This is a genomic window from Taibaiella helva (assembly GCF_003545695.1).
GTDB classification, from domain to species: Bacteria; Bacteroidota; Bacteroidia; order Chitinophagales; family Chitinophagaceae; genus Taibaiella; species Taibaiella helva.
This window is the reverse complement of the sequence record NZ_QUZZ01000002.1, coordinates 1-57,671: the sequence shown is the minus strand read 5'-3', so window position 1 is coordinate 57,671 and position 57,671 is coordinate 1. Positions and strand designations below refer to the sequence as shown.

At 51.9% G+C, this 57,671-nt stretch carries 43 protein-coding genes and 2 tRNA genes (1 of these 45 running past the window's edge); 28 read left to right on the top strand and 17 right to left on the bottom strand.

Going from position 1 to position 57,671, the window contains the following annotated elements; genetic code table 11:
• The 8 genes from DZC79_RS02955 to DZC79_RS02920 all read right to left on the bottom strand — a co-directional run.
• Window positions 1-182, bottom strand: the 5' portion of a protein-coding gene (locus DZC79_RS02955; RefSeq protein WP_118950067.1) for a TonB-dependent receptor. The gene continues 2,302 nt to the left of window position 1, outside the view; 182 of the gene's 2,484 nt are visible here — the first part of the coding sequence; the start codon lies at window positions 180-182; its stop codon lies beyond the left edge, outside the window.
• A gap of 209 nt (window positions 183-391) precedes the next feature.
• Entirely contained in the window at window positions 392-1,600 is a 1,209-nt protein-coding gene (gene lysA, locus DZC79_RS02950) for a diaminopimelate decarboxylase (protein WP_118950066.1), read from the bottom strand.
• A 208-nt stretch (window positions 1,601-1,808) separates the two neighbouring features.
• On the bottom strand, window positions 1,809-2,483 hold the full coding sequence (locus tag DZC79_RS02945; RefSeq protein WP_198666749.1) for a toxin-antitoxin system YwqK family antitoxin: 675 nt from the start codon (window positions 2,481-2,483) through the stop codon (window positions 1,809-1,811).
• Between the two features lie 45 nt (window positions 2,484-2,528).
• Window positions 2,529-2,873, bottom strand: coding sequence for a HesB/IscA family protein (locus DZC79_RS02940; protein WP_118950064.1), 345 nt, complete (start codon window positions 2,871-2,873; stop codon window positions 2,529-2,531).
• A 25-nt stretch (window positions 2,874-2,898) separates the two neighbouring features.
• The gene (locus DZC79_RS02935) at window positions 2,899-3,402 is read right to left on the bottom strand and encodes a hypothetical protein (protein ID WP_118950063.1); all 504 of its coding nucleotides are present in this window, start codon (window positions 3,400-3,402) and stop codon (window positions 2,899-2,901) included.
• 49 nt (window positions 3,403-3,451) lie between these two features.
• The gene (locus DZC79_RS02930) at window positions 3,452-4,105 is read right to left on the bottom strand and encodes a phosphatidylserine decarboxylase family protein (RefSeq protein WP_118950062.1); all 654 of its coding nucleotides are present in this window, start codon (window positions 4,103-4,105) and stop codon (window positions 3,452-3,454) included.
• A gap of 136 nt (window positions 4,106-4,241) precedes the next feature.
• The gene (locus tag DZC79_RS02925) at window positions 4,242-5,060 is read right to left on the bottom strand and encodes a phosphatidate cytidylyltransferase (protein WP_118950061.1); all 819 of its coding nucleotides are present in this window, start codon (window positions 5,058-5,060) and stop codon (window positions 4,242-4,244) included.
• Window positions 5,061-5,099: 39 nt separating this feature from the next.
• On the bottom strand, window positions 5,100-6,044 hold the full coding sequence (locus tag DZC79_RS02920; protein WP_118950060.1) for a CPBP family intramembrane glutamic endopeptidase: 945 nt from the start codon (window positions 6,042-6,044) through the stop codon (window positions 5,100-5,102).
• A gap of 275 nt (window positions 6,045-6,319) precedes the next feature.
• Here DZC79_RS02920 and DZC79_RS02915 point away from each other — a divergent pair, with 275 nt between their 5' ends.
• The 3 genes from DZC79_RS02915 (at window position 6,320) to DZC79_RS02905 (ending at window position 11,884) form a co-directional block, all read left to right on the top strand.
• On the top strand, window positions 6,320-8,551 hold the full coding sequence (locus DZC79_RS02915; RefSeq protein ID WP_157976874.1) for a hypothetical protein: 2,232 nt from the start codon (window positions 6,320-6,322) through the stop codon (window positions 8,549-8,551).
• Window positions 8,552-8,783: 232 nt separating this feature from the next.
• Entirely contained in the window at window positions 8,784-10,973 is a 2,190-nt protein-coding gene (locus tag DZC79_RS02910; RefSeq protein ID WP_118950058.1) for a hypothetical protein, read from the top strand.
• Window positions 10,974-11,122: 149 nt separating this feature from the next.
• On the top strand, window positions 11,123-11,884 hold the full coding sequence (locus DZC79_RS02905; protein WP_118950057.1) for a PPK2 family polyphosphate kinase: 762 nt from the start codon (window positions 11,123-11,125) through the stop codon (window positions 11,882-11,884).
• Window positions 11,885-12,369: 485 nt separating this feature from the next.
• Here the strand turns inward: DZC79_RS02905 and DZC79_RS02900 are convergent, their stop codons facing one another.
• The 4 genes from DZC79_RS02900 to DZC79_RS02885 all read right to left on the bottom strand — a co-directional run bounded on the left by DZC79_RS02900 (window position 12,370) and on the right by DZC79_RS02885 (window position 17,786).
• Entirely contained in the window at window positions 12,370-13,146 is a 777-nt protein-coding gene (locus tag DZC79_RS02900) for a T9SS type A sorting domain-containing protein (protein WP_118950056.1), read from the bottom strand.
• A 194-nt stretch (window positions 13,147-13,340) separates the two neighbouring features.
• On the bottom strand, window positions 13,341-14,219 hold the full coding sequence (locus DZC79_RS02895; protein WP_157976873.1) for an endonuclease/exonuclease/phosphatase family protein: 879 nt from the start codon (window positions 14,217-14,219) through the stop codon (window positions 13,341-13,343).
• A 155-nt stretch (window positions 14,220-14,374) separates the two neighbouring features.
• Window positions 14,375-15,844: a dicarboxylate/amino acid:cation symporter gene (locus DZC79_RS02890; RefSeq protein WP_118950054.1), complete on the bottom strand. Its 1,470-nt coding sequence runs from the start codon at window positions 15,842-15,844 to the stop codon at window positions 14,375-14,377.
• A gap of 1,342 nt (window positions 15,845-17,186) precedes the next feature.
• Window positions 17,187-17,786: a rhomboid family intramembrane serine protease gene (locus tag DZC79_RS02885; protein WP_157976872.1), complete on the bottom strand. Its 600-nt coding sequence runs from the start codon at window positions 17,784-17,786 to the stop codon at window positions 17,187-17,189.
• A gap of 102 nt (window positions 17,787-17,888) precedes the next feature.
• Here DZC79_RS02885 and DZC79_RS02880 point away from each other — a divergent pair, with 102 nt between their 5' ends.
• The 11 genes from DZC79_RS02880 to DZC79_RS02830 all read left to right on the top strand — a co-directional run bounded on the left by DZC79_RS02880 (window position 17,889) and on the right by DZC79_RS02830 (window position 36,884).
• Complete coding sequence (locus tag DZC79_RS02880) at window positions 17,889-19,124, top strand: ABC transporter permease (RefSeq protein ID WP_118950053.1); 1,236 nt, start codon at window positions 17,889-17,891, stop codon at window positions 19,122-19,124.
• A 190-nt stretch (window positions 19,125-19,314) separates the two neighbouring features.
• Window positions 19,315-20,160 (top strand): cell division protein FtsX, encoded by an 846-nt coding sequence (locus tag DZC79_RS02875; protein WP_118950052.1) that lies wholly within the window; start codon window positions 19,315-19,317, stop codon window positions 20,158-20,160.
• 56 nt (window positions 20,161-20,216) lie between these two features.
• Window positions 20,217-20,492, top strand: coding sequence for a DUF3098 domain-containing protein (locus tag DZC79_RS02870; RefSeq protein WP_118950051.1), 276 nt, complete (start codon window positions 20,217-20,219; stop codon window positions 20,490-20,492).
• A 511-nt stretch (window positions 20,493-21,003) separates the two neighbouring features.
• Window positions 21,004-25,524 (top strand): T9SS type A sorting domain-containing protein, encoded by a 4,521-nt coding sequence (locus tag DZC79_RS02865; RefSeq protein ID WP_118950050.1) that lies wholly within the window; start codon window positions 21,004-21,006, stop codon window positions 25,522-25,524.
• 469 nt (window positions 25,525-25,993) lie between these two features.
• The gene (locus tag DZC79_RS02860) at window positions 25,994-31,408 is read left to right on the top strand and encodes an Ig-like domain-containing protein (RefSeq protein WP_198666748.1); all 5,415 of its coding nucleotides are present in this window, start codon (window positions 25,994-25,996) and stop codon (window positions 31,406-31,408) included.
• Window positions 31,409-31,600: 192 nt separating this feature from the next.
• A complete protein-coding gene (locus DZC79_RS02855; protein WP_118950048.1) occupies window positions 31,601-32,935 on the top strand; it encodes a phenylacetate--CoA ligase family protein in 1,335 nt (444 codons plus the stop codon).
• Window positions 32,936-32,939: 4 nt separating this feature from the next.
• Window positions 32,940-33,302, top strand: coding sequence for a hypothetical protein (locus DZC79_RS02850; RefSeq protein WP_118950047.1), 363 nt, complete (start codon window positions 32,940-32,942; stop codon window positions 33,300-33,302).
• A gap of 8 nt (window positions 33,303-33,310) precedes the next feature.
• Window positions 33,311-33,745 (top strand): hydroxyphenylacetyl-CoA thioesterase PaaI, encoded by a 435-nt coding sequence (paaI, locus tag DZC79_RS02845; RefSeq protein ID WP_118950046.1) that lies wholly within the window; start codon window positions 33,311-33,313, stop codon window positions 33,743-33,745.
• 6 nt (window positions 33,746-33,751) lie between these two features.
• Window positions 33,752-34,351 (top strand): XAC2610-related protein, encoded by a 600-nt coding sequence (locus DZC79_RS02840; RefSeq protein ID WP_118950045.1) that lies wholly within the window; start codon window positions 33,752-33,754, stop codon window positions 34,349-34,351.
• A gap of 18 nt (window positions 34,352-34,369) precedes the next feature.
• Window positions 34,370-35,179, top strand: a complete 810-nt coding sequence (locus DZC79_RS02835; protein WP_118950044.1) for an alpha/beta fold hydrolase — start codon at window positions 34,370-34,372, stop codon at window positions 35,177-35,179.
• A gap of 13 nt (window positions 35,180-35,192) precedes the next feature.
• Window positions 35,193-36,884, top strand: a complete 1,692-nt coding sequence (locus DZC79_RS02830; RefSeq protein WP_118950043.1) for an acyl-CoA synthetase — start codon at window positions 35,193-35,195, stop codon at window positions 36,882-36,884.
• Between the two features lie 18 nt (window positions 36,885-36,902).
• Here DZC79_RS02830 and DZC79_RS02825 read toward each other — a convergent pair whose 3' ends face one another.
• On the bottom strand, window positions 36,903-37,514 hold the full coding sequence (locus tag DZC79_RS02825) for a transposase (RefSeq protein ID WP_118950508.1): 612 nt from the start codon (window positions 37,512-37,514) through the stop codon (window positions 36,903-36,905).
• A gap of 152 nt (window positions 37,515-37,666) precedes the next feature.
• On the opposite strand from DZC79_RS02825, the gene DZC79_RS02820 reads away from it, so the two are divergent.
• Complete coding sequence (locus tag DZC79_RS02820; RefSeq protein ID WP_118950042.1) at window positions 37,667-38,176, top strand: YdeI/OmpD-associated family protein; 510 nt, start codon at window positions 37,667-37,669, stop codon at window positions 38,174-38,176.
• 65 nt (window positions 38,177-38,241) lie between these two features.
• Here DZC79_RS02820 and DZC79_RS02815 read toward each other — a convergent pair whose 3' ends face one another.
• Together DZC79_RS02815 and mltG are read right to left on the bottom strand one after the other, a co-directional pair.
• On the bottom strand, window positions 38,242-39,723 hold the full coding sequence (locus DZC79_RS02815) for an FAD-binding oxidoreductase (RefSeq protein ID WP_118950041.1): 1,482 nt from the start codon (window positions 39,721-39,723) through the stop codon (window positions 38,242-38,244).
• Window positions 39,724-39,779: 56 nt separating this feature from the next.
• Entirely contained in the window at window positions 39,780-40,826 is a 1,047-nt protein-coding gene (gene mltG / locus DZC79_RS02810; RefSeq protein WP_118950040.1) for an endolytic transglycosylase MltG, read from the bottom strand.
• A 211-nt stretch (window positions 40,827-41,037) separates the two neighbouring features.
• On the opposite strand from mltG, the gene miaB reads away from it, so the two are divergent.
• The gene (miaB, locus tag DZC79_RS02805) at window positions 41,038-42,468 is read left to right on the top strand and encodes a tRNA (N6-isopentenyl adenosine(37)-C2)-methylthiotransferase MiaB (RefSeq protein ID WP_118950039.1); all 1,431 of its coding nucleotides are present in this window, start codon (window positions 41,038-41,040) and stop codon (window positions 42,466-42,468) included.
• A 77-nt stretch (window positions 42,469-42,545) separates the two neighbouring features.
• The gene (locus tag DZC79_RS02800; protein ID WP_118950038.1) at window positions 42,546-43,850 is read left to right on the top strand and encodes a sigma-54 interaction domain-containing protein; all 1,305 of its coding nucleotides are present in this window, start codon (window positions 42,546-42,548) and stop codon (window positions 43,848-43,850) included.
• A 66-nt stretch (window positions 43,851-43,916) separates the two neighbouring features.
• Here the strand turns inward: DZC79_RS02800 and DZC79_RS02795 are convergent, their stop codons facing one another.
• Window positions 43,917-45,026: a T9SS type A sorting domain-containing protein gene (locus DZC79_RS02795; RefSeq protein ID WP_118950037.1), complete on the bottom strand. Its 1,110-nt coding sequence runs from the start codon at window positions 45,024-45,026 to the stop codon at window positions 43,917-43,919.
• A gap of 141 nt (window positions 45,027-45,167) precedes the next feature.
• Between DZC79_RS02795 and DZC79_RS02790 the strand changes: the two genes are divergently transcribed.
• Entirely contained in the window at window positions 45,168-46,073 is a 906-nt protein-coding gene (locus DZC79_RS02790; RefSeq protein ID WP_118950036.1) for a DUF2911 domain-containing protein, read from the top strand.
• A 94-nt stretch (window positions 46,074-46,167) separates the two neighbouring features.
• On the opposite strand, the gene DZC79_RS02785 is transcribed toward DZC79_RS02790, so the two are convergent.
• On the bottom strand, window positions 46,168-48,954 hold the full coding sequence (locus DZC79_RS02785) for a carboxypeptidase-like regulatory domain-containing protein (protein ID WP_118950035.1): 2,787 nt from the start codon (window positions 48,952-48,954) through the stop codon (window positions 46,168-46,170).
• A gap of 181 nt (window positions 48,955-49,135) precedes the next feature.
• Between DZC79_RS02785 and DZC79_RS02780 the strand changes: the two genes are divergently transcribed.
• From DZC79_RS02780 to DZC79_RS02735, 10 genes are all read left to right on the top strand, one after another.
• Window positions 49,136-50,230: a methyltransferase gene (locus tag DZC79_RS02780; RefSeq protein WP_118950034.1), complete on the top strand. Its 1,095-nt coding sequence runs from the start codon at window positions 49,136-49,138 to the stop codon at window positions 50,228-50,230.
• A 102-nt stretch (window positions 50,231-50,332) separates the two neighbouring features.
• Complete coding sequence (locus DZC79_RS02775; protein ID WP_118950033.1) at window positions 50,333-51,571, top strand: NAD(P)/FAD-dependent oxidoreductase; 1,239 nt, start codon at window positions 50,333-50,335, stop codon at window positions 51,569-51,571.
• A 39-nt stretch (window positions 51,572-51,610) separates the two neighbouring features.
• On the top strand, window positions 51,611-51,925 hold the full coding sequence (locus tag DZC79_RS02770; RefSeq protein WP_118950032.1) for a hypothetical protein: 315 nt from the start codon (window positions 51,611-51,613) through the stop codon (window positions 51,923-51,925).
• 17 nt (window positions 51,926-51,942) lie between these two features.
• Complete coding sequence (gene ribD, locus DZC79_RS02765; RefSeq protein ID WP_232831743.1) at window positions 51,943-53,082, top strand: bifunctional diaminohydroxyphosphoribosylaminopyrimidine deaminase/5-amino-6-(5-phosphoribosylamino)uracil reductase RibD; 1,140 nt, start codon at window positions 51,943-51,945, stop codon at window positions 53,080-53,082.
• Window positions 53,048-53,848 carry a class I SAM-dependent methyltransferase gene (locus tag DZC79_RS02760; protein WP_118950031.1) on the top strand — a complete coding sequence of 267 codons (801 nt, stop codon included), beginning with the start codon at window positions 53,048-53,050 and terminating at the stop codon, window positions 53,846-53,848. The genes ribD and DZC79_RS02760 overlap by 35 nt, the downstream gene beginning before the upstream one ends.
• Window positions 53,849-54,442 carry an IMPACT family protein gene (locus DZC79_RS02755; protein WP_118950030.1) on the top strand — a complete coding sequence of 198 codons (594 nt, stop codon included), beginning with the start codon at window positions 53,849-53,851 and terminating at the stop codon, window positions 54,440-54,442.
• Window positions 54,443-54,543: 101 nt separating this feature from the next.
• Entirely contained in the window at window positions 54,544-56,157 is a 1,614-nt protein-coding gene (gene bshC / locus DZC79_RS02750; RefSeq protein WP_157976869.1) for a bacillithiol biosynthesis cysteine-adding enzyme BshC, read from the top strand.
• A 222-nt stretch (window positions 56,158-56,379) separates the two neighbouring features.
• Complete coding sequence (locus DZC79_RS02745) at window positions 56,380-57,069, top strand: hypothetical protein (RefSeq protein WP_157976868.1); 690 nt, start codon at window positions 56,380-56,382, stop codon at window positions 57,067-57,069.
• Between the two features lie 191 nt (window positions 57,070-57,260).
• Window positions 57,261-57,335 (top strand) — tRNA-Val (locus DZC79_RS02740).
• 15 nt (window positions 57,336-57,350) lie between these two features.
• Window positions 57,351-57,425 (top strand) — tRNA-Val (locus DZC79_RS02735).
• Window positions 57,426-57,671: the final 246 nt, after the last annotated feature.

The window sequence follows — 57,671 nt, the reverse complement described above, 5'->3', positions numbered from 1 at the left end:
CCTTTTTTGATCAGCATCACCGAACTGAATTCCAGCACCTGGTTGGCCGCTGAATCCTTGATGATGCCGGATATGGTAACCCCTGCCAGCTGTGTGGTTGTGCTTTCGGCCTGGTTCCCGGTTTGTGCTATAGCGCTGTTCAGGTAGCAGGTCAGCGCTATGGCGAGTAGTAATCTCGTCATAAGATAAGGGTTTAAATCCCTGCAAAGTTACCGGCACGTCAATCACTGCAGCTACCGCCAAAAGGGGGAAATAAAAAGGTATGGATACAAGAATCAGCAGGTGCAATCAACCGATCAGCCAGGCGTTTCAGCGCTTTCCCTACATCAAGAGAAGTCAGGTTTTTATTAAAACTTGACTTCTCTTGATGTAGGGGGATCAATAATACAGCTTACATCAGCTGCGTTGCCAGCAGGTCGTCCAGGGTTTCCCGCCGCCTGATCAGCTTATGTTCTGTACCATCGACCAGCACTTCGGCCGGCCGCAGCCGCGAATTGTAGTTGGACGCCATCATGAAGCCATAGGCGCCGGCATTGTGAAAGCACAGCAGGTCGCCTTCCCTCACTTCTTTCAACGGACGATCCCAGGCAAAGGTGTCCGTCTCGCAAATGTAGCCGACCACGGTATATACCCGTTGCCGGCCATGCGGATGGGAAAGATTCGTGATATGGTGGTAGGCATCGTAAAGGGTCGGTCGCATCAGGTGGTTGAAGCCGGTATCCAATCCTGCAAAAACGGTGGCTGTGGTCTGCTTGATCACATTCACTTTGGCCAGGAAATAGCCGGCCTCGCTGACCAGGAACTTGCCCGGCTCAAAATGGATCTGTATCTCGCGGCCATACTCTTTACAGAACCGCTGGTAGCGCTCCGTAAGCCGCTTGCCCAGCAAGGCCACATCCGTAGTCACATCGTCGGGCTTGTAGCCTACTTTAAAGCCGCTGCCGAAATCGATATAGGCGATATCGGGAAAAGAGAGCGCCAGGTCGAAAAGCAGCTCGGCGCCGTTGAGGAACACATCGACATCCAGGATATCGCTGCCGGTATGCATATGAATGCCTTCCACCCTGATGCCCAGGGAGCCGATCAGGCGCTCCACGTGCCGCATCTGGTGTATAGAGATACCGAATTTGCTGTCGATATGGCCGGTGGAGATCTTGTAATGCCCGCCCGCCATAATGTGCGGATTCACGCGGATACATACCGGCACAGAGCTGCCATAGCGGTGCCCGAACTGTTCGAGGATGGAAATGTTGTCGATATTGAGCTTCACACCGAGGGCTACGCACTCCTCTATCTCCGCAAAGGATACACAATTGGGGGTATACAGGATATCTTCAGGCGGATAACCGGCCAGCAGGCCGATACGCACCTCTTCCAGCGATACGGCATCGAGGCCTGCGCCCAGCTCGCGGAACAGCTTCAGCACATGGATATTGCTCAGGGCCTTCATCGCATAGTGTATCTTCACCTGGCATTCCTTAAAGGCTTCTTCCAGCTTCCGGTATTGCCGGCGCATGGTTTGGGCGTCATAGACATAAAGCGGTGCGCCGTATTCGGCGGCGAGGCGGATCAGCTCCTGCTGGGCAATCGATGTGCTCATGATTCGTTTTTACGGTTAATTAAAGTCATAAAAAAAGCTTACCGGTACCGGTAAGCTTCATCGTTATTGTTATCGTTCAGGGACAATAAGATCTCCGCTCACCCATACAGGTAAGGTTTCTTGGTCTTTATTGTCTTTATGTTCGCTATCAGGGTCATTGTTGTCGACGGGCGCAAAGATAGGGATAAAATTAAATTGTCCAAATACTTCACTCGATCAGGCTTTTCCGCTTGCCGGCCGGGGGCCTGGCCGAGGCCTTTTTATTGTGCGGCAGGTTATCGTTCCGCTTCCTGATTGCCAGGCTGTCCGACCTGGTATAATGGCTGAACTCCTGCTCCCTGATCAGGTTGTCCACCTGGTATTCTTCTTCCCGGGTAAGCTGCCCGGTACCGGCATCGTAGTAGCGCCACAGGCCGTGCTTCGTATAGCCCAGTTCAGTAGGAACGGCCACCAGGCTATCTTCCAGCGTTTCGGGATTGGTAACCCAAATGGAATCGTACCGGCCATCAGCATACAGACCGCGGTAATTGCCTACGCATACCAGCCGGCCATCTTCGTAGTACTGGGAAATCCCGTTAAGCTGGCCGCGGGAATAAGTCTCGGTAGACATGAGCCGCTGATCGCCGTCCAGCTTGGTCCATACACCGCTCTTCTTGTCATCGATGTAGCTGCCGTACTCATAATAATGCGGCTCGCCCATACGCGCATCGTGCTCGTAAAACCAAAGCCCCTGCTTACGGTTGCGGACATCGGTCCGGTTCAGGTTGTCCTTTTTCTGCGCCGGCCGGTGTTCAGGCTTTTCGTCCTTCCTGCTTTGCGCAAAAAGAGCAGCACCGCCCGAGAGCGCTGCTGCCAGTATCAAAAAACAGATCTTTCGTTTCAAAAGTATTCCTCCTTTTAAGGCTTGATCAGGGCTCGGGGGATAGGTTTATACGGCAAAGGAAGTGCCGCAGCCACAGGAGCTGCTGGCATTGGGATTATTGAACACGAAGCCGCGTGCGTTCAATCCCGATGCATAGTCGATTTCCATACCCAGCAGGTATATGCCGTGTGCTTTTTTCATAATAACAGGGATACCCTGTACTTCGCTCTCGATATCATCTTCTTCCTTCTGGTCAAAACCCAGCACATAGCTGAGGCCGGAACACCCGCCACCCTTCACGCCTACGCGCAGCATCATCCCTGCCGCTTCAGGCCGGGCCTGCAGCTGCCGCAATTCTCTCAAAGCGCCTTCCGTAAAGGAGACCGGCGCTGCTTCTGTTGTCGTCGTCATCACACTGATATTTTAATGTTGATCCTTATGCTTTACCTACTGCTTTCTGCTCTTCATCCTCATCGCCCTTCTCCTTTTCTTCCTTATCGTCTCCGGCAGGCTCAATGATGAACTGGGGAAACATCATGTTCTGCTGTCCCTGCTGCGCCCGGTCTTTCTCTTCCAGGAAAGCACTGTAGCTTCCAAACTGGTTCATGAGCTGGTAACCGTCATTGGTCAGGGAAAGCTTGCCTGAGTTGCCAAAACCGATAAGGGAATGCACGAGGCCGGTATTGATCATAATATCCCAGATGCGCGCTGCATCCTTCTCAGAAATACGGATATGGTTGGGGTTCAGAACATCATCCTGCAGGGAACGGGTCACTTTGTCGCCGTCATTGTATAAGGCCTTCAATGCGGCATCGATGATATATACATCCTGCTGCTTCCGGTCTTTCATAGCGGGCAAGGGCACCCTGTTCTTAAAGCGCTCCACGATCTTCTTTTTCCGCTGGCGCTGCTCGTTATCTTCTATTTTCTTAAAAGCCATAAATAGCGTTACAATTATTTTTTAAGAACAGGCCTGGGGCCTGTATGGTTTAAATCCTGGCCAGCACTGTCTGGCCACCTTTTACCGCCTCTCCAATTTTTACATCAATCTTGGTGCCTACGGGGAAAAAGACATCGACCCGCGACCCGAAACGGATAAAGCCGAATTCAGCATTCTGCCGGATCGCATCGCCATCCTTTACATAATACTTGATGCGGCGGGCCATAGCGCCGGCAATCTGGCGCATCAGTAAAGTTACATGATTATTGCTTACCACCACCGTAGTGCGCTCGTTCTCTGTCGATGATTTGGGATGCCAGGCCACCAGGTACTTCCCCGGATGGTATTTGACATAGTCGACCTTACCGGTAATGGGGCTGCGGTTGACATGCACATTCAGGGGCGACATAAAGATCGATACCTGCAGTCTTTTATCCTTGAAATACTCACCTTCTTCGGTTTCTTCAATCACGACCACCTTTCCATCGGCCGGAGCAACGATCACATTTTCGCCTTCGGTAAATTTCCGGATGGGAATACGGAAGAACCAGAGCACCCAGAACCAGAGCAGGAAAAACACGATCTGTATCAGCCAATACAATACGGGTATAGAATAAAGAAAATGATAATTGAGCCAGGAGACGCCGATCCACAGAATGGTGGCAATCAGGATGTGGATGTAACCTTCGCGGTGAATGTACATGTTGAGATGTTAGACTTTAGATATGAGATGTTAGATACTAGATACAAGAGCCTGGATGTAAGCGATTGTAAGTGTTTTTGATTTTATATTTTGGAATTCAGACTTTTGAATTGCAGTCTACAAAGATACACTGTCTTCACCGGATCATAAACAGCATAACGTAGCAAAAGGCGAAGGGCAGGGTAACCAGCAGGGAGTCGAAGCGGTCCAGCGCGCCGCCATGTCCCGGCATTATATTACCGGAATCTTTGATGCCGGCCAGGCGCTTGAGCTTAGATTCCAGCAGGTCGCCAGCAGTACCGGCCACGGCGGCGCACAACGCCAGCACCATCCAGTCGATCATGACATATTCCTGCCGGGGGGCGTAATAGCCCCACACCGCCGCACCGGCGATGGTAAGCAAGGCGCCTCCGGCCGTACCTTCCCAGGTCTTTTTGGGAGAAATGGGGCTGAAAGGTGTTTTTCCGATAAAGGATCCGACGATATAGGCCATGGTATCGTTCATCCAGATCATTAAGATGAGGGCCAGCGGAATGACCCAATCAATGCCCCGCAGGGTAACCAGGAAAGCCATGGGCAGGGCAATATAGATAAGGCCGGTAATCGCGGCAAAGCCGGCTACCAGCCCGGTCCTTTTATGGAGTATGGTACCCAGCAGGATCAAAACCGGGCACAGCATTAAGATAAAAGCGTAACCCGGCGTTACAGCCACCATAGGAACACTAAGCACCACCAGCACAGCGGCTACCTGGGTAAACCACAGGAGCCAGCCGGGGAAATACTGGTCGGGGAAGATCTTTGCGATCAGCGCGAAAAACTCGCGGATACAAAGGAACTGGATCAGCAGGGCCAGCACAAAAATTGCCGAAAGGTGCGGGTAGAGAAGTCCCAGCATCATAATGATCGCAAAGACAATAGCAGAACCCAATCGGGTAAAAAATACGGGCCAGTTCATTCCGGGTTGTACGGTTTCTTGGATTAATGATTAAGGGACTCAGGCATCTTTTTCGGGCAGCCAGCCGCCGGCGTTGTTGCCGGCCGCTACGCTCCAGCTATCGGGCAAGGGCGTCCGTTTCCGGTACAGGAAAAAAATGCTGCCGGCGAGCAGCATGGCTCCGATCGCAAAAGCGATGACCGTAGGACCGGCGCCTTCCAGTGATTTTTCCATAGCAGGCGTGGCGTAAATGCCCACCAGCGCCTGGATGCCGTTGAATAGCAGGTGCAGCAGGATACTCATCCACATGCTGCCGGTAATATAATACACCCAGCCCAGCACGACACCGGCGATGAAGATGGGCAGGAATTCGGATACGCTGGCATGAAAGAGCGTGAACAGGAAGGCAGACACGCCGATGGACAGCCACCAGCGCCGGAACATAGACTGGGCAAACTTCAGGATGACGCCGCGGAAGAACAGCTCTTCACAGATAGCCGGTACCAGGGCGATCAGCAGAATGCTGCGCAGTACTGCCCAGCCGCTGCCGGCATTCAGGTAGGCATTGATAAACCCTTCCCGCTGGCGGTCCAGCTCTTTGGACGATTGCCCCAGGTCCAGCTGCGCCGTCCACTCGGCAATAGCGCCGGTAAAGCAAAGCAGCCCGAAGGTCATCACAATAATGCCGGCAATGCCTATCGCGCGCGCAGGCTTCACCAGGCCCAGGTAAGCGCGGGGCGAAGGATCGGCCAGGTAAGCATATACCAATGCCGGCACCAGGAAGGAAAAGACCTGGAACAAAGCATTGGAAACAAAGATCAGATTGGGGTAATGATAAATATCATTTTCAAGGAAATGCTCCATCTGCGCGGAACTGATACCGGCTGCTGCCTTTATATAAAGGGGCTGAATAAACAGGCTGAGCAGCATCAGCGCGCACCAGAAAGAAAGGAAAACGAGCAGCTGTACTGCTACGGGTTGAATTCTCAGATAGCTTTTGAACATATTCGGTAAAGGGCGCAGCCCGGATAGCGCCGCTGGGATATAAAGGCTGCAAAAATACGGCTTTTACAGAAGCAACAGGTCAGCCCGCGCTTTATCCTTTCAGCCTTTATACCGGTCCGGACCGGTCCTGAAATTTTATAACTCCTTTTTAAAGCGCTGGTTAAACATAAATTATTGCTAAAGCGTCTTTAAGGCTACAGGCAATAGCTTAATTTTAGCGATCACAATCAAATCATTGCTTGCCTCTTGCCAAGCCAACCTCATTGTTGTACCTTATGAATAGAAAAGCTGCACTACTATTCCTTTTTATTACCTCCCTGACCATACTGGCCGCTCCCGATGCCTTCGCCCAAAAGAAGAAGAAAAAGAAGGATAAGAAAAAAGAAAAGATCGAAAAGCTGGAACCCTGGGAAGTGGATACCCTGATCGCTCCCATTCCCATCAACCGGCAAATGTTTACCGGCAATGTCGAGAAGCAGGTGAAGAAGGCCGATATGAAAGATGGCGCCGCCGATGGCATTATCGAGCTGGAGGATACTGCCGTGTCGCATACCGTGACCCAGGCCCTGCTCAAACAGGTGCCCCTGATCTTAATCCATATCGAAAACCTGCCGGCGGCCACCCCGCAAAAGAAGATACAATACCACCGTTCTCTTGAGGCTATGATGCGCCGGCTCAATGCCCGTCCGCTGACACCCGACAACGCGACTTATATCAAGCGTTCTGTAACCAATTTCGAAGAGCTGATGCTGGCCCGCGAGCAGAACCGTGTAATGGAATTCGTAAAGCAAAACGACAATATCTATACGCTCGACAACAGCGAGCTGCTGAACGAATACCCCGAGGCCAAGGCCTATGTATTTGAAGCGGTGGGCAAAGCCAAGCCGGAGATCATGATCAAAAGGCTGCCCGAGTTTGCCCGCGAATCCTATGCCGATCCTGTGATTGCCGCGGCAGCGAAGATCGTGCCCGGCACTATTCTTACTTATGCTACCTCGACCAGCGCTTTAAGCTCGGCCGTACGCCGCAACAAAGACCCGCTGGTGCAGACGATCGTTCAGATCGGCACCGAATCCAAGACTCCGCTCAAGGCCCTGCCTTTCCTCACCGAGATCTACAACAAGAAAAGAACCATCCGCGAGGTCGATGCCATTACCGCCAATCCCAAAGCCTACTATAAGGCCCTGGTTGGACTTAAAACAGAGGGCAATAATATTTCTGAAAAAGCAGTAGACCAGGAGCTGAACCTCCGCGGCCTGGAGCTGGTGCGCGAAGTGAACCGCCTGCACGACTCCCCTGCCCCGGTACGCTTTAAATCCCTGATGGATTTCGATGCCGAAGACCTGTATTTTATGATGATCGGCAGCCAGGATGAGATCTATACCAGCAGCTTCACCTGGATGTTTGACCGCATGCTGGAAAAAATGAAGCCGTTGAGCGGCGATCAGCTGCTGGATAAGGTAAACAAAAGTCATTTCCGCACCTTTATCCGTATGGCGGCCGGCTACAACAAGCTTTCCCCCTTCCTGTCTTCTATGGAGGAGGATAAGAAAAGCGCTCTGATGAAAGAGTTCGTGGCCAACCTGGAAAAAGGGGACGAGGACGAGCTTGAAGACGCCGTGGATGTAGCCGATGCCTTCGGCAGCATTACCGACCCCAAGCTGATCGACTTTCTCAAAAATGAGATCAAAAGCAATTACGAAAGGACCTATGGCGCCAACAATAAGGAAAGCGAGAAGGGTGTGATCGTATACGGCCTGCTGAGCACGATCTTCAACAGTGCCGACAATTCAACCGAGCTGAGCGGCCAGCTGAGCGTGATCCCCCCCATTACTTTCGTTCCCTATGAATCGCTGAAGAACGCCAAAGGCGAAGTGATCGTGCAAACTTTTTTCTACGGCGATGAAGATGGCCGCAGCTCCTTTGCCAGCTTTAAATCCAACTTCCCTGCGGCGAAATGGAAGGTAAGCAGCAACAAGGACTGGATGACCTTTACTTCTATAGGCGACCATCCTATTATCGTTTACGCCAACCTCCCCCTGGAGGAACCCAAAGACGAAGAAGCCCAACGTGCCCTGCAAAAATACCTTACAGAGAAAGAGATCGTGCCCACCATGGTCATCCATCGCGGCCATAGTTACCATCTGGGCGGCTCGCTCGAGAACCTGACACCGGAAGTAAAAGTGGTGATGCTGGGTTCCTGCGGCGGTTATCATAACCTGGCACAGGTGTTGGACAAAGCGCCCGATGCCAATATCATCTCTTCCAAGCAAGTGGGATCGAAAAGCGTGAACGAGCCGATCATCCGTACTATGTTCTCCCAATTGCTGCAGGGCCAGGATATCGACTGGATCAATTCCTGGTCTGAGCTGAACAAATATTTCAACAGCCGCGGCGCCCAGGAAAAAGACCTGTTCAGCGATTATGTACCGCCAAACAAAAACCTGGGCGCGATCTTCATCAAGGCTTATCGTAAAATGGCTTTGAAGAATGATGCTGAAAGCTAAATGACCTGTACCTCTTAAGCTGCCCGGATTCGCTATGCATTCCGGGCAGTTCTTGTTTCCGGGGCAAAATGCAGATGCCCTGTTCCCGGAACAGCGGCGAACGACAGCTGTCTAAAAGTTAATACCTTTATGTCAGATTTTGAGTTTGGCCTGGTATTTGCTGCTTCCTGGATAAACCGCAAGGCGCCTGCGCCTGCTCCTGATGATATTTTGTTCTCTTTACCGCACGTATATGAAACGCACCACCCCTATTCTATTCGCATCCGGCCTGGCCCTGCTCCTGGGCGCCGATGCTGCCGCCCAGCAACACAAGACGGATCCCGCCCCTGCCCCCTGGCAGATCGATACGCTCCTTAACCCCATTCCCACTAACCGGGCTATGTTCACCGACAAGGTGAAGGAACAGGTAAAAAAAGCCGACCTGCGCGATGGGGAGGTTGATGGAAAGATCGAGCTGGAAGATCCTACCGTTTCCGGTATATTGGTCCAGGCCTTGCTGGTAAAGGCGCCCCGGATCATGATCCATATCGAGAATATGAACATTCCCCACCAGACCAAAATCCAGTACCATCGTGCGCTGGCCAACATGCTGCGCCGGCTCAACGCCCGCGGCTCGGGCCCCGATGATGCAGCCTATATCAAAAAATCGGTGGACAATTTTGAAGAGCTGATGCTGGCCCGTGAGCAGGACCGGCTGGCCGATTATGTAAAAGCCAATGACAATATTTATACACTCGACAACAGCGAACTGTTCGACGATCATCCCGAGCTGAAAAGCATTGTGTTCGCCTCGGTAGGCAAAGCCAAGCCGGAGATGATGATCCAGCGGCTGCCCCAGTTTGCCAGGGAAAGCTATGCCGACCCGGTGATCGCGGCCGCTGCGCAGGTAATGCCCGGCACCATTCTCACCTATGCCAGCTCTACCAGCAGCCTGAGCGCGGCCGTCCGGCGCAACCAGGATCCTTTTGTAAAAGTGATCGTGGCCATTGCCGACCAGGCCAAAAATCCGCAGAAGGTATTGCCTTTTGTTGCAGAAATTTATGAAGGCAAGACCACCATCGCCGCAGTCGACGGTATTGCCAACGATCCCAAGGCTTATTTCCAGGCCCTGGTCAACCTGAGAATGCAGGGACAATCTGTTGCCAACAAGGCGATCGAAGAGGAGATCAATTTCCGCGGACTGCAGTTTGTGCGGGTGGTCAACGAGCTCCACGATTCCCCGGCCCCTGTACGCTTCAAATCCCTGATGGACTTTAATGCGGAAGACCTCTATTTCATGATGATCGGCAGCCAGGATGAGATCTATACCAGCAGCTTCACATGGATGTTTGACCGTATGATGGAAAAGATGAAGCCAACCAGCGGCGACGCTTTCCTGGCCAAAGTGCAGAAAAGCCACTTCCGCACCTTCCTCCGTATGGCGGCCGGTTACAACAAGCTCTCCCCTTTCCTGGCCTCCATGGAAGAAAATGCCAAGAACGAGCTGATGAAAGAATTTGTGGCCAACCTGGAACAGGGACCGATGGACGACCTGGAAGATGCCGTGGATGTGGCCGATGCCTTCGGCAGCATCAACGATCCCAAGCTGATCGCCTTCCTGAAGGAAGAGATCCGTACCAATTACGAGAAAAAGGTCAATGAAAAAGGCGTCATCGTTTATGCCCTTTTGTACACAATCTTCAACAGCGCCGAAAATGCGGAGCAGCTGAACGCTAATGTCAGTGATCTGCTGCCTCCTATCACCTACGTCCCTTATGCCTCCCTTAAAGATGAGCAGGGCGATGTGGTGCAGCAGGTCTTCTTTTACGGCGATAAAGATGGTATGGGGGCTTACCGCGGCTACCTGAACCTGTTCCGCAATGCCAAATGGAAGATAGAGCAGAACCAATACTGGGCGGCCATCAGCTCGACCGGCGCCAACCCGGTCAGGATCTTTGTGAATGTACCCCTGCCGGAAGAAGCGGAAGAGAACGACGTATTCGCCCAAACCAAGCTGCAACAGTACCTCGACGACAACAACATTCACCCTTCCGTAGTGATCCACCGCGGGCACAGCTATTACCTGCCCACCACGCTGGAACACCTGCAGACTTCGGTTAAGATCGTGATCCTGGGCTCCTGCGGCGGCTACCACAACCTGAGTAAGGTGCTCAACAGCTCGCCCGATGCCCACATTATCTCGTCGAAGCAGATCGGCGCCTATGCCGTGAACGTGCCGATCATCAGCGCCCTGAATGATGTGCTGCTGGCGGGGAAAGATGTGAACTGGATCAGCATGTGGCAAAACCTTTCCAAATACTTTGCCGGCCGGGGCGCAGGCATCAACGACCTGTTCAGCGATTATGTACCGCCCAACAAGAACCTGGGCGCGATCTTTATCAAAGCCTATCGCAAGCAGGCCATGCTGATGGGAAAGGAGTAATTTCGTACAGCCGTTGTATTACAGTGGCTCATAGAAGCCTTAAAGGAAGAATCATTTTGTACAGCCGTTGCTGGCAACGGCTCCTGCAAGTATCAAGAATATCCGGGCACAGACCTTGCATGCAAGGTCTCCTCAAATGATCATACACTATGGCAAAAGAGAAAACAAAAAACAGCTTTGATCTGGAAAAGATCGGCACCCGCGCTCCCAAAGGCATGGACAAGGAAGAGACCAAAGGAAAGACCCTGGCATTGCTCCAGGAGCTGGACGAGCTGCAAAACCTGCTCTACGCCGAAAGCAAGCATTCCCTGCTGCTGGTGATCCAGGGCATGGACGCTTCGGGTAAGGACGGCCTTATCCGCGATGTCTTCGCCAGCATGAATCCCCAGGGTGTGCGCGTGGCCTCCTTCAAGGTACCTACTGCCGAAGAAGCTGCGCATGATTTCCTGTGGCGCATTCACCGGCAAACACCGGAGAGGGGCATAATCCAGCTGTTCAACCGTTCCCATTACGAGGATGTGCTGGTAACCCGTGTTCATGGCTGGTGCGATGACAAAACGGCCATGAAACGCATGCGCGCGATCAATGATTTCGAGCGCCTCCTTACAGAAGACAACACCCATATCCTGAAGCTCTACCTGCACGTGTCGCACGAAGAGCAGCACAAAAGGCTGGAGGAAAGGCTGTCGATCCCCCGCAAAATGTGGAAGTATAATGAGAACGACCTTATCGAATCCAACAACTGGGATCAGTACCGGAAATATTACGAGGAGGTCTTCAGCACCTGCAACGAGGTGCCCTGGCATATTATCCCTTCGGACCAGAACTGGTACAAATCTTACCTGGTCGCCAGCTTGTTGAAAGATACCCTTACCGGGCTGAAAATGAAATACCCGGGGCTGAAGAAATGATGGTCTCCGGCGGCCGGGACCCGTAATGGCCTGAACGGCGGGGGTACATGATCATCACCTGAACTTTTGGGTTTTGCTCCTCGGAGCAAAGAATAGCTATCCATCGCTGTCTACAAACATTTTGCCCCTATGGGGCAAGTGTGTGGCCTTCCTCCGAGGAGCGATGCCAATGGCTGGCGACGCCGCCGTACCGCTGCGAGAAAAACACCGCTTGGTATCTTTGAACCTTTGTGCGAAAAATTAATCTACAAATTTTGCCTCAATCAAAGGGCCAGGCCGTTCGGGACGCGCAGCGTCCTGAACGGCAGTTTGTGCGGCCCATCATCTAAGGAATAATGAATATACAATCCTGGTGTGACAACAGATGATGATCAATGCAGATCACATCTCGCTGCGGCGCAGCAGCGCTGCGAGGAGATAGACGTTTATGGTACAACCGGCCGATCGGGACGCGCAGCAGCCTGACCGGCCGGCTCGGAAACAGCTTAAGGGAGCATCAGCTTAAAATACGCCCTGCCTTGCGGACTGTCGAGGTGCAGCAGGTAAACCCCCGCTGCCAGCTGTGGCAAAGCCACCTGGTCCTCAGCCCGGATCTGCTGCCGCAGCAGCACAGTTCCCTGGAGGCTGAGCAGCGTCAGTCCGTAGCGCTGCCCCGCATCGGGATGATAAACCCGTAAAGAGCGCCCTTCCAGCGCAAGACGAACCCCTTCTTTATTGCTAACCAAAGAAATACCAGTCGTATTTGAAGTTTGACCAGCCTTTATGGCTTGGTTCAATGTCTCCTGGTAAGCCCAGTCCTTTACAGTGCAAGTTACCGTTCCGCTATTGGCCACACTCATCCGCACCCACCCATAGCGGGCCCCGCCGGCCGCTTTAATCCGGAATCCCAGGTATTTATTATCCGCATCCGACAGCCAGTTACCGGCGCCGGCCTGGCTCAGGGGCTTCAGTGTATTTTCATACCAGCAGCCCAGCGCTGCGCTGATATCGGCACCGTTATTCAGCTTCTCGGGCAGGCCGCCGGCCCCGCACAAAACTTCGATGCCCGGATGTGCCAGCGCGCCTACACCGGGAACATCGCTCCACATCAGCTGCAGGTTCCCGCCAACAGCGCCGTAAAAGGTGAAGGAAGACACCGCACCGGCCATCGTCCCAGGACCAAGGGTCGTGTCGGGTACAATATCGTGATACCGGATCTGCGCAGTGGCGCTCAGGGGAAAGAGGGCGGCCAGCGCCGCGAGGGAAAACAATTGTCTGATCATTGCTTAAAAAGATTTAAATGGGTTAGGCCCGCAGCAACCTCCACATCAGGAATTACTACAGCATACCGGCGTTTGTCCGGGGAGACCCTTCCTTTTTGCAAAGAAGCACACAACAGGTAAGGCGTAAAAGTAGGCATCGGCGCCTTTCCTCCGCTTACCGGGAAACCAGTATTTTCCCGTTTTAAGCAATAAAGCTAAAGCCCTTGCCTGGTTTCTACGGGCGCTGAACTGCTGATCAAAAAGCCCAGCTCGGCATATACAGGCAGGTGATCGGAGACTTTTCGCGCTGCGATCATATCCTCGTTGAAAGTCTTGTAAAAAGGGACAATACCGGCTTTCAGCAAACAGAAGAAAGCCCGGGGATAGAAGATATTATCATATTCCGAAGCCAGGCAATCGCCGTCACGGCACTCCTGCTTCAGCGTGGTGGCCTGCCCCAGGAGCGCCGGCAGAAAATATTGTTTCTTCAGCGGGTTGAAGACCGTGTGGCTTTGGGGACAGTTGAAATCGCCAAGAAATACCGGCGGGGGCAATTGCAGCGAATCACGGAAAAATTTGAGGTATTTAAGCTCCCGTTCCGGCTGCTTCTTTTTGGGTAGCGCATGAAAATTGACCAGGCTGAAGACTTGCCCTTCTGCCCGGAAAATGGCGATAAAAGGTTCCCGGCTCATCTGTGCGGCAAAGGCAGCGGCGAGGAAAGGACGGCCCAGGCAAACTACTTTCGCCTTTTTCCAGATAAAAGCATAACGCTCCGATTCACCAGGTATTTCGGTTGTCGTTGGCGGACTAATGCGGTAATCCCATTGCTGTCCCGTACGGTTGAGGCTCGCGACCAACGCTGCGAGTCCCTCTGCGCCATCACGTGTATTAATCTCCTGCAGCGCGACCAGGTCGAAATGCTTCAGGCAGTCTGCCATGATCCGGATCGTACTGTCGGGCTTGTGCCTTCCCAGGTGCTGTAAGTTCCAGCTGGCTATTTTCAGCGCGGCATCCGCCGGCAAAATGCCGAACAGCCCGCAAAAGAATAAGGATAAGGTGTATTTTAATTTAAAGTTACTTCTATTATACGTCACAATTAACTAAAAGTCAGATATTAGATATTAGATATTAGGTATTAGATATTAGATGTTAGAGATTGAATTTCAAATCCAGAATCCAATTTCAAATTTCTAATCACCAAATATTCAAAAACAATTACAATACAACATACAACTATTTAAAAACCAAATCAATCAACAACAAATTCTGTATGCAATTTCTGATCGTCGAGCTCTCCTTCCCAACGGGCTACGACGCAGCTGGCCAGACAGTTGCCCAATACATTCACCGAGGTGCGGGCCATATCCATCAGCTCATCGATGCCGAAAATAGCCATGATCGGCCACAGGGGCAGGTGAAAGGTAGCTGCAGCGCCAATCAGGATCACCAGCGAAGCCCTGGGCACACCGGCTACGCCCTTGCTCGTCAGCATTAAGGTAAGGCCGATCAATACCTGCGTGCCGATACTGAGCTCCATGCCGGCAGCCTGGGCGACAAAAACAGATGCTAGCGAAAGATAAAGTGTAGTACCATCAAGATTAAAGGTATACCCGGTAGGCATGACGAAAGACACGATCTTACCCGGCACGCCTATTTTTTGCATGTTCTCCATGGCTTTGGGTAAAGCACTTTCAGAGCTGGTGGTGGCAAAGGCGATAGACACCGGTTCTTTTACCGCCCGGTAGAAATTGCGTATAGGAATACGGCAGATCAGCATCACTGTACCAAAGACCACTACCACAAAAACGATCAGCGCGCAATACAGCGTGAGCAGGAGCTTGGCCAGGGCAAAAAGGATATCGGTGCCCAGTTCTGCAGTGGCATGAGCAATGGCTGCACCGACCCCAAAGGGCGCAAAATACATAATGATATTTGTAAATTTGAACATCACTTCCGCCAGGCTTTCGGTGAAGGCCAGCATAGGCTTTTTCCGTTCCTCCGGGATCATGGCAAGGGCAACGCCAAATAATATGCTGAAAATTACTATGGGTAACACCTGCCCTTCGGCCACCGCTTTGGCAATGTTTTCAGGGAAGATATCCAGGACATGATCTTTCCAGGTTTTACCCGGCGTGTCGGGAAGCCGGTCGATCAACCCGTTAGGTACAGTGACATCGGCACTATCGAGAATCGCGATCACCTTCTGCTGCATCTGCTTTTCAGAAGACTGCGGCAGCTCATGGATAATGCTCTTCGGTATATCAATGTTCTTCCCCGCTTGCGAAATATTGATCGCCAGCAAGCCAATCGCCAGGGCCAATGTTGTTACTACCTCAAAGTACAACAGCGACTTCCACCCCATCCTTCCCAGCTGTTTCAGGTTAGAATGTCCGGCGATCCCCACCACCAGCGTAGCGAATAAAATCGGACCTATTACGGTTTTTATCAATTTTAAAAACACCTTACTTAATACCTGCAGGTCGAGCGCAAACTCCCTGAAAGTAAACCCGAGCTGTACGCCGACAACCATAGCCACCAGAATCCAGGTGGTCAATGACTTCCGGTAAAAGGCATAACCACAGATGGCTCCGGTAAAGAGCCACCAGACTCCTTTAATTACTGACAAATCGACATTAACCCATCTATAAACAAATAAAGTGGAAAGAAGCGCAGCCAGGAAGAGGGTAAGAAGGGAAATTAAAGTAAATATTTTTTTCATGCAAAAATATTATAAATAGAAAAGAGCGCAGAGAAATATCAGCTGTAAAAATATAAAAAATAAATCCATTTTAGCATAAAATGAGGTATTTTTCATTACGCATAAAGTAAAACAATTATGCTTTGTTAGTAATTTTAAATCAGGACACCTGTAATGAGTATTTTAGTTTATTTAAGTACAATAAAAAATTCTAAATGAAAATTTTAAAAGTAAATTTCAATCTGAAATTTACCTTTGCGCCACAATGGCAGATTTTAATTTAAAAACATAAACTATTAGTTTGATAATCAATTATTTACTTCAGTTTATCGAAATAAAATAACAAAGCAAAAATTTGCTTTTAATTTTTCAGCATATTTTCAAAAAATGAAAAATATTATGTAAAAATAAATTTGAAATAAAAATGGATGCTCAACAGCAAAAAATTATGACCACGTTCCCTACCCCGCTCTCCCGCTTTAAAGTCGGACCTGTTTTTGCATCAAAGTATGTTTTTTAAATAATTAATAAATATTGTTTTGATTAGAGAAAAAAGAAATCCAATTGAGAGCCAGGAAGAAATTCAAGACAAAAAGACATGATTTAAGGCAGCTTCTCAATTAAGGTTAAAATTCAATACTTATAATTTTAAAATATAAAAATTCCATTATAAAGAATGAGACACTCCCCCTTTCCTTATCCTCCGGATTCCTTACCTTACCTGCGGCCAAAGAAGGGTGTCGTTCCAAGTTGATGTAAACAGATAGAATTAAAAAATATTCTCATGAACACAATATGACGACTATAGCTTTGGCTTGGTTTCCGCGACATTCGGAGCATAGCCACCAGGATACTTCGACAGGGCAAAGAAATATGTATCCTACCTTAAATATCTTTTAGTCGTTATTCAATTGGGCATGGCAGGCAACAGCCCCACCAAAAAGATGAATTTCTAACCATATCATTTACTCGTTATATATCATATTCCCCCCAATGGCGCTTTCAGGATTCGCCTGAAAATATGCGGTAATATTCCATAAGAATAAGTTACCATAGCACCTTACCCGATGACTTATTTTTCCAGCCGGGGCTCGCGGCCGGTACCCAGGATACTTTTTCCTTTATACATATAAGGAACGCCACTTTATTAAAACCGGTTATATCGTAAGTGTGATGATGGGGTAAACAAAACCGGTAAATAATGGTGCTTATCCGGATATATTTACAGCCCGGTTCCAGGTATGCGGGATTACCTCATTGCGTAGGTCAAATACAATCTTGACTGGCTCAGGAGCTTACCTGGCAGCGACAAAAAAGCCTCCTTCCGGGAGAAGGAGGCCTTGGCATGAGCGTTGATTTATGACTATCCCCAGCGCGGGTGCATCAGCTGCTGCAGGAAGTACTGCCCGTGAGAAGGATCGATCACCAGCATGCACAGCAGACCGTATAAAGAGCCCCAGAGATGCGCGTCATGGTTAACTACTCCCGATCCTTTACGGGCCAGGTAGGCCGTATAGGCCAGGTAAATAACGGCAAAAACGATGCTGGGCAGCTGAATAATAAAGAAAAGCCCGATCTGCTGCCAGGGATTGAGGTAAATGGTAGCAAAAAGGATCGCGGCCACCCCGCCCGAAGCGCCCAGGGATGCATAACCGGGAACATGCCGCTTTTTAAAATAAGAAGGAATGCCGGCAACGATAATACCGCTAAGGTAAACAATCACAAACCGTTCTGGTCCAATATATTGCTCCAATAATTCACCAAAAAAGTAAAAGGTGATCATATTAAAGGCGAGGTGCATGTAGTCGACGTGCACAAAGCCCGAGGTGAGAAAACGGTAATATTGTTCGGGGCTATGCATGCGTGCCGGCCACAAGAGGAGGTTATTCAGCAGCCTTTCATTGGTAAAGGCCATTACCGATATCACTACGGTAATGATAATGAAGATAAGGGTAACTGTCATGCTGCGAAGATAATGATTGCGGGAACAGGGCGGCATGGGGACCTGCCAGATTTTGACAAGATAACTTACATTTGCTGCTGACTGAGCAAACCCCGATCCTGTTTGAACCTTCCCTTTTTCATTGCCCGCCGCATTGCCGCCAACCGGAAAGCTTCTTTTTCCCGGTTCATTATACGGCTGGCTACTGTAGCGACGACGCTGAGCGTGGCGGTAATGATCGTGGCGGTGGCGGTGGTCTTTGGCTTTAAGGAAACGATCAAAGATAAAATGTTTGTTTTCTGGGGGCATATCCAGATCGCGCCCTTTAATCCCAATCCAAGCTCAATCCTGTCGCCCAGCCCCTTTAATAGCGATCCGGCGCTGCTGCAGCACATCCGCCGGGAGCCGGGAGTGCGCTCGGCCCACCCTTTTGCGGTGAAAGCCGGCATCCTCAACGCGGGCCCCGTGATGGAAGGGATCAAGCTGAAGGGTGTTGACCGGGACTACGACTGGAGCCGCAATGCTGAGATCAGGTTTTCCGGCAAGCCTCCCGATTTTAGCGCTCCCGATTATGCGCACCAGGTCGTATTATCCCAAACGACATTGGATAAGATCAACCGCAAAACGGGCGATACGGTGCTGGTCTATTTTATCGACCCGGAGCAAAGCACACCCCGCTTCCGCAAGCTGGCGATCAGCGGGACCTTTCATACCGGCATGGAGGAAGTGGATAATAATTTCTGCCTTTGCGATATCCGGCTGCTGCGCCGCATCAGCAACTGGGACAGCAGCGCCATCAACGGCTACCAGGTAAGCCTCGACGATTACCGCCTTTCCGATACTATCGCCAACCGCATTTACCACAAATACCTGGAGCCGCCCATGAGCCGCACCACGATGAAGGAGCTGTATCCCAACATCTTCAACTGGCTGGAGCTGATGAATACCAATGCCTATATTATCCTGGTCATTATGGCGGTGGTAGCGGTGATCAATATGTCCACCGCCCTGCTGATCTTTATCATGGAGCGTACCAATATGATCGGCACGCTTAAAGCCCTGGGCATGCCTTCGGGCAAAATGCAGCAGATCTTCCTGTATCATGCGGGCAATGTGGCGATAAAGGGTATTGTCGGCGGCACAGTGCTCGGCGTGGCTTTTTGCCTGCTGCAATATTATACCCATTTTATCGGGATGGACGAAAGCGCCTATTATATGGATTATGCACCCGTAAAGCTGGAAGCCTGGCAGGTGCTGCTGATCGATGCCGGCACCTTTATCTTCTGTCTGCTGGTAATGCTGCTGCCGGTGCTGATGGTGCGGAGCATTAACATCGTGAAAGCGCTGCGGTTCAAGTAGCAGGTTAATTAAGGTTAAACGATAAGGTATATTGAATGCTTTCGGCTTATTTTGCCTTAGTGATGGAAATAGTTGCCCTGCTTTTGAATCAAATTTTTATTTTTGCTAGCCTTTGCGCATAAGGCAAAGCTCAGCGGCCGCGCCGCATCCCGGGTAAGGATTCAATCCCCGGCTATCTAAATAAAACAAGATGAAAAAAGCACCTTCTTATATATATTCGATTATTGGCATTTCGCTCGTCCTGTTCCTGCTGGGCACCATAGGCTGGATGGCTATCAACGGCCGTTCCTTATCCCGCTACTTTAAAGAGCAGGTGGAGCTGCAGGTGATCCTGCACGATAATACGCGCGAGGAAAAAACCAAGGCGCTGGAAACGATGCTGCAGCAGCAGCCTTTTGTGAGCAAGGCCACTGTAGTGACCAAAGAAGAGGCGGCGGCGCAGATGACCCGCGAGATGGGTGAAGACTTCATGCAATTGCTCGATGTCAACCCGCTGTACACTTCGATCAAGGTGAACCTGCATTCGGACTATGTGAACACAGACAGCATCGACAAGATCAAAACCTTCCTGATGCAGAGCAATATTGTAAGGGAAGTATCGTACGAGCGTACGGTAGTGGACAAAATGAATGCCAACCTGCGTAAAGTAGGGATTGTGCTCGGCGTGATCGCGCTGATCCTGTTTATTGCCGTGGTGATCATTATCGACAATACGGTACGCCTGGCCATGTTCAGCAACAGGTTACTGATCAAAACCATGCAGATGGTGGGCGCCACGCGCTGGTTCATTGCCCGGCCTTTCGACAAGCGGGCCATCGTGACCGGCCTGCTGAGCGGCCTTATTGCAGTAGCCGGCCTGGCGCTGCTGATGTACTTTGCCGGCTCGGTCCTCTCCGAGCTCAATGCTATAAGGGACTATGCCTCGCTTACGGTGCTCATGATCGCCATCCTGCTGCTGGGTGTGCTCATCTCGGTGCTGAGCACGCACCGCTCCGTGGTAAAATACCTGAAGCTGAAGCTGGACGATCTTTATTAAGCGGTCCGTTTATCATTTTAATACACTATTTTTGGCCACATAAATTTTCTGTAACCATGGCAGTGACTACTTCCACAAGAGAGACCAAAAGCAAAAAAGACAGCCGGCTGTTCCTTTTCGATAAGACCAATTATTATATCATGTTTGCCGGCCTCGCGCTCATCCTGCTTGGCTTTGTGCTGATGTCGGGCGGTAAAAGCAACGATCCGCATGTCTTCAATAAAGAAGAAATCTATAGCTTCCGGCGTATTACGCTGGCGCCTATCCTGATCATCGCCGGCTTCGTGGTAGAAGTAGTCGCGATTATGCGCAAGCCTAAATCTGTTGAATAATACAGTTTAAACATATCTCCTTTGGAGCCGAAGCCCTGGACCCCTGAGTTCAGGGCTTTTTTAATACCGTTCATCATTTGTTCAGACCATCAGGTCTCCGTTAAAAAGCTGGCCCGAAACCTCACAGCGCCGAGGGGTGCTACACATATCTGTTTTAATATTAAGCCTTGAATCCAGTATTCAAGGCTTTTTCATTTGATCACTTTTCTGTTATCAGGCATTTCTGACCTACCTTTTTCCAGTACCTACATCGATGTGTAGGATAATAACCACGCAACGAATCATCTAGACATTTATCAATAAAAATTATGTATAAGCGCTTTTTTTTACTAAAATTTTATACAAACTTGACATTTACTTAACACAACATTAAATTTCCCATACCTTAAAAAGGCAGATCAAGGGGATATGCCGAAAACCCTTAAGCAAGCGAAATACCCGGTGTAACCACTCCGGGCGGATCGGGTCACAGCAGCTGAAAACAGAGTAGGCATCACTAAAAAGCATTTTTATGCAGAAGACAACTACACCAAAAATGCCGTCAAGGCGGCAATGGCACCCCAAACAATTACTTAGCGCTCTTGCGCTGGTTGCGCTTGCGCTAAGCAGTCATGCCCAGGTAACCATAGGCAGTGGCAGTAGCACCGCTATCAGACCATTGAACTATTACTATGGGCATGGGCGGAATGCTGCTATTTATACGGCAGCCGAAATGTTTACGACGACTACCGGTGGCACCATTACAACCCTAAGCTGGTACAGCAATGTGACAACCGGACAGAACACGGGGCCCACTACCATTATGCTGAAAGCAGTAGGTGCAACGACCAGCTTTCCGGCCGGGGAATTATTTCCGAATGTGGTTAGCGGATCAACCACGGTATATACCGGCACGCCTTCCACACCGGTAAACGGCTGGAATATGATCGATATCACTGACTTTCCTATCAATGCAGGAGAGAACCTGATGGTGATCGTACAAACGGACGTCGCCTCAACGCTCAGTTGCGACGGCGTCGGTGGCACCAGCAGCAATAGCTGGCGTTATACCGCCACAGGAGCCAATAACAATATCTACTGGGATTATGATGATGACGGCACCTTTCCCAGCTGCATACCGGGTACGATTGCAACCGCAACCCTGAATGCCAGCCGCCCCGACATTATCCTGGGCGGTCTTGTACCGCCACCACCACCAGCCAATGACGATGTTGCCGGAGCCAGCACACTTCCGGTAAACGCTGATTACAACTGTGGCTCGGTAACGGCAGGGACAACAATGAGCGCCACAGCCAGCACGCCTGCGCCATCCTGTACGCCTGCTGGCGCCAACGACGATGTATGGTTCAAGTTCCAGGCTACAGGTGCCGCGCACCGGGTATCGCTGGCCAATACCGGCGGCAGCCCGGATATGAATATGGTTGTGTACAGCGATATGGGAGTAACAGAAGTGACCGGCGGCGGTACCTGTGCTAACGTTAGCACAAAAAACCTGACCGGCTTAACCAGCGGACAAACTTATTATGTAAGGGTATTTACGAATAGTGCTGTTGCGACTATTTACTCCGGCTTCAACATCTGCATTGGCACACCACCGCCACCACCGGCCAACGACAACGTTGCAGGAGCCATCACCCTCCCGGTTAATGCAGACTATACTTGCGGCATGGTAACAGCGGGAAGTACAGAAAATGCTACGGCCAGCCTGCCCACGCCGTCCTGTAATGCCTCCGGAGCCAATGATGATGTATGGTTCAAGTTCCAGGCCACAGGTGCCGCGCACCGGATATCGCTGGCCAACGTATCCGGTTCGACGAATATGAATATGGTGGTATATAGCGATCTGGGCGTAACTGAAGTGACGGGCGGCGGTACCTGCGCCAATGTGAGCACGAAAAACCTGACCGGGCTAACCGCCGGGCAAACCTATTATGTGCGCGTGTATACCAGCACGTCGACGGCTACGACAATATCCGTGTTTAATATTTGTGTCGGTACACCCCCTCCGCCACCGGCCAATAACGATATTGCGGGCGCGATAACCTTAACGGTCAATGCTGACTACAATTGCGGTACGGTAACACCGGGAACTACGGAAAGCGCCACAGCCAGCCTGCCTGCGCCTTCCTGCAACATCGCAGGAGCTAATGACGATGTGTGGTTCAAGTTCCAGGCCATGGCTACAGCACACAGGGTATCGCTGGCCAATACCAGCGGCAGTACGGATATGAATATGGTTGTGTACAGCGACCTGGGCACAACTGAGGTGACGGGCGGAGGTACCTGCGCTAATGTGAGCACGAAAAACCTGACTGGCTTAACCGTCGGGCAAACCTACTATGTGCGGGTATATACCAATAGTTCAACGTTAACGACCACATCAGGATTCAATATCTGTGTGGGCACACCACCTGCAATGGTTTATACTTCTTCGACGGTAACACAACCGGTAACAACAAGTGTTACACCAGGCAGCAGCAACCAGCAGATCCTCCGGACCGAGATCGTTACTACCGGTCTTATCAATGCGATAAACCTGACGCAGATCGATTATACCACTACCGGCAGTGTTAACCCCGCCGATATCCTTAATGCAAGAGTCTACTATACGGGTACTTCGGGCACTTTCAGTACGACGACCTTGTTCGGTACCGCTGTAGCCAATCCCAACGGCTCTTTCAGCATAACCGGCACACAGACTTTGAACGGAGCGACGAGCGGCAATACGAGCAATTATTTCTTCCTGGTATATGATATTGCCTGCGGAGCAGCTGCTGGTAATGCGTTGGATGCGCAGTGTACTTCTGTAGTTGTGGGTGGAACCGCCCAAATACCGGCAGAAACAAACCCTGCCGGCGTCAGATCAGTAGTGGCGGCAACGACAATAGCCACCATTGCCGATGGCGACTGGAATGCCCCCTCCACCTGGACTTGCGGGCAGATTCCCGGAAGCACAACAGATGTAGCCATCAACCATGATGTTACGGTGAGCACTGCCGGCAATACAGCTGCCAATGTGACGATCACCTCGGGCAAGACCTTAACCATCAGTGCCGGAGACCTGACTGCGGGTCCCATCGACGGCGGCAATAAAACCTTTACCAATAACGGCACGCTAACGGTAACAGGAGGCACATTGAATATTAATGGCAGCCTGGTGATCGCCTCCGGTGCGAAGATGAACCAGAGTGATGGTAACATCAATGTAGACGGCAATGCCGCGGGTGTCGCCGCTAATTCTGTGCCTTCGGGAACGCAGATCGTGAAATGGACTATCGCCACCGCATCAGATGTTAACCTTACAGGTGGTGTTTTTACTATAGTCGATCCCCACATGGCCGACGCTACCAATACTTTTGAAGCCATTTACAACACTACCGGCGCGGTAGGCCCCACACCTAATCATATTTTTCGCTTTGGCGACGGCGTTTCCACAGATGCCGGTGGCGCCAATGGGTTCCGGTTCTACTCCTGGAGCGGCAGCGGGATCTTCCGGTTCGGCAAGGCGATCCTGGAAGGCAACACGGCTAATGCCGGCACGCGTTTTGTAAGCTTACCTAGTACCTACTATAATTTCTGCACTACTGGTGATCTTATCATCAATAACGGCGCCGAGCTGCGACAAACCAATACTGCAGCCACCGGCATGGTCGCTGTAAATGGTAACCTTACAGTAAATACCGGCGGCACGTTGACGATACCGGGCATTCTTTATTTCGGCAATGTTGCTTCTGCTACGTCAACAACAGTCAGCCTTACTGCGGGCGCCGATCCGCAGACGGTTTCCGGCGCGGGCGTTTTCCGCAACCTGGCCAGCAGCCCTACTGCTAACTTCAATTCACTTACGATCAACAATACCAGCGTCTCCGGCGTTACGTTCGCCGATGCCAATTCCCTGCTCAGCGGCGCCAATACCGGTACCGTTTCCGGCACCCTTACCATGACCGCTGGCAAGCTGAATACCGGGTCGAATACACTGGTATTGGGTATTTCCGGTGCTACCCCCGGCACTTATACCTATACTGCCGGCATAATCGTGGGTAAATTCAAAAGGTGGCTGGCTGCTTCGACCGGCAGCCGCGTTTTCCACCTCGGCAGCAGCACAGGGGCAAAAACCGCCACGATCAACTTTACTACAGCGCCTTCAGCTGGCAGCCTTACTGCAGAATGGGTAGCGGGCAATGGCGGCACAGCCGGCCTGCCACTCACCGAGGGTAGCAACACCTTCTCCTATATCTCCGACAAAGGCTATTGGCGCATCACGGCTGGCGACGGGCTTACCGGCGGTACTTATACCGCTACCTTCAATGGCGCCGGTGTAAATGATATCCCGGATTACACCCAGATCACGATCGGCAAGCGAAGCGATGCTTCCGCCAGCTGGACCCTCGACGGGACCTATGTAGCGCCCACCGGTAATAACGGCAACTTTACCGTATCCCGTACCGGTATTACCAGCGGGTTCTCCGAGTTCGGTATCCTTTCCGGCTTACAGCCGCTGCCTGTCAGGCTCATCAGCTTTACCGGCAGAAAAGCAGGCGTACAGCACATCCTGGACTGGACAACAGCGGAAGAGCTTAACTTCAGCCACTTCGAGCTGCAACGTTCGGCCGATGGCCGCAGCTTTACCAAGCTGGCACGTATACCGGCTGGTAAGCAAGAGGGCGGTCATTATGCCTTCACCGACGAGCAACCGCTTAAGGGCATGAATATGTACCGGCTGAACATGGTCGATGCCGATGGAAAATCGGTACTGTCCGGCGTAGTGAAGCTGGTACGTAGCGCGGCCGGCGAGATGGCCCTGATCGTTTTCCCGAATCCCGTGCAACAGCAATTACAGGTAACGCTGGATGGCCAGCCGGATGGCCAGCCGCAATTGCAAGTAATCGATATTACCGGCAAAGTATTGCAGACGATAACGGTTACTTCGGCCGAAACAACGATCGACATGAGCCGCTTTGCAACGGGTAGCTACCTGCTGCGTTATTCCGACAACAGCCGGCAAACGGTCGTCAGGATTACCCGGCAATAGGAGTCCTTTTTATTTTGCAAAAAATCCCCGCATAAACATTGCGGGGATTTTTTGCACTACAGGGAAACGTTAATAGCAGGAAAACTAAACCCATGGTTCTCAAGAGGAAGGACCGAATAACATTAAGGTTCTCAGGTTATCTACACGCTTCATAATCAAAATATCATTACAGAAAGAGGACCTTGAAATATCCGTTCTTGAAAAATAAAAGACGCACTTAAAAAGAGTTTGCGAAGTGTTAAAAAAAAGTTTACATTTGACTTGATTTAGCACTTCGGCCGACCGGCATACTGACCGGTCTTGTTTATACAAAGGGCGCCAGCCCTTAACCAAAGAACCACACGTAACCAAATACGGATAACCAGGCAGGCCTTGGGGCTTGTCCTGATTCTCTTTTGCAGTGACCAAAGGCCCGATTTCCTGCCATAAAACTGCACAACGCAGGAAGGCCATTATTAAACTTATGTCTATGAGAAAAATCGACACTTTCTTCAAAAGTATCTCGAGAAAAAAAATGCCGGCGCTGCTCGCAGCCCTGGCCATGGCAGCATCCGTTTCGCTACGGGCGCAGACGAATATTGCCAATTACAGGCTGGCCAAAAGTTCCAGCACCTATACGCCCATTACAGGAGGAACTGTAGTAGCCAGTGGTGCTTATGACAATGAAGTAAGCGGATCAGTCAGTCTCGGCGGAACTTTTACATTTGGCGGGACCGCATTCACCACTTGCTATGTGAGTGCTAACGGGTATATTACTTTCGGAGCTGCACCTTCAGCTTCAAACTATACTCCTCTGAGCTCATTAGGATCCACTACTGGTGCAATTGCCGCCTATGCACAGGATGCCGGCGGATCAGCGGTATCTGGTGCCAGCCCCGAAGTCAGCTACCTGAATGTGGGGGGGGCGACCGGTGAATTTGTAGTACAATATAAAGATCATGCTAACTATTACGCTACAGCGGCCGAGCGCATGAATTTTCAGATCCGGCTGAACCTCTCAGACAATTCTATTAAAATTGTATACGGCCCCTGCACCTTAGCCAGTACGACTACAGACGGTATAACAGCCCAGGCTGGTCTCAGAGGAAGCACGACCACTTACAGCACCAATGTCAATAACCTTATGATAGGGAATGTTCCTTCCGGAACAACCTGCAACTGGGGTGATGCGATAACCGGAAATGCCAATTCCAGCACATTATTATACTCGTTTAGCACAAATCCAAGCGTAAGCATACCTAATGGCCTGACCTATACCTGGACACCCGGCACTGTGGCTCCCGTACGCGCGTTTGGAGCAGTGACCAATATTTTGGCCAATGCTGCAACGATCAGTTGGACAGCACCTACAGGCGCTACCCAATACAATATCCAATACCGGGCATTGGGTACTTGCGCATGGACTAACCATCCGGGCAACCCAGTAACCGGCACTACAGCAACGCTTACCGGCCTGGCCGCTTTTACCACCTACCAGGTAAGGGTACAAAGTTCAGATGGTACCAATAACGCAATATGGTCCCATATTCCCAATGCAGCAGGAACCGGGAATGGATATACCACTACAGGTACTTTTACTACTTTAGCTACCTGCGGGCTGCCAACAGCTGTTACAGTACCTGCTGCATCCATTAATTCGACACAAGCCACAGTTAACTGGACAGCTCCGACCATCGGTCCACCCACAGGATATAAATGGGAAATCAGGACCTCCGGGGCGGGCGGTAGCGGCCCCACAGGCCTCGCAGCCACAGGCAGTAGCACTACCACAACAGCTACAGCGAATACGCTGACCAGCGCGACGACTTACTCCGTGTATGTAAGAGCGCTTTGCGGTGCATCCGATAGCAGCGGCTGGACTTCCGCAGTTACGTTTACAACATTATGCACCACGCCTGCTCCCGGCGCGACCGTTGCTTCAATATCCAGTGGCCTCTGTGCCGGGGCCAATGTGTCTTTTTCACTTGCTGCAGCTACTCCCGGACCTGGCGTTACCTACCAGTGGCAATCTTCCCAGGATAATGTGACCTATACCAATGTATCCGGAGCGACTGCCGCCACCTATACCGGCCCCGCAGCAGCCAATTACTACCGTTGCATGGTTAAATGCGCTGCCAGCCCAGACAGTACAGCATCTACGCCTGTGCAACTGATTTATAATAACAACATTGCTTCTGTAACCAATAACCAACGATGTGGCGTAGGAACAGTGGTGCTGCAAGCCACCGGCTCTACAGGCGCAACATTAAGCTGGTATGCGGATCAGACATCTACAACCGTACTGGGTACTGGCTCCAGCTTTACAACACCTACCATTAGTACCACAACGCCATTTTATGTCAGTGCAGCATCACCTGTACCCGGTACTGTGACTATGGGAACAGGAACTTCGGCTACCAGCTCGACAGACTACCCTAATCCGCTGAGCGCCTACTATGGAGGAACCAAGCACCAGATGCTGTTCCTGGGTTCCGAGCTCCAGGCCCAGGGCCTGCTGGCCGGCAATATTACCAGCATCGCCTTCGACGTATCTGCAGTAAACACTACCGCTACCTGCAACGATTTTACCATAAGAATGGGCACAACCAACGCTACCGCCCTGTCCGGGTTTGTTACAGGAACAGTACCGGTGTATAATGCTTCCTTTACGCCAAGCGTAACCGGTATCGTAACATTCACCTTAACCACTCCCTTCAACTGGGACGGATCCAGCAACATTATCGTGGAAACGGTGCATAACCAGGGCAACACCGGCAATGGCAGCGGTACCAGAACCCGCTATACCACTACTTCATTCAACAGTGTCTTCGCGCGTTATGCGGACAACGTTACGCCTGCCACTGCTGCCGGGTTCGATGCATCGACCTCTACCAATACGATTGCCTCAGCTAACAGACCCAACATTGTCTTCGGTGGACAAAAAGCCTGTAGCAGTCCCAGGATGAAGGTGACAGCTACCGTAAACGCGCCGCCGGCATTTGCCATTACACCCAACAAGACCGTTTGCAACAATGTTGCGACCGCCCTTACGGTAACATCAAATCAAAGCAGCTTCAATAATTACACCTGGAGCCCGGCTACCAACTTATATACCGATGTCAATGCTACAGTAGCCTATGTAGCCGGCGCGAGCGCAACAACCGTATACCACAAATCAGCCGCAACAGGTGTCACTACCTACACGGCTACCGCTAATAACACTACAACCCAATGCGTGGCCCAAGCTACGATTGATGTAACGATACTGCCGGCTGCTGCTACTGCTATTGCAACACCGTCATCCATTTGTAATTCCGGAACGACCACATTAGCCCTTAGTCCCGCAACAGGATATGGCGCGGCTACCTTCCGATGGCAGTCATCCATGAATAATATAGTATTTGTAGATACCAATGGTACTGCTGCGACCTATACTACACCTACTTTAACCAGCACCCGCTATTACAGGGCAGTGGTTAAGAACAGCGATGGCGCTGTTTGCTTCAATTCAACGCCTGATACAGCTTTGGTCAATATTCCAGCAGTAACCGGTACCACGCCCGGAACGCGTTGCGGTCCCGGTGTAGTAAACCTTTCTGCCAATGTAAACCCTGGCGCGACAACCGCGTGGTTCACCTCAGCCACGTCAAATGTCCCGGTAGCCACCGGCAGCACTTATGCACCAAACGTGACTACGACAACCAATTATTGGGTTGCGGCCAGGATGTCGGGCACAAGTAGCGGCATAGGCAGCAGCACCATAGGCAACGGCACGTCGACCACGACCTCAACCGAAGAGCTGACAGCCTTCTGCAACCGCAGACAGAACTACCGGATGCAGATCATTTTCACCGGCGCAGAGCTTGCTGCTGCAGGTATTCCTGCCGGCAACCTGACCTCGATCGGCTTTAATATTACCGATGTCGGTGATGCGGCCAGCAACAATAATTTCGTTGTAAAAATAGGTACGACCTCACAGTCGTCGGCTACCACAACCTTTATTACCTCCGGGCTGAATACCGTCTACGGCCCTTCTACCTATACCCATGCGGTAGGCCAGAATACGATCAATTTCACAACACCTTTCCCCTGGGATGGCACGGCCAATATCGTTGTAGAGATCACCCATGATGGCATTGACGATATAGACAATGCTACCACTTATTACACAACTACCACCAACAGCATGACCTGCTTTGGATACAATACGCCAACCAGCGCAACAACTTCCACCAAGCGGTTCAATACGACCTTCGGCCATACGCTTCCCTGTGAAAGCCCTCGCCAGCAGGTAACCGCTACCGTTAACCCCCTGCCCACCATTACCGTTGCACCTGCCGGACCTGTAACCATTTGTTCCGGTACCACCACTACCCTTACCGCTACCGGCGGTGGCAGCTACCAATGGAAAAACGCCGCCGGCAACATCGGCGGCCAGACCAATGCTACCTTCACTACAGGCAATGCAGGCACTTATAAGGTTGTTATTACTAACCCAACGACCGGTTGCTACGACAGCTCTGCTGCTATCAACGTTACCGTTAACCCGCTGCCGGTAGTGAACCTGGGCAACGACACCACTTTTTGCTCAGGCAATACGCTGACCCTGGATGCCGGCAATGCCGGCGCTGCCTACCTGTGGAACGATAACAGCACCAACCAGACCAAAGCAGTTAGCAGCACCGGGACCTACACTGTAAAAGTGACCAATAGCAGCAACTGCTCCAAATCCGACACGATCAAGGTAACGGTGAACCCCACTCCCGTGGTTGACTTGGGCAACGATACCAATCTCTGCCTCGGTGTGAACTATGTGCTGGATGCCGGCAATTCCGGAGCTTCTTTCCTCTGGGATAACGCTTCTACAGCACAGACCCGTACCGTGACCAGCACCGGCACTTATTATGTTAGGGTGCGCAACAGCTTCAACTGTACTGCACGCGATACAGTTACAGCGACCTTCCTGCCGACACCGGTAGTGAATCTCGGCGCCAACCGTGATATCTGCGCCGGCGCCAGCGTAACCCTGGATGCCGGTAACCCGGGCGAGACCTATCTCTGGGATGATAACTCAACCAACCAGACCCGCACAGTAAATGCCACCGGCACCTATCACGTGACGGTAAGCAATATCGCGAACTGCCGCGGCCGCGATACAGTAAGCGTGACCGTACACCCGCTGCCCGTAGTGAACCTCGGCAACGATACGGTATTCTGCCATGGCAATACCCTGACCCTGGATGCCGGCAATCCCGGCGCCAGCTACCGCTGGAATGACAACTCCACCAATCAGACACTGATTGCCGGCAATACCGGTACTTACAGTGTTGTGGTAACCGATGGCTTCGGCTGCATAGGCACCGATGCGATCGACATCCTGGTTAAAGATCCGCCCAGCGGCAACATTAACGCGGTCTACAGCGACAATGCTACTTATATATTCAATGTATTGAATGCACGTTACGTATCCGGCTACACCTGGGATTTCGGCGACGGTTCTCCCAGGGTAACAGGCGCTACCGTACAGCACCAATATGCACAGAACGGTATCTATACCGTTACCGTATTGCTCTCCGGCGAATGCAGCGACAGCCTGGGCAAAAGCCGTACCGTTGATGTATTCGATGCAGCAGGCGGAACCGGTATCCCGCAGGTTAAAGACAGCAGGGATCTTCTGCTCTACCCCAACCCTGCCAGGGATATCGTAACGCTGGAAAACAAGCATAACCTGAAGATGAAGCACATCACGGTTTACAATGTCATCGGTCAGACCATTACGAATAGTGCAGCCGACAGCGGAGATAAGCATATCCTTCATACCCAGACCTATGCTCCGGGCGTATACACCATCCGCATCGAAACGGATAAAGGCACAGTGATCCGTAAATTCGAGATCATGAAATAACTCCGGGAAACCGGCACCCCGCAAAAGGGCTGTTCCGTTTGGAGCAGCCCTTTTGCTATCAGCAGGTTCCTGATCATCAGGATTTTTTTTACTTAACAAAAATCAAATAATAGGCATGTCCTTCTTCTTTACACAAAAGAAGGCAGGATCGTCCTGCGTTTTCCGTTAACTTTAGGCAACAAAAGCTTTTACATGTCCTTTTTCAATAGAGAAGCAGAGACCATGAGCCTCAGCCAGCTCCGCCGGCTGCAGAACGAACGGTTGCAGGATAAGGTCAACCTCCTGTACAACAGGGTTGCCTTCTACCGGGAGCTGATGACTGCGCAGGGACTGGTTCCCGGCGATATCCGGACGACAGAAGACTTATATAAGCTGCCTTTCACCAAAAAGGACGCCCTGCGCCAGCAATATCCCTTTGGCTTATTTACCTGCTCACGCAGCGAAGTAGCCCGCCTGCACTGCAGCAGCGGCACCACGGGTAAGCCCATCGTGGTCGGCTATACACTCAATGATGTAGACCTCTTTGCCGAGGTCGTAGCCCGTTCCCTGTCTGCAGCCGGCTGCAGGCCCGGTATGCTGCTGCAGAATGCCTATGGCTATGGCTTGTTTACCGGTGGCCTCGGCCTGCACTACGGCGCCGAAAAGCTGGGCATGACTGTATTGCCGATCTCCGGCGGCGGAACCGAAAAACAATTGATGCTGATGCAGGACTTCCAGAGCGAAGTGATCTGCTGCACACCGTCTTACGCTTTAACGCTCGCCGAAGAGATCCGGAAAAAAGCGATCGACCGCAGCCGCATCAACCTGAAGTACGCCGTGCTGGGCGCAGAACCCTGGACCGAAAGCATCAGGGCTGCTGTAGAAGAAGGCCTGGGCGTGACCGCTACCAATATTTACGGGCTGAGCGAGATCATAGGCCCCGGCGTATCGCAGGAAGATTACGAGGAAAAAGGCAGCGGCAGCTACATCTGGGAAGACCACTTCTATCCGGAGGTCGTAGACAAGGATACCGGCGAGCCCCTGCCCTACGGCGAGCAAGGTGTGCTGGTATTTACTACCTTAAGCAAAGAGGCCATGCCCCTGCTGCGCTACTGGACCAACGACATTACCAGCATTTACTACGACAAAAGTGCTAAACGGACCCATATCAAAATGGCGCCTATTGCCGGCCGTGCCGACGATATGCTTATCATCAGGGGCGTGAACCTGTTCCATACACAGGTGGAAGCGGTGCTGGAACACATTCCCGAACTGAGCGCCAATTACCAGTTGGTGGTCACCCACAACGGCACTATGGATGAAGTGGAAGTAAAGGTAGAAGCCGAAGCGAGCCTGTTCGAAGCCCTGTCGCGCGAACACACAGAGGTGCTCGAATGTGAACGGCTACGTACAGCTATGGCGCACCTCAGGAAAAAGATCAAAGACGACATCGGGCTCTCGATGAATGCCAGCCTAAGCGAACCGGGCGCTATTCCCCGCAGCGAAGGCGGAAAGCTCAATCGTATCGCTGACCTCAGAAAACATTAAAATAATGTACCACGAACAAGAAGCATTACGAGCGCTGGCTGCCGACACAGCGTCCTTCGGTACAGCGCTGGCAACCGCTGTTGCCGTGAAGCTCCGTTCGGGGCATTACCTGGGCTACGGCCATCGCGACTACTGTGGCATGGGTATGGACTACAGTGAAGATCGTTATCGCTATGGCGAGATCTGGGACGGCTACCTGGAGCCTCAGCTTTCATTCCCCGGTCAGCAGGACTTTATTGCCTGGCTGGCGGCCCAGTCTACCGCATCCCTCGCCCGGCTCGACGATGAAGACTTCTACCAGGGCAACCAGGTTATTACAAGAACAAGGCTGGAAGCCTTTCTTACACAAACTTCATTATCTCTTTAGCACAACAAATGGAAGCACAGCTGACACCACAGGAAGTACTGGATATCATGATCGCCCGCGACCGCTTCACGGCCTGGCTGGGCCTGCAGGTAGATGAAGTAGGCCAGGGCTATTGCCGCCTGCACTACCAGGTGAGGGAGGACATGCTCAACGGCTTTGAACGCATTCACGGTGGCGTATTGTTTTCTGCCTCCGATTCAGCCTTTGCCTTTGCCTGCAATTCCCACGGCCTCATTACGGTTGCGCTCGACGTGTCGATCACCTTTACCCGGCCGGCGCTTGCAGGCGATAAGCTATTTGTCGAAGCGCGCGAAGTGCACCTGGGCAATAAGACCGGCCTGTACGACATCCGAACAACTAACGAAAAAGGAGAGCTGGTATGCCTGTTTAAAGGCACTGCCTACCGCACTTCTGTTAAGGTAACGCCCGGCCCGGTAAACTAATCCATGATGAGACACCTGCTCCTGCTGTTGCTGCTTATACTATCCCTGCAAGTGCAGTCCCAACAGCGTTATGAACAATTCCGGGGAAAAGGCCGCCTGTTCTCCGTTGCCATCGACGACAGCGCTCACCTTATCGTTACCCGGAATGCAGACGGGAAACGCCTCCTGGACGAATCGCTTTCCGATTATGATGCCGGCATACGGCTCGGCGATACCAGCTATGGCGCACCTTATTCTATATGGGACATCAATTTCGATGGCTATGACGATCTTTCCTTCCCTTCGGTCAGCGGCAATGTGCAGCGCTTTGAAGCAGTGTACCTGTACAATCCTTCCCGGAAAACACTGGACTATAACGAGGACCTGAGCGATGTTGCCTGCCTCAGGGTCGATAAGGAACGCCATCGCATTACCGGTATCTGCTTTCATTCCAGCGCTGTAGAGAACTGGACCGAGACCTATAGCTGGCAAAAGGGTAAGCTGGTATTGATAGAAAGAGAGGGCACAATGCCCTGTCCGCCAGGCCAGGATTGTTATTATACCTACAAACAAAAAAGAATCAAAGGCAGGATGGTTTATGTTTATAAAGACAGGAACGAGCGATAAGCCTTTACCCATATTTTCATGACTACTGCCTATCAGAACAGGAAGATCCGCCTGGGCGACTTCGATCTTAACATAACCTACGAACCTGCAGAGAACAGCCGCGGTACGATCATGTTCCTGCACGATTCGCTGGGCAGCGTCAGCCTTTGGCGCAGCTTTCCTTCTGTACTCGGGCAAGCCACAGGCTGCTCTGTGCTGCTCTACGACCGGCGGGGATACGGCCTGTCCTCCCCTTTTGCCCCGGATTACCAAAGGCAAACGGATTATATGGAGACCGAAGCTGAGCTGCTGATCGCCTTAATGGAAGCCTGTTCCATTAAACAGCCTATTCTCTTCGGACATAGCGACGGCGGGACCATAGCCCTCCTCGCAGCAGCAAAATACCCGGCAGCGGTTAATTCCGTTATTACAGAAGGAGCGCACATTTTTGTCGAAGACCTTACCCTCGACGGTATCGAAAGAGCAAAGGAACAGTGGGCCATCACCTCGCTGAAAGAGCGGCTGGAAAAATACCACGGCGACAAGACCACGGCCATGTTTAATGCCTGGACCGAAACCTGGCTGAGCCCGGGATACCGGGACTGGAATATCGAACATTTCCTGCCGCAGATCACCTGCCCCGTGTTGGTGATACAGGGCGCCGAAGACGAGTATGGTACCCTGGCACAGGTAGATGGCATTGTACAGCAGGCATCGGGTCCGGCAGAGCGTTGTATTGTGGTCAATGCCGGCCATTCGCCGCACAAACAAAGCGAACTGTGGCTGGCCGAACGTTGTTATACCTTCCTGGAGCAGCAGGGCTGCCTGGAACATTTACCGGAATCTTAAATTATCTGCGATCATGGAGTCATTATTCAGGGAAGTACGCCGGCTGATCGCCGCAAAAGATTTTGAAACGCTGGCACAGCTGGAGCTTACCACACCGGCATCCTTTAACTGGGTGCGGGAAGTATTTGAAAATATTCACGTAAAAGAGACGCCCGATGCCACAGCCCTGCTGTGGACCGACGGCCGGCAGACCCAACGCTATTCTTTCCGGGATATCAGCATGCTGTCCAACCAGCTGCTGAATTTTCTGCGGAATAAAGGCATCCTTCAACACGACATCATGCTGACCCAGATGGCCCTGCAGCACAGTAACTGGCTGGCCATCGTAGCGGCCATCAAAGGCGGATTCCGTATGATACCTGCTGCCACCATACTCGGCGTGCAGGACATCGTGTACCGTTTCGGTAAGCTGATGCCCAAAGTAGTAATTGCCGATGCCGCCAATGCACCCAAGATCGACGAAGCGGAAAAGCTGTCGGGACAGCAGGTAGTGGTCAAGCTGATTGCCGAAGGCACACGCCCAGGCTGGTATTCGCTGGAAGATGTTGCACGGGAAAGTATTGAGGCAGAAGCCGCGCCCACGCTGGCCGATGACCCCCTGTTTCTCTTCTTTACGTCGGGTACCACCGGCATGCCCAAAGTAGTGACCCATACGCAGCTCAGCTATCCCTTCGGCCACCTGACCACGGCTTCCTGGATCGGACTGCGGCAGGATGATATTCATTACAACATCTCGCAGCCCGGCTGGGCCAAGTTTGCCTGGAGCAGTGTTTTTGCGCCCTGGAGTATTGGCGCTGCGATATTTGCCTATCACCAGGAGGGCCGTTTCAATGCCCGGGATACGCTGGCCATGATCGAGCAGCATGGGATCACCACTTTCTGCGCGCCACCCACGGTGCTGCGTATGCTGATCCTGGAAGACCTCAAAGCTTACCGCTTCCGTTTCAGGGAATGTGTGGCCGCAGGCGAGCCACTGAACCCCGAAGTGATCGAAATATGGAAAGAAGGTACCGGCATGCTCATCCGCGATGGCTTTGGTCAAACTGAAAGCACCTGTATGGTAGCAAACCTGCCTGGCAAGCCGGTTAAGTTCGGCTCCATGGGCAAACCCACCTTCCTGTACGATGTCGTGATCGCCGACGAGAATGGTAATATTTTACCCGACGGCGAAGAGGGCAATATTTGTGTACGTACCGGTAACGGCAGGCCCAGCGGCATTTTCAAAACCTATTTCGACGATGCGGAGAAGGCAAAAGAAGTATTCCGTAACGGGCTGTACTATACCGGCGATAAGGCCTACCGCGATGAAGACGGCTATATCTGGTTTGTCGGTCGCGATGATGATGTGATCAAATCGTCGGACTATCGCGTAGGGCCCTTTGAAGTAGAAAGCGTATTGCTGGAACACGATGCGGTGCAGGAGTCGGCGGTTGTCGGCAGCCCGCATGCCGTCAAGGGTTATGAGGTGAAAGCCTTCATCGTTCTTAATACGGGCTATGAAGCCGATGAAGCCTTGGCCAGAGACCTCTTTGCTTTTGCCAAAGAAAACCTGGCGCCCTATAAAATGCCACGCCTGCTGGAATTCGTGACCGAATTGCCCAAGACGATCAGCGGCAAGATCCGGCGCGTCGAGCTGCGGGCACAAGAAGCAGAAGCCAAGGCGAAAGGAATACAGCCGGAACAGGAATATGGGTATGTACGGTAACCGGAATGTCTGGGAAACCTATTTATAAAATTTATCCTTTTGCCAGTTTTCGGGGTTATTGCGGATGTACGCACTGATGCGTTGATATTCCTCGTAAGACCTGATAATATGATCGTGAAAACGTGCTTGCCAGCGAAAAGAAATGCTATGCTCCAGTGCATAGCTTGTCACTGCAGACTTATACCCACGAAGCACCGAAGCAAGGTTATGAGATTGTGGACCGAAACGATTGCGATTAAACGCTACATGCTCGTTGTACTGGTTAGGGCCGATCCCCAGGATACCATGTATATGATTTGGCATAACAACGAATTCGCCGGTTTGAAGGCACATATCCTTTCTTAATGCCACCGTTTTATACCATTCTTCTTCGGCAATCCTCCCTAACGCCGACAGCTGCATGTACTGCCGTGGGAGAATACTCTTGTCCTGTTCTTCTGATGTGATGCTATCCTCTTTATCTTCCAGACGCCAGCATGGCGTCTCTACAGAAGGGATAATAATGTCTCCGAAATAATGTTGTCTTCCCGCGGTGCATATCGTTACAAAATACATCCCCTCATTGCCATAATTCCATGTCGACAACCGGGCTGAGGGAATCCTGTATCTATTTTGATAAAGATATGTCATATTGTATTTCCAATTACAAAATACATTGTAGAGACGCGATGCTCGCGTCTCCCCCCTGAAGATACCAAATATTAGCATGATTGATTTGATCCGCACGGCACCGGCACATCATCAAAATAAAATCTATTTTAGTTGTTGGAAAGACCATACATATGACCACCTTTACCACCACCATACACCAGTTTGCAGACGCCGGCGACAAAACCGGCTGGACCTATATAGAGATACCAGCCGATATCGCGCAGGCGCTCTTTCCCGGCAATAAGAAAGCCTTCCGCGTAAAAGGAAAGCTGGACCACTTTGCAATCAGCAGCGTTGCGGTAATGCCCATGGGCGACGGCAGCTTTATAATGGCGATCAATGCCGCTATGCGCAAAGGCATCGGCAAGCGCAGGGGCGCTATGCTGAAAGTGAGCCTGGAAAAGGATGACAGGCCGCAGGAAATTGTTCCCGAGCTGCTGGAATGCCTGGCCGATGATCCGGAGGCCCTCGCCCACTTTCGTTCGCTGGCGCCATCGCACCAGCGCTATTTCAGCAAATGGGTAGATGATGCGAAGACCGAGCCGACCAAAGTAAAGCGCCTCGCGCTCTGCCTTTCAGCGCTCTCCCGGCACATGGGCTACAGCGCCATGATCCGCGAGCAGCAGGGGAAAAAGGGGTAAGGTTAGATTTTAGAGATTAGATGTTAGATATTAGAGCATTTAGGGCAGGTTTCTTGTGACTTATTTCAGACCCTGATGCTTTGGGGATAATGGAAAAGATCATCCTTATCGTACTTCCGCTTTACTTCCTGTAAACGGCTGTAGTTATCGCCATAATAAGCCTTCTCCCAATCTTTGAAATTAATATCGGGATAATTCCGGTAATGCGCCTTGATACCGGCATTATGGAATAAGGTCTGTATCTCTTCAAAAGCCTTGACCAGCCCGGCTTCCTGGCTCTCCTGCTCCCAATAGGCCTGCAGCTCGCCCAGGTAGGGCAGCTGGCGGTGCGGATAGCTGGAAGCGTTTTCTAAGTCAGCATCGGCGATCCTGCCCCCCAGCGTATTCACCTGGAACACGATACCGGGATGGCCCGCGACGAGGTTGAACAGCTCATCTTTCATTTGAAGGATGTCGTCTTTGCCTTTGTAAAGGCCTGAAGACGCATTCTTGAAATAGATAGGTCCTTTACGTCCATAGTAGCGCTTCATCGCTTTCGGCAGATCAGCATTGAGCGTAGGGCTGGTGCTGTCGGCCAGCGCAGTTAGCGGCGCGATCCGATCCGCAAAGCCGGCAATGCTTTTATAAGCAGTAATCAGCACCGTCAGGGTTTTCCCATTCAGCACATAGGCTGCAAAGGCTTCTTCGGGCAATTGCCCGCTGACATCGAACCAGGCGCTCAGCGAGCTTGCAAACCGTTCAACGTTCATGTTGCGGAACTTGAGCACATAGCTGTCAAAGGTCGGCGGCATATCGTAGGTCTTAAAGCGGAAGGAAGTGACCACGCCGAAATTGCCATTGCCACCACCTTTGCAGGCCCAGAGCAATTCTTTATCATCTTTGGTACTACGAACATTCCCATCAGCATCGACCAGTGTCAGCTCCAGCAGGCTATCGCAGGTAAGCCCGTATTTACGGCTGAAGAAGCCATAGCCGCCACCGAGGGTCAGGCCGGCGATACCTACCGTACCGCAGGAACCCGAAGGCAGCAGCCGCTTACGGGGAAAGAGCGCGCCCTGTATCTCTTGGAGCAGGCATCCCGGCTGCATCAGCACCTCGCCGTTGTCCAGCCAGCTGATCTTCTTCATCAGGGACACATTCACGACCATACCGCCATCGTTGGAAGAGAAGCCTTCAAAGCTGTGCCCGCCGCTTTTTACCGCCACCTTCAGGCTTTCGGCTTTTGCTTTTTGTATGGCATATTGCACGCCCTTTTCCGTACGGCATACAGCGATGTATTTGGGTAAATGCTTTATTCTTTTGTTGAACGCCATGTTGAAGCCGGCATAGCGCTGGTCGTCGCGGGTCAGCAGTAATATATCCTCATCGCTTACCTTGCTCTCACTGCCTTTGGCTTCTTCAGGCTTACCTTCTTTCTTCTTCTGACCAGCCTCTGCTGACTGCTCGCTGTCGCTGCTGCTCTGGCTGAAGCAACTCATAAAAGGCAGAAAAGCCAGGCCCAGGCCCATCATCTTCAGGAATTCTCTTTTGGTATAGGTCTTGGACATATCGTTTTGTTTCAGGTTAAGGTATCAATGGGTAAAAATGAAATCAGCAGACGGCCCTACTGTACATTATTCCGGTTCAGCCATTCCCGGTATTTCTCCGCATTCTCTTCCTGCTCCTTCAGCGTAGCCGCATAGATATGGTAGCCCGGCCGCTGCGGATCGGCTACAAAATAAAGGAACTTATGCTCGGCCGGCTGCAGTACCGCATCCAGGGCTGAACGGTTGGGCATGCAAATGGGGCTCGGCGGTAAGCCCTTGTACTTATAAGTATTGTAAGGCGATTCGATGGCCAGGTTCTTATAATAAACCCGGTGGATCTTCCGCTGGAAGCCATCGGCCTTCTTCATAGCATAGATCACCGTAGGGTCGGCATCCAGCTTCATGCCGATCTTCAGCCGGTTGAGGTACAGGCCTGCGACACGGGGCTGCTCGTCCACCTTAGCCGATTCCAGCTGCACGATAGAAGCCAGGGTGGTCACTTCCAGGGGACTCATATTGCGTGCTCTGGCTTCTTCCTTACGACCCTCGGTCCAGTAGGCATCAAACTGTTGCTTCATGCGGTCCACAAAGGCCTTTCCGGAAGTGTTCCAGTGAAAGTTATAAGTATTGGGAAAGTAGAAAAAGATAAGCGCGGCGGTGTCATAGCCCCTGGCAAAATCCGCTTCGGTCATGGCTTTGACCAGGCCTGCAGAATCCGTTTCGAGGAAGGGGCCTACCTTACCGGCCAGCTCAAAGATGCTGGCATAATTGCCGATGCGGATGCTGATCTCGTCCTGGGCGCCGATGCGCAGCCGGTTGATCACCGAATTGTTGCTTTCGCCCCGGCTTAGGGTATAGCGCCCGGGCTTGATGCGCGCGCCGTACTTCTTTTGCCGGGCCAGCCATTCAAAGCTTTCCCTGTTTTTCAGAAAGGGTTTCAGGGAATCCAGCACCTGGCGGTAAGAAGCTCCTGTAGGAATATACAGCTTGCCGCTATGGTTAATATTGGGCGCCAGCCACCTGCTGTAATAGAAATAGCCGCCATAGCCGCCCGCAAGGAGCAGGAGGATCAGCAGTACGGACCAGTATTTTTTCTTTGGGTTATTTTTTCTCCTGCGCGACATGCCAAAACGCTTTTACGGCTATATTTACGATACCTGCGGCTGCAAAACGGGCCCGGCCGTCCTGCAAAACAGCGCTGACAAATATAAAGCCTTGCCCTGAAATATGGGCCTGTGACGAACGTATATAATAAAGATCGGGATATCCTATCGGGGTATAAACCTGCTATTTTGACAGTTCATTTTAGTAACTTTGCAACCTTAAATATTGACCATGCTTGACTTGCAGGAAAAAGTGATCCATGAAGCGCGCCAGGGAGAAGCCTATGCCCCCTTTGAAGGCGACCCGAACCCCTACCGGAAGAAATTCTACATCGAAAGCTATGGCTGCGCCATGAACTTCAACGACAGCGAGATCGTGGCGTCCATCCTGAATGATGAAGGCTTTGGCGCGACCCGCAATATGGAGGAAGCCGACCTGATCCTGGTCAATACCTGCTCGATCAGGGAAAAGGCCGAGCAGACTGTGCGCAACCGCCTCAATGTGTTCCGCGGCCTGAAGAAAGATCGTCCTGAGATGCTGGTGGGCGTACTGGGCTGCATGGCCGAACGCCTGAAAGCCAAATTGCTGGACGAGGAAAAGCTCGTCGATATGGTTGTGGGTCCCGATGCTTACCGCAGCCTTCCGGCGCTTATCAATGAAGCCGATGGCGGACAGAAAGCCGTGAATGTATTGCTGAGCCGTGAAGAAACTTATGCCGACATTGCCCCCGTAAGGCTCGATACCAATGGTGTGAGCGCTTTCATCAGCATTATGCGGGGCTGTAACAATATGTGCACCTTCTGCGTGGTGCCTTTTACCCGTGGCCGCGAGCGCAGCCGCGATCCTCATTCTATCCTCGCTGAAGCGCAGGACCTCTTTGCCAGGGGCTATAAGGAAGTCACCCTGCTGGGCCAGAACGTGGACAGCTATTACTATACCACACCGGGCAGCGAAGAGGAAGTGACCTTCGCCAACCTGCTGGCGCTGGTGGCGCAAGTAAGCCCGCAGCTACGGGTACGGTTCAGCACCTCGCACCCCAAAGACATTACCGACGATGTGCTGCAAACCATGGCCCGGTACGAGAACATCTGCAAATGTATTCACCTGCCCCTGCAAAGCGGCTCCACGCGTGTATTGCAGCTGATGAACCGTACATATACCAAGGAATGGTACCTGAGAAAAGTAGACCGCATCCGGGAAGTGCTGCCCGATTGCGCCATCACCTGCGATATCATCAGCGGCTTCTGTACCGAAACGGAGGAAGACCACCAGGAAACCCTGGCGGTAATGGCCTACGGTAAATTCGATCTTTCCTATATGTACGCCTACAGCGAAAGGCCGGGAACGCTGGCCCAGCGCCGTTATCCCGACGATGTGCCGGAAGAGGTGAAGAAACGCCGCCTGATCGAGGTCGTAGACCTGCAGCGCCAGCTATCACAGCAGAATTTTGAGCAGGAAGTCGGCAAGACCTTTACCGTGCTGATCGAAGCCGAGAGCCGGAGAAGCGACCAGGACTGGAGCGGCAGGAACAGCCAGGGCAAGGTGATCGTATTTCCCAAGGAGCAGTACGAACTGAAGAAGGGCGATTACGTTATCGTAAAGGTGCACAGCGCCACTTCGGGCACGCTCATCGGGAAGATCGAAAGCATCGTCGAATGGTAAAACCTGGCTGAAAGAGTAAACCGAACAGGGCTTATGCTCCTGCAGCAGGCCACTATTGCTAACCTTATAATCATTTAATGGATATTCAAAGCATCAAGAACAGGTTTGGTATCATAGGCAACGATCCCCAGCTCAATTATGCCTTACAGGTGGCCGAGCAGGTAGCCAATACCGACCTGAGCGTATTGATATTCGGAGAAAGCGGTGTGGGTAAGGAAGTTTTTTCCCAGATTATACACAACCTTTCTTCCAGGAGACATAATCCCTTTATTGCCGTTAACTGCGGTGCCATACCGGAAGGCACTATCGATTCCGAGCTGTTCGGTCATGAGAAGGGCTCCTTTACCAGCGCCAGCGATCAGCGTAAAGGCTACTTCGAGACCGTAAGCGGCGGCACGATCTTTCTCGATGAGATCGGCGAGATGCCGATCGGTACGCAGGCCCGCCTGCTGCGCGTGCTGGAGACGGGAGAATTCATTCGTGTAGGCTCGTCAAAAGTTTTAAAGACCAATGTAAGGGTGATCGCGGCGACCAACAAGGACCTGCTCACCCTTACCCAGCAAGGCAAGTTCAGGGAAGACCTGTATTACCGCCTCAATACCGTGCCCATCAGGGTGCCGGCCCTGCGCGAACGCCGTGACGACATTCCCATGCTGTTCCGCAAATTCGTGGGCGACTTCGCCGAACGGTACAAGACCCAGCCGGTACAGCTGGACGAAGGCGGACGGCAATTGCTGATGAGCTACGGCTGGCCCGGCAATGTGCGCGAGCTGAAGAATATTGCCGAGCAGATATCAGTTTTATCCAAGGACAAGACTGTAACCGCCGACCAACTGAGTGCTTTCCTGCCCAACCGCGAGAGCAGTACCCGTATGCCCGCGCTGACGCCGCATACCTCCAACCTCCCGGTACAAAGTTTCAGCGGCCAGGAACAGCAGAGCGGTAGCAGCACTACGGAGCGAGAGATTTTGTATAAGCTTTTCTTCGACCTGAAAAAGGACATGAACGACCTGAAGAAGATGATGTTCGAGCTGGCGCACCAGCAAGGCTATAACCCTTCGCCCGTGAGCATGCCTTCCGAGCACCTGGTGCCGGCTTATGAGTCCGCGGCCGCCGACAATGCCTTTAATACACCGGCGATCACCAATTACCAGGGTGGGGAAAAGAAGAGCAGTCCTTCCTTTGTGATCCATCACCCCGGCGACGAGGTCAACCATCATGAAGAAGTAGAAGAGTCCCTGTCGCTGATCGACCGCGAAAAAGAATTCATTATCAAAGCCCTTCAGAAGCACAAAGGCAAACGCAAAGATGCCGCGCATGAGCTGGGCATCTCGGAAAGGACCCTGTACCGGAAGATCAAGGAATACGATATTGAAGAATAGCAAAAGCGCGATCCAAGGATCGCGCTTTTGATGTTATCCTGTTCCGGGAATCCGGCGGCAAGCGACTTATTGTTTTACGAATTTAAAGGTTTCAAGGCCATTCGCACCGGCGGCCTGCAGCAGGTAGAAGCCAGGCGCCAGGGCGCTGATGTCCAGCTGGGCAGAAGCGACGTTATTTACGGTCAGGCGCTGCAGCACGGTACCAGCCAGGTTGATCACGCGCAGTTCATAAGCGCCATTGTCGCCTTTAAAGCTTACCGGCAGCACATTATTCACCAGGGTGGCGGTCAGGGAAACACGGCTTTGTGCGCCTTTTCCTTCTACCACAACGATCTTGCTGTATTCAGCAGTACCATCGCGGTCAACATTCCGGAGGCGATAGTATTGCGTAGCAGCACCGGCATTGTTATCGGTATAGCTGTAGCTGGCGCCGGTAGCGATATTGCGGGCATTTACCTTACCTACAGCTGCAAACTGGCTGCCGTCCAGGCTGCGTTCAATCTCGAAGTGGCTGGCGTTTTTCTCCATAGCGGTAGCCCAGCTGAGCTGAATACCATCGTTCCTGCGTGCAGCGGTGAAGTCGGTAAGGGTTACGGGTAATGGTGTTGAAGAAGTAATCAGGATATCATCTATACGGAAGCTGGAAGAACCGGAAGAACGGGTAAAGCTGAGGCTCAGCGTATTGCCTGCTGGAATAGCAACAGCTGGAGTTACCACCACCCAGCTGGAAGTACCGGAACCTGTAGCCAGCACAACAGGCAGGGCAACGGGTGCGCCACCATCCACTATGGCCTGAACAGTAAGGCCAGAACCATCTTCCGCGTTCACTGATTTTGCTACGCCAAATGAAACGGAGATGCCTGTGGCGCCAGTAATCGGAATATTGCTGATCTGGAAGTTCCTTCCATTGGTAGTTGTCAGGAAAACATTATTTGAACCGGAAGCTCCTGCATAGTTTGAAGGAGTCGTGGTACGCACGTCACCCGTTCCGGTGTAGGTGATAGAACCGCCTGAATTCTGGAAACCAGCATAGGCAGCTACCGTAGGATTGCCAGTAGCGCCGGTACCCATATTTTCAGAAAAAATAGTGATTTGGGCCTGGGCATTCATACCCAAAGCAACAGCTAAAACTGTAGCCACAAAGCCTTTTCGGGTTGCTGTGTACAATAATTTCATATCTCATTTTTATTTTGAACCACGAAAGTACCCCCCTGGTATTACCAAATTGTTTCCCATCTTTTATGTAATTGTGTTCCATCTTTAATGCAGTGCTTTTTTGTGGACAGGAGGTATTAATTTCGCAGCAAATTCCACTTTATGAAACGCATTTTTATTACGATACTTACCAGCGGATGCCTGGTATTCAGTACCTACGCACAAGACCTTAAGCTCCCCGCTCCCAGCCCTACCGCTGTGATCAAGCAGGATTTTTCCACCTCTTCCATCGAGATCAATTACAGCCGCCCATCCACACGCGGCCGCAAGATCTTCGGCGATCTTGTCCCTTATGGTAAAGTATGGCGCACCGGGGCCAATACAGCAACCCGCATTACCTTCAATGAAGATGTTTTCCTGATGGGCATACCGGCCGACAAGAATGCGGAGATGCCCGATATGGCGTCCGGCAAGCAATACCAGGTGGTTAAGTTTGCTATTCCCAAAGGCTCCTATGCGCTGTACACCGTGCCCGGCCGCAATGCATGGAAAATCATCATCAACAAGGGCATCGGCAACTGGGGCGTAAGCGGCTTCGATCCGAAAGACGATGTGGCCGAATTTATTGTGAGCACCGATAAAGTGAATGATGAAGTGAAATCCTTCACCATATCGCTTGACAACCTCACCGGCAACCAATGCGATATGGTGCTGAGCTGGGAAAACACCAAGGTTACTATCCCGGTAGTTGCAGAGAACGATCAACGCATTACCGAATACCTGGAAAAAGCCATTAACGAGCCGAAACGCCCCTACCAGCAGGCAGCCAACTATTACCTGGAAACCGGCAAGGATCTGAACAAAGCCCTGAACTACGCCAACAAGGCCATCGAAGAAAATAAAGAAGCCTTCTGGCTGTACTGGCTCAAAGCCCGTATCTACCAGAAGATGGGCAATAAGAAAGAAGCTGTAGCTGCTGCACAAAAGTCGGCTGCTATGGCTGCCGCTACTCCGTATGCAGATGAATACAAGCGTAACGCCGAGTCGATCGAGAAAGGTATGAAATAACCTGCTCAACATAAACAAACCATAAAAGAGAAGTCAAGTTTTTTAAAAAACTTGACTTCTCTTTCTTTTGTTATTCGTACCGGAGGCGCTTCTATTAAAACTTCAGACTTACATTCACGAAGTAGTTGGTACCGAAACCGTAGAAATATTTGCTGGGGAAACGGTCGGGGTTATTGCTATCGAAACGCAGCTGCTCGAAGCCGCCGGTCTGGATGCTTTTATTGTTCAGAATATTGTTTACTCCTACGTTCACGTACAGAAAGGTATTGCGGGGCAACCAGCGCATCGCCTTGCTCAGCAGGAAAGACTTACCGGCAAACAGGTCGACGGTGAAGGCCGAAGGCAATTTCTGTTGGTCAAGCACTTTATGCCAGGCATCGCTTTCCGGAGTCAGCAGGTCGACATTATCAGTAGTTCTGCGGCTGGGATTGATATCGATATAATTGCGGTCGAGCAGGTTGAAATTGACATTGGCATACCAGTAACGGGGCGAGCGATAGTTCAGACCCAAGGTATATGCCGATTGCGGACCGGCAGCTACATAATGGTTTTTCAGGTAAGCTGTGCTTGTACCCACCACTTTGCTGGTATCATTATCCAGGAAGATGCTGATATTGGGATTGTCTTTATAGAACACCTGTGCCCAGGTAGCAACGGCGCTTGCGGTAAGGCTGGGCGAGATCTTAGCCTGCAGGGCTACTTCACCACCAATGTGGCGGATATTGACATTCTGCATCACATAGTTCACGAAAGTGCGGTAATCTTCATGATAGAAGCGCATGATGTCGGTGCTGTTGTCGATATCGGTAGCAAAAGCCGTCAGACGTCCGTTGAACCTCGGCGAACGCAGCAGGTAACCACCTTCCACACTCTTGATCTTTTCTACCTGCGGATTATCGATCATCGAGTTGCGGGTTCTGGGTGAGAAAAAGGTATTGTCAAACGTGGGTGAGTTGGTCATTACCGCTCCATTCACGAAAAGGTAGTTGCGGCCGTTGATCTTATAGGTAAGGCCACCCTTAGCCTGGTAAGTAAAGAAGCTCTGGTTCTCTGACTTTCCGTAAGAATTATTGGGGAACAGACCATTTTTATATTTACCATCCCTGCTGAAGCCATCCGTACCAAGCCGCGCTGCCAGGAAGAAGTCCACCTTATTGTAGGTGAACACTGCCTGGCCCCAGGCAAAGCCTTTGGTGAAGCGGCTGGTGTAATCGTAGTTGTACTTATCGCCTACCCTTACGATCGCGTTGGGATTGTTCAGGTCTACCTGGTTCAGGGTATTGTTACCGACATAAGTCCTTTCGGCAAACTGGTTGAGGTTGACATAGTAGTCGCCGCCCAACAGGTCGAGCAGCTTGCGGTAGCTTTCTGTCTGCTGGTAGATAAAGCTGACGCCGGCGTAGATGCTGATGTGCTCGTTCAGGGCCTTTTGCAGGTTAGCAGCGAAGCTGTACTTGTTGATATCGTCACGGTCCTCTCCGATTACGTATACAGAACGGTGGCCGCTGACGCCGGGCATGCCGTCGGTGTTCATCCGGTTGGCGGCATACAGGCGATCCCAGTTGACCTGACGTGTATTTTCATCGTTCAACCATTTCTCACGGGTCTCTTCAGCGAGGTCGTAATTGGCGCCTTTGGGGGAGTTGATATAAGCGCTGGGCAGATAGCCGTAATAATCGGGCCTCGGATCCCGGGCATTGTACCAGTCGAGCACGGAATTACCGTTAAAGCCTGTCTGGTAGGCTGCCACGATATTCAGGTGTGTAGTGTTATCCGGGTTGTACTCATAGTTCAGCATGTACACCGGCTGATAAGAGTTATTCACCCTGGCATTGCGCTTTTTGCCGTCCTGGTAGCCCCAGTTGGGATTGTAAAAGTTGCTGCCGGCCAGGTCCATAGCTTCCTGTGTAGCAGGCATAGCCTTACCCCTCTTGGTGGGTGCGCCGAAAGTGGTAAAATGCAAAAGGCTTTTCTTGCCCAGCTTACGGCTGATCCCTAAATAATAAGAGTATCCGTCGTAGAAGGTACCGGGAATATAACCTTCATTGGCCCAACGCTTGGAACCGGATACTGAGATGGCCCATCCGTTCTGCATCATACCGGTACTATGGGTCACCATCAGGCGGTTGCGGTAAGTACGGTTGGAAAGCGAATAAGAGACACGGGTCTGCTTACGCTGCGCAGCAGCAGTTGCGTTGATGGAGCTGGAGCCGGTAAGGCCGCCGAAGCCGTCTTCTCCCGGCTGTAGGCCGAATACAACGGACTGGTTGCGGAACACATCGTTAAGGCCGCCCCACTGGCCGAAGAAGGCGGAGCCCATTTCGACGTCGTTCATCTGCAGGCCGTTCATATAAACTTCAAGCTGATCGCGGTTATAGCCCCTCAGCTGGTAACGCAGCGGCCCGAAAGTAAATGCGGCAGCGCTCATGAAGGGATCACGGGAAGCGGTCAGCACGCCGGAAATGCTTTGATCACTGATCCCATCATCATCAGCGCTGGAAGCGCTTTCTTCCAGAGCGATGGTGGGCAGCTGGCCGGCCAGGGGATTGGCGGCGGCATCGTCGATCTGTGCCGTAAGCGGGCCCAGATCGACCAGTTCTTTATCTACAGCGATTTTAAACGTATCGTTGATGGTATAACCGTTACTGATTACCATCATATAGGTGCCATATTCGACCTGGCTGAAGGTAAACTCGCCGTTGCCGTCAGTAGTGGTCAGCAACTTAAGATTGGGGATCAGCACCTCGAGCTCGCCAATGGCGTTCCTGGTATTCGCCGACAGCACTTTGCCTTTAACGATTGCCGTAGCTTTAGCAGCATTCTGCGCAATTACCTGCAAATGAAATAACAACGCGAAGGCACTGAGTAAAATAACTCTCATAAAATCATTTATATTGGGGTGCAAAGGTAAAAATTATCCCTGCCGGGCAGGGGTATCCTAAATTATCTTTCCATTAAGATATAAACAAAATGGAAATACAAATAATACCGGACACGCAGTTCACTTACCAATGCATGTCGGGCGTAAATCGTACTTTTGAGCCCTTATCTTGAAAACGTTCATGGAGACAACAAATATTCAGCTGAAGCCCCTTTTTGAAGAAGACAATGTACGCGCCCTGGAAGCGATCGACCGCGCACAGATGATCGCTTTTGCACCCTATGTGTGGGAAGCCTCCCGCCTGCTGCGGGACAAAGGCATCCTGCATGCCGTAGAAGCAGCCCGCAGCGAAGGCATTACGATAGCCGACGCTGCCGCACAAACCGGCATGTCGCCTTATGGAGTACGGATCCTGCTTGAAGCAGGTCTGGGCATGTCGCTGGTATACCGCAAAGAGAACCGTTATTTCCTGGCTAAGACCGGCCATATCCTCCTCAATCATGAAATGACGCGCGTCAATTTCGATTTTATGCGCGACGTCTGCTACAAAGGTTCTCCCAGCCTGGAAGCCTCCATCGAGCACAACAAGCCGGAAGGGCTGAAAACGCTTGGCGACTGGAATACCCTGTACGAGGGTCTTTCCAGCTTCCCCTCCCCCGCAAAGGAAAGCTGGTTGGCTTTCGATCATTATTATTCGGACAATGCTTTCCCCGAGGCATTGCCTATTGTATTCAATACACCGCCTGCCCGCCTGCTCGACATCGGCGGCAATACCGGCAAATGGACGCTGGCCTGCCTGGAATACAACGACCAGGTGCATATGGGCATTGTAGACTTGCCCGGGCAGCTGAAAATGGCAGAGCAGAACATCGACGCTGCCGGCTATACCGGCAGGGTATCTTACCATACGCATGATGTGCTGAACCCAGCCCTGGAGCTGCCCTCCGGCTACGATACGATATGGATGAGCCAGTTCCTGGATTGTTTTGCAGACGACGAGATTGTTGCCATACTGGAAAAATGCTACCGTGTGGCCGATGAGCATACACGTATTTTCATCAACGAGACCTTCTGGGACCGGCAACGCTTTGCTACTTCAGCCTTTGCGCTGCAGATGACCTCGCTGTATTTTACCAATATAGCCAACGGGAACAGCCAGATGTACGACAGCAAGGTATTCTACCAGCTGATCGATAAGGCCGGTTTCGATATCGTACAGCAGCACGACCTTATCGGGCTCAGCCATACGATACTGGAGCTGAGAAAAAGGCCCTGACCTGCAACCTCGGAGCGTATATACAATTGCCCATGCCCGTACGCCCGCCAATGAAAAACAATGCCTCTTTATTTACACCAATAATTGCCTACCGGCTTTTGTATGATAACAACAGACGTATTAGTGATCGGCGCAGGTCCTTCAGGTACTGTGGCCGCCGCCCTGATCAAGAAAGCAGGATTTGATGTGCGGATCGTGGAAAAGCAGCAGTTCCCGCGTTTTGTGATCGGGGAAAGCCTGCTTCCGCGTTGCCTGGAAGCCCTTGAGGAAGCCGGATTTATGGATGCTTTGAACGCACAACAATTCCAGGTCAAATCGGGCGCCAAATTTGTACGCAACGGCGAGATCTGCGATTTTACTTTTGAAAAGCAGCATACCGACGGCTGGCGCTATGCCTGGCAGATGCCCAGGGCTGATTTTGACTTTACGCTGGCCAATGAATGCGAGCGGAAAGGGATCCCCATCGCCTATAAGCACGAAGTGACGGCTATCGATATTGCCGAAGACGGCAGCAGCGTGACGACCATACAACCCGAAGGCGGCGAGCCTTACCAGATCAAGGCCCGTTTTATCGTCGACGGCAGCGGCTATGGCCGGGTGATCCCCAGGCTGTTCAACCTGGAAAAGCCTTCAAGCCAGCCTGCCCGCAAAACAATGTTTGCCCATATTACCGATCCCCGCAGGCTGGAACAGGAAGAGCCCAACCGCATTGTCGTCTATGTACACCGCGACGATTGCTGGATATGGACCATTCCCTTTGCCAACGGCAATACCTCAGTTGGTTATGTATCCAAACCCGAATTCTTTGATAAATATACCGGTACGCCCGAAGAGCAGTTCCGTGCGATGATCGCCGATGAGCCCGCGCTTAAAGAACGCTTCAGCAATGCCGGGCTGATCTTTGAACCAAGAGTGCTGCAGGGATGGAGCGCCACCACCGATACCTTCTGGGGCAAAGGCTTTGTGCTGACCGGCAACGTAACCGAGTTCCTCGATCCGATCTTCTCTTCCGGCGTAACCCTGGCCACCGTATCGGCGCAAACTGCCGCCAGGCTGGTGATCCGTCAACTGAACGGTGAAGCGGTCGACTGGCAGAAGGAATACACTGAACCGACCATGCAGGGCGTTAGTGTTTTCCGTACTTATGTCAATGGCTGGTACGACGGTACCCTGTTCAAAATATTCTTTGCGAAGAACAAGAGCGAGCAGTTCAAAGAGCAGATCTGCAGCGTGCTGGCCGGCTATGTATGGGATATGAGCAATCCTTTTGTCAAGACCCATGAGAAGGCGGTGCGGACCCTGGCCAACTATCTCGACAATGTGCCTGAGCACACTTCTTAAGCGACATTTAATTACCTTTGCCCTCATCAAACGAACAATATGAAACGATATAGCCTGGTTATCGCTGCAGCCCTGTTCCTGGCGGCTTGCGGCAATGCCAATAAAACAGAAGAGTCTGCGGCTGCTACCAGCAGCGAGCCTGCTACCAGCACGGGAACAAGCACTGCGCCAGCCTCCGCGCCGATAGCAAAAGTGACCGATCCGGTATGCGGCATGGAGCGCGGCGAAGAACAATGGACAGAGTTTGCGGCCAACGGTTCCGATACTACCTGGTTCTGCAGCCCGCACTGCAAAGAGACCTTCGAAAAGAATCCGGATAAATACAAGAAAGCAACCGAAGAAAAGAAAGGCTAGGTTAAGCGCTCCTCCGGATGATCCGGCCGCAAAGCTACCTGACCAGTTTACTGGATACAAAGGAGCTGCCCACCTTTCGGGTAGCTCCTTTTATATTGAATACCATGCCGACACACGAAGAGTACATGCAACGCTGCCTTACGCTGGCTGCCCTGGGTGCCGGCCAGGTATCGCCCAATCCTATGGTGGGCGCCGTGCTCGTGCACCAGGACCGGATCATAGGCGAAGGCTGGCACCGGGAATACGGGCAGGCCCATGCTGAAGTGAATTGCATCGACTCTGTAGCAGAAGCCGACCGGGCGCTGATCCCGCAAAGCACCATGTATGTGAGCCTGGAGCCCTGCGCGCATTTTGGCCGTACCCCACCCTGCGCCGATCTCATCGTGAAGCACCGTATCCCCCGCGTGGTGATCGGCTGCACCGATACCTTCAGCCAGGTAAGCGGCAGGGGCATTGCCCGGCTGGAAGCTGCCGGCATCGAAGTGATGCAAGGCGTGCTGGAAGCAACCTGTCGCCGGCTCAACCGCCGGTTCTTTACCCGGCAGGAACGGCAAAGGCCTTATGTCATCCTCAAGTGGGCGCAAAGCGAGGATGGGTTTATCGCACCACCGGAAGGCAGGCGCGTGATGCTCTCCAATACTTTTTCACAAAAGTGGGTGCACCGCATGCGCAGCGAAGAAGACGCTGTACTGGTAGGTTACCGCACCGCTTTGCTCGACGATCCGCAGCTGAACAACCGCTACGGATCGGGCAGGCAGCCCTTGCGTGTTGTTGTTGACCCGCAGCTGGCCCTGCCGGCTACCTTGAAGCTGATGGATGGCACACAATCCACAATCATCCTGAACCGGCTGAAAACGGCAGCACAGCCCAATCTGCAATGGCTACAGGTCGAAGCAGACGAGCCGGCCGCCTGGCTCCGGCAGCTGGTGCAGGTCAATTCCATCATCATCGAAGGCGGCGCCCGTACGCTGCAGCAGTTTATTGCAGCCGGCCTCTGGGACGAAGCCTTTGTGATACGGACACCACAGCTGCTCGGTGCGGGCACACCCGCGCCAACATTACAGCATGCCATCCGGCAGGACATCATACATCTGGAAACAGATCACATTTATCACTACGACAATGAACATACCACAAGATTATACCCAAACCAATAAGGACGCCTGGAACAAAAGAACCATGGTGCATATCGATTCCGAGTTCTACGACGTGCAAAAGTTCATGGAAGGAGCCTCCTCGCTTAATGAGACGGAACTGACCCTGCTGGGTGATATCAAAGGCAAAAGTGTTCTGCACCTGCAGTGTCACTTCGGTCAGGACAGTCTTTCGCTGTCCCGCATGGGCGCAAAAGTAACCGGTGTCGACCTTTCGGATCAGGCGATTGCCAAAGCACAGGAGCTGAATACCGCGCTGGGCCTCGATGCCCGCTTTATCTGCTGCAATGTTTACGATCTGGAACAGCATCTTGACGAGCAGTTCGATATTATCTTCACCTCCTACGGTGTCATAGGCTGGCTGCCCGATCTCCAGCGCTGGGGCAAGCTGCTGAATACGTTTCTCAAGCCCGGAGGACAATTTGTGATGGTAGAATTCCACCCGGTAGTGTGGATGTTCGACAAGGATTTCAGCAGGATCCAGTACGACTATTTCAATACCGAGACCATTATCGAACAAAGCACCGGCACCTATACCGACCGGAATGCACCTATCGAATATGAAGAGGTGAGCTGGAACCACAGCCTGGACGAGGTTTTCACCGGCTTGCTGCACAACGGACTTACGATTACAGGCTTCCGGGAATACGCCTTTTCCCATTACAACGCCTTCGCCGGTATGATACCGGCCGGCGACCGCAAATTCGTTATCGAACACCTGGGCCATAAGCTTCCCATGATGTACTCGGTAACCGCAACCAAAAAATAAATGCAGCTAACCTATAAGACCATTAGTGGCACAGCCTATGCCGAATTCAAGGACCGGGGCAGCAAGTTTCACGGCTATGCCTTCCCCGCCCGCAATGCAGAAGAGATCAAACAGCACCTGCAAGGCCTGAAGAAAGAGCATCCCAAAGCAGTACATCATTGCTATGCTTATCGCCTGGGTACCGACGGCCTGCAATTCAGAGCCAACGACGACGGTGAACCTTCGGGCAGCGCGGGCCGGCCTATACTGGGGCAGATCGACAGCGCAGGCCTTACCGATGTGCTGGTCGTCGTGGTCCGCTATTTCGGCGGCACCCTGCTGGGCGTGCCCGGCCTCATCAATGCCTACAAGACCGCGACTGCCGACTGCCTGGCACTGGCAACGGTAGTGGAAAAGAATGTAGAGCACAGGATCTCGCTGGAATATGATTATTCGCTGATGAATGAAGTGATGCAGGCGCTGAAGCAGAGCGATGCCACAATATACCGCCAGGACATGCAGCTGTTCTGTATCCTGGAGGCTGGCATACCTTTAAGCCATAAGGAAGCATGTTTGCAAAAGCTGGGCGAGATCAGGGGACTGGAGATCCGATAGCAGTATCGACTTCGCTTATCCCGCTATTAACGGACCGCTAACCCCTGTTTGCACATTTCCTGTTACATTTGCTGCCTGTCTTTAATCAAAAATACATTCACGTGGAAACCGTCTGTATACCGCACCAGGCCACTACTTTCTTCTCGGGGCTGAACACCGATTACCTTGCCGGCCATGAAGCGCTGGCGCCCTTTTACGCGTTCTCTCCCGACGATGCCGGCCTGGACCGTGCTATTACTGCCCGGAAGCAATTTCCCGTGAACAGGCAGGTGCTGGTCGAAACCCTTCGCCGCCAGTACCGTAACCATACTTTATACGAAGCAGTGAGCCGTAATATCGATGCGCTCGCCGACGACAATACCTTTACCGTATGCACAGCGCATCAGCCCAACCTGATGACCGGCTACCTGTACTTCATTTATAAGATCATCCATGCCGCAAAGCTGGCCCGCCACCTGGAAGCGCTGCGTCCCGAACACCGCTTTGTCCCTGTCTTCTACATAGGTTCCGAAGATGCCGACCTTGACGAGCTGGGCGTATTCCGATTCAATGGTATCCGTTTCCGCTGGCAGACCGAGCAGGCGGGCGCCGTGGGCCGTATGTCGACCAGGGACCTGCAACCTTTGCTGGATCAGCTGACCGCGCTCATTGGTCCTCCCGGCGATAATGCCGAAAGACTGAAAGAGATTATTTACAATGCTTACCGGCAACACGGCACGATAGCCGAAGCCACCCGCTACATTGTGAACGAGCTGCTGGGCCGTTACGGGGTTGTGGTGATCGATCCGGATGATGCCGCATTGAAACAGCTATTCGTCCCGGTATTGCTGGAAGAGCTTTTCCGGCCACAGGCGCATGAGCTCGTGCAACAGACTTCGCACGCCCTGGAACAGGCTTATGGCGCCCAGGCTTATTCCCGTCCGATCAACCTGTTTTATCTTAAAGACGACATCCGCGAGCGCATCGAGCAACATGGCGACGAATGGCGTGTATTGCGCAGCGACATCCGCTGGGACCGTGAAGCGCTCGGGCAGGAAGTGAAGGCGCATCCGGAGCGTTTCAGCCCGAACGTGATCCTCCGCGGCCTGTTCCAGGAAACCATACTACCCGACGTAGCCTTTATCGGTGGCGGCAGCGAAGTGGCCTACTGGCTGCAGCTGAAGCCGGCATTTGATCATTACCGCATTTTCTTTCCGGCCCTGGTCTTAAGGCAATCCGTGCTATGGATCGATGCCGCCGCTACGCAGCTGCAACGCAAGACCGGCCTGAGCGATGAGGAACTGTTCCAGCCTGCTGAAAAGCTGGTCCGCGCCTTCGTACATAAGCATACTCATAAAGACCTGCAGCTGGAAGACAACAAGCAGCAGCTGAATCATATCTTCGACCAGATCAAGATGAAGGCCATCAATATCGATATTACCCTGAGAGCCAGCGCAGAAGCCGCTTTGACCAAAATGCGGCACCAGCTCGATACAATGGAGAAGAAGATGATGCGGGCCGAAAAAAGGAATATGGCCGGGCAGCTGTCGCAGATCTACAAGCTGAAAAACCGGCTGTTTCCAAATGATTCGCTGCAGGAGCGCTATGATACCTTCATGCCTTATTTCCTCGAGCAGGGCAACACTTTTTTCGATACCCTAATGGACGCCACCCTGCCCTATGGCAACCAGTTCCTGCTGATACGGACAACGCAGCCGGAACCAGCCCTGGTATAAGCCTTCGCATGCTCATTCTTTAACAAATCATTGGCGACCAGGCAGCTGAAAAAGGCTACAGCAGCGCCATCGCAGGATTTCTATAGCCGCACTTTTCTCCTGTTTTCCCACGGATTTTGATCCTCCAGGGCTGAATATACATCGGGCATTCGTCCAATGGCCGGGAAGTCGTTAGTTTGTACTGCCAATAAAAACACGAATCACTTAAGTCCGTACTGCTTTATGACTACCACTATTATCATTGTCGCGGTCATGGTAAGCCTTTCCGTTGCTTACATTATTTTCATGAATGCCCGCAGAAAAAAACTGCTGGGCGACTACAACGCCGACAACCAGTACCATCGTGCAGCAGAGCTGTTACCCGCTTTAATGACCGACCGCCTGGACCAGATCAGGCAGCAGATGAACGGCAGCGTCATCAATGCTGTAACGGAATGCGCACATATCACTAATATCGGCCAGCAGGCAACATCAGCCGCGATTACAGCCGCCAAGACCGTAGCCTGGGCGGCTGTAGGCGTTAAAGCCAAATACCGTACCGCCGATCATGCGAGCTATCTCGTGCTGAGTGGCGACGACCTTCATTATGTGCTGTTCCAGGAAGGTGAAGTAAGAGATCATTTTGTCTTTGACCGTTATGAGCTGAGCACAGCTAAGATCGATCGCACTTCGGCAACAGATAAAGTAACCCGCATGGGCTCGGCCATGGGCCGCAAAACGCAGAAGATCACGCTTGACAAAGAGGGCAAGAAAATGGATATCCTGTTCTACGACCGTATTACCCGGCTCCCCGAAGGCCCGCTCTCGCCCTTCACCGGCAATGTGTTCAAGACCATGGTGGATTTCGAGATCATGGGCAAATACTTCAAAGAGCAGCTGGGCAACAAATATCCGCAGTTGCAGGCATCTTAATTCAAGACATTCATGATAAGCAAAGCAGGCAGGTCTATCCATGCCTGCTTTTTCTTACCCGCGGGGAAAGCGGCAACACATTAAGGAGAATATTTTTTGAAAATCAAGACAAAAAAGTTGGAAAATTAAGAACGGTCAATTACCTTTGCACTCCCTTCAGCAAACGAGCTGAGGCAGTTCTTAAAAATAACGGAAGCATAGCTCAGCTGGTTCAGAGCGTCTGCCTTACAAGCAGAGGGTCCGCGGTTCGAATCCGTGTGCTTCCACTACCCCGATTTGAAGGAGGCATAGCTCAGCTGGTTCAGAGCATCTGCCTTACAAGCAGAGGGTCCGCGGTTCGAATCCGTGTGCCTCCACTACCATCCCCCGTTACCACAATGGGGGATTTTTTTTGCCTGCTTTTACCGTCGTTCAGACAGCTACGCATCCAGACCAGCTTGCCCACGCTTTTGTGTGTATCATGGGATCAAGCTTTTTCTTTGGATCAATCGTAAAAGTTGGGGGGAGAAGATAATTAAGCATAGATATTTGCGAGCCTGAAGAGGAAGAAAGGGATGTCTCTTACACCCCTGGAAGAAGAACGGAAGGATTTAATTTTAGCA

Bases quoted from the DNA above. Each gene is read 5' to 3' on its own strand.
- DZC79_RS02870 (WP_118950051.1), top strand. From the start codon at position 20,217: ATGGCAGTGACTACTTCCACAAGAGAGACCAAAAGCAAAAAAGACAGC.
- paaI (WP_118950046.1), top strand. From the start codon at position 33,311: ATGGAAGCACAGCTGACACCACAGGAAGTACTGGATATCATGATCGCC.
- DZC79_RS02885 (WP_157976872.1), bottom strand. From the start codon at position 17,786: ATGACAGTTACCCTTATCTTCATTATCATTACCGTAGTGATATCGGTA.
- DZC79_RS02770 (WP_118950032.1), top strand. From the start codon at position 51,611: ATGAAACGATATAGCCTGGTTATCGCTGCAGCCCTGTTCCTGGCGGCT.
- DZC79_RS02825 (WP_118950508.1), bottom strand. From the start codon at position 37,514: ATGACATATCTTTATCAAAATAGATACAGGATTCCCTCAGCCCGGTTG.
- DZC79_RS02840 (WP_118950045.1), top strand. From the start codon at position 33,752: ATGAGACACCTGCTCCTGCTGTTGCTGCTTATACTATCCCTGCAAGTG.
- DZC79_RS02755 (WP_118950030.1), top strand. From the start codon at position 53,849: ATGCAGCTAACCTATAAGACCATTAGTGGCACAGCCTATGCCGAATTC.
- DZC79_RS02760 (WP_118950031.1), top strand. From the start codon at position 53,048: ATGAACATACCACAAGATTATACCCAAACCAATAAGGACGCCTGGAAC.
- DZC79_RS02780 (WP_118950034.1), top strand. From the start codon at position 49,136: ATGGAGACAACAAATATTCAGCTGAAGCCCCTTTTTGAAGAAGACAAT.
- DZC79_RS02835 (WP_118950044.1), top strand. From the start codon at position 34,370: ATGACTACTGCCTATCAGAACAGGAAGATCCGCCTGGGCGACTTCGAT.
- DZC79_RS02890 (WP_118950054.1), bottom strand. From the start codon at position 15,844: ATGAAAAAAATATTTACTTTAATTTCCCTTCTTACCCTCTTCCTGGCT.
- DZC79_RS02745 (WP_157976868.1), top strand. From the start codon at position 56,380: ATGACTACCACTATTATCATTGTCGCGGTCATGGTAAGCCTTTCCGTT.
- DZC79_RS02930 (WP_118950062.1), bottom strand. From the start codon at position 4,105: ATGTACATTCACCGCGAAGGTTACATCCACATCCTGATTGCCACCATT.
- lysA (WP_118950066.1), bottom strand. From the start codon at position 1,600: ATGAGCACATCGATTGCCCAGCAGGAGCTGATCCGCCTCGCCGCCGAA.
- DZC79_RS02925 (WP_118950061.1), bottom strand. From the start codon at position 5,060: ATGAACTGGCCCGTATTTTTTACCCGATTGGGTTCTGCTATTGTCTTT.
- DZC79_RS02900 (WP_118950056.1), bottom strand. From the start codon at position 13,146: ATGATCAGACAATTGTTTTCCCTCGCGGCGCTGGCCGCCCTCTTTCCC.
- DZC79_RS02865 (WP_118950050.1), top strand. From the start codon at position 21,004: ATGCAGAAGACAACTACACCAAAAATGCCGTCAAGGCGGCAATGGCAC.
- DZC79_RS02790 (WP_118950036.1), top strand. From the start codon at position 45,168: ATGAAACGCATTTTTATTACGATACTTACCAGCGGATGCCTGGTATTC.
- DZC79_RS02785 (WP_118950035.1), bottom strand. From the start codon at position 48,954: ATGAGAGTTATTTTACTCAGTGCCTTCGCGTTGTTATTTCATTTGCAG.
- DZC79_RS02800 (WP_118950038.1), top strand. From the start codon at position 42,546: ATGGATATTCAAAGCATCAAGAACAGGTTTGGTATCATAGGCAACGAT.
- DZC79_RS02910 (WP_118950058.1), top strand. From the start codon at position 8,784: ATGAAACGCACCACCCCTATTCTATTCGCATCCGGCCTGGCCCTGCTC.
- DZC79_RS02905 (WP_118950057.1), top strand. From the start codon at position 11,123: ATGGCAAAAGAGAAAACAAAAAACAGCTTTGATCTGGAAAAGATCGGC.
- miaB (WP_118950039.1), top strand. From the start codon at position 41,038: ATGCTTGACTTGCAGGAAAAAGTGATCCATGAAGCGCGCCAGGGAGAA.
- DZC79_RS02815 (WP_118950041.1), bottom strand. From the start codon at position 39,723: ATGTCCAAGACCTATACCAAAAGAGAATTCCTGAAGATGATGGGCCTG.
- DZC79_RS02915 (WP_157976874.1), top strand. From the start codon at position 6,320: ATGAATAGAAAAGCTGCACTACTATTCCTTTTTATTACCTCCCTGACC.
- DZC79_RS02830 (WP_118950043.1), top strand. From the start codon at position 35,193: ATGGAGTCATTATTCAGGGAAGTACGCCGGCTGATCGCCGCAAAAGAT.
- DZC79_RS02920 (WP_118950060.1), bottom strand. From the start codon at position 6,044: ATGTTCAAAAGCTATCTGAGAATTCAACCCGTAGCAGTACAGCTGCTC.
- DZC79_RS02935 (WP_118950063.1), bottom strand. From the start codon at position 3,402: ATGGCTTTTAAGAAAATAGAAGATAACGAGCAGCGCCAGCGGAAAAAG.
- ribD (WP_232831743.1), top strand. From the start codon at position 51,943: ATGATCCGGCCGCAAAGCTACCTGACCAGTTTACTGGATACAAAGGAG.
- mltG (WP_118950040.1), bottom strand. From the start codon at position 40,826: ATGTCGCGCAGGAGAAAAAATAACCCAAAGAAAAAATACTGGTCCGTA.
- DZC79_RS02940 (WP_118950064.1), bottom strand. From the start codon at position 2,873: ATGACGACGACAACAGAAGCAGCGCCGGTCTCCTTTACGGAAGGCGCT.
- DZC79_RS02795 (WP_118950037.1), bottom strand. From the start codon at position 45,026: ATGAAATTATTGTACACAGCAACCCGAAAAGGCTTTGTGGCTACAGTT.
- DZC79_RS02850 (WP_118950047.1), top strand. From the start codon at position 32,940: ATGTACCACGAACAAGAAGCATTACGAGCGCTGGCTGCCGACACAGCG.
- DZC79_RS02860 (WP_198666748.1), top strand. From the start codon at position 25,994: ATGAGAAAAATCGACACTTTCTTCAAAAGTATCTCGAGAAAAAAAATG.
- DZC79_RS02855 (WP_118950048.1), top strand. From the start codon at position 31,601: ATGTCCTTTTTCAATAGAGAAGCAGAGACCATGAGCCTCAGCCAGCTC.
- DZC79_RS02875 (WP_118950052.1), top strand. From the start codon at position 19,315: ATGAAAAAAGCACCTTCTTATATATATTCGATTATTGGCATTTCGCTC.
- DZC79_RS02775 (WP_118950033.1), top strand. From the start codon at position 50,333: ATGATAACAACAGACGTATTAGTGATCGGCGCAGGTCCTTCAGGTACT.
- DZC79_RS02820 (WP_118950042.1), top strand. From the start codon at position 37,667: ATGACCACCTTTACCACCACCATACACCAGTTTGCAGACGCCGGCGAC.